Source organism: Spirosoma panaciterrae DSM 21099 (assembly GCF_000374025.1).
GTDB lineage: Bacteria > Bacteroidota > Bacteroidia > Cytophagales > Spirosomataceae > Spirosoma > Spirosoma panaciterrae.
This window is the reverse complement of sequence record NZ_KB893184.1, coordinates 115343-173013: the sequence shown is the minus strand read 5'-3', so window position 1 is coordinate 173013 and position 57671 is coordinate 115343. Positions and strand designations below refer to the sequence as shown.

The window sequence follows — 57671 nt, the reverse complement described above, 5'->3', positions numbered from 1 at the left end:
TTTAGTTTTTCTCCTGAATTTGACTGATCAGCCAGCCAGTTCACATAACGCTGTTGTAACTCTGGCGATATGGTATGGCCAACCGAATGCCCACCAACCTGGTCAATTGCATTTTTTGTCTCCTTACCCCAAATACCATCGGCCTTGATCGATTTGCCGGAGCTGTCGCCTAGCTCTTTATTTACATATTCCTGCAGACTTTTCAGCGTACTCATACCTTGATAGTGAGCCTGTTGTTCTGCATTGAGGGCTTCCTTCGGGAACTCTTGCTCTACACGATTAACAAAACTGTCTTTGTAACTACTAGAGGAACCCTGATAGGCCTCTACGCGTGCATCATGATAAAAGTTATACAGTACGCTCGGATCAACCTTATTCATAGCCGCAACCGTCGCAGGGTTCATTTTACCTGATATAACCCCATCATATAGATTAGCACTAGCCAGATTGGCCTGCAAGTGACTGATTGCTTTCTCATTCCCATTATGGAACGCGGAATCGAACACGGAAGGCGCTATCTTATCGCTCAGGCTATTGCCATCAATTGGGTTCCAGATATCATGAAATGCTATTGTTCTGGCCTGATCCTGAGTGACGGCACGTACATTCTCTGCCGAAATATGCTGCTGAGCGCCGGTAGGGTCGATTGAATGATAATACGGATTGCGTGTACCATCGGCAAAGTGTGGACGATTAAAAAAGACGTCGTTAAGTGTCTTACCGCTAATTCCATAAGCTGTCCCGACATTCTTACCATCGACCCAGTTTCCTTTGTCGTTGCTCAGGTTCTGTACTATATGTTTCCCATCCGCTGTTTCGTAGCCCATTACTACTTTCTGGAAGGCTTCATTGAATTTTTTATTTTCCATAAAAGGTTAATTCAGTAAAGTGAAACCGATGATGAAAGGCGTGTGTACTCGAAAAAAAAGAGGCCAGCCTGGGTTGGGTTAAAAAACCAACCTTTTGTTTTTAGGGCCGTGATTTGCCCATATTCATTCAATACATTTATCTGTATTTCTGTGAAGTGGCCTAAAATCACTTGTACCGATACAGACCGAATCTGCTTAAGAGGGTAAAATTTTTCTCTCACCTTCAGCCCATGCCACGAGCGTTTAATAAAAAAAACGCCTTCGTTGTTGATCGTCAGTTCGATGGGCCAGGGGTTTAGCTTCATTAGAAAGCTTAAAAACCACATCGATGCAATCGAGTTGGGTGTATACGGGCGAGGTCGATAACCAAACAAAAAACTTATACGCTGCCTGAGTCGAGAAAGAAAGCTTTTCCTAACAGGCTTTGGATATGCATCATAAGTATCATAGTCAACCACCTTAGGCTCTCGCCAATAGGCTAGTGGGCGTTCGCATCGAAACCAGTAAACGACCCAATGGAAAGCTACCCGCAATGGGTGATTCAACGGCAACCGCTTTAGTAGTGCCACCCCTACTACGGGTGGCACTACTAACAAAGCAAGCATTATATAAAAACCAGTTTCCATAATTGAGAATGTGAGTAGTTAATTAAACAGACGTTTTCGAGGTGGAAGCCCAGGTTGAGCTGGTGGTCCAGTTAATCCTTCGGTCGGCCTCCTTTGCCCTTTCACGTTCTATCTCAAGGGATGTTTTTTCCAGGCTGGATTTCGCAATCAACACGGTACATTCCATGGCAAAAAATATGAGCGACAGGCAACCAAAAAATAGTAAGGAAAACCACGATTCGGCCACTAGTCCATGAAGCAGGTGGAGCTGAAGCTGAAGGCCATTTTCAGTGACAACTCGCTTACGATTTTCTGCCTTCCGATGATCATAGGAATTTATAAAATCATCTTTCGCCCACTCCGCTCTCTGCACCTCACGCCGAGCAGTGTCTAATTGAACTTCAATCGCTTTTGCGATGTCAGCCCGCCCTGGCCTACCGCTCCCTCGACCCTGTATTTCATCGAAGTAGAGATTCTGAATACTATCGCGCTTGACCTGCTTCTGCGTGACTATTTTAGTCAGTCTTACACGGTCTACGGAATCAGTACGGTCAAAAGCATGATCTACAGAATCCACTTTAGCTTCATACATTTCCCCAAGCTTTCGATGAATGTCGTTTTCATAAATGATGAGGTCTGCTCCTATTGCGCCCACTACCGCAATGGCCATGGCCAATAACAAGCGGACAAATTTCATCCACGCCGAAGCTTTAGGGGCCATAAGCGTCAATCGATCAATCAGGTATACCAGAAGGCTACAAATGATTCCCGTTGCAATCGAAAGCCCAATGGGCTTTCGAAGCGTTGTGTGAGCGAGGAAAAATCCGTTCCAGAACCACAATAGAACAGGAATGAGTAACGCAATTCCCATGCGTGTAATCTGGTTCGTTACGTCGAATGGTTTTTTACGAATCAGGGCGAAGTTTTCGCCAATCAAAAAGCAGGATAACCGTACCATAGTTGTCTTGGATTATTCTCCATCCTATTCAGAATAGAGGTCAGATTTTCGTGATAGATAATGTCAATGTCCACCATTTTCACTTAGGCGCTTATCAACGTCATACCGGTTCCAGCCAGCCCGATAACCAGCCGTATAGATATCCCTGATCATCATAAATTCAGAATCCGGGTCCGTTACAGGCAACAGGGTCATCTTGTCCTGTTCTTCCCAGTATTTATGTTCTTCCTCCAAATTCTTTAGCTCTAACTCAAGCTTTGCCTTCTTGCCTAACAGGAGAGGATCGGCATCGGCAATCTCCAATTGCTTTTGCAGGATCTTTATTTTGAGAACCTGCTTTGTGGCTTTAACAGCCTGTTTAAACTGAGCAGCTGTCTCACTGACCTCACTAATACATCCGTCATTTGAGTGCATTACATACCCATCATTATTACCCTTTTCACTATGTGGAAGCTTGCCAAATTGGTGAACGGGTAAAATGTCCGATGTAGATTTTGCAGTCACCAAGACAGGTTGTGATTGCGGCTGATTCTGTGGTTGTGGATCAGGCATAACCACAGAATTAGTTGCCGATACAGCTGGACTGGTTTTGTTTGGCTCTAACCAATTGATCGCCTGGCGACCAATGCCCAGTAAGGGAGCGAAATATGAAAGTGCTTTAAACATATAATAGACCAGGCAGTTAGTGTTGCCTTCAAGGATATAGGGTGCTGGTAATCGGCAAATAATTCGGGGATAAAAAAAATAGTTAAATTTTTTCGGGTGTGTTCTGGTAGAATGGGTTTGGGTCGGCCAAACCGGTAAACAGAGCGTCTGTCAGGTAATTTAGTTTTTGACAAATCACTGACTTACCATCCATTACCAATAGCTGTTCATTGGCCGACATTGACTCAAGTATAGTGGCAGGAACCCCCGTAATCTCTTCGATAGCTTTGGCAATCCGATAATTATTCACACCATACAATTGCAGGGTACAGTTATTAACGATGGTTTCCCAATTGGCATAAAATGCTTTTAGGAGCGACAGATCCTGCCAAAACGTATGCGTGATTACGCCGAAACCTCTGAATAGCGTAATCATGGTACTGAGATAAGGAAATGACTTGAGTGCAGCACATTCATCGATTAGGAACAGCGTCTTTATTTGTGGGTTCTGTTGCCGAGAAGCAATCACATGCATGAGAGCACCTATCCAGGTTCGGATGAGGGCGCTATGACTTTCCAGATAAGAAGGTGGAATTTGAAGGTAAATAGTAATAGGCTTTTCACCTTTCTGCAATGCCCTTATGTCAAATGAAGATCGGTCGGTTGCGCGTAAGATTTTTTCACTATTGAGAATTTTAAATGCAGCCTGTGCAGTGGCCAAAATACCCGAACGCGTGTTCTCGGTAGTTTGTATAAATGTAGATAGGCTCTGATAAGCCATCAGGGGTAATTCATTCCCTTTTATATCTAATAATAGCGCCAGCGAATACACTATATCTTCCGCAAAGAGATAGTTCATTAAGAATCGCAGGTTTCGAGTTTCTGCTGGCTCTGCGAGCGTAACTGCAAATAAAGCGGCCAATAAATCCTTAGCCGCAGTCAACCAGAATTCGCCTTCTCGTATACTGATTGACTGTAGTGCAGTGAGTTCTGCCAGAAATTGTCCCAAAACGTCAGTACTCGTTTCGAAAGCCAGAATATCTAATGGATTAAACGAGTCCGTCTCAGTATCAAAAGGGGCCAAGCGATAAACTGGCCCTAGTTGACGGCGCGTACGAGCTGTTGTATGAAACAATTCTCTCTTTATATCCAGAACGATAACGGTACCTCCATACGTCAACAGGATTGGAGCAGCTGTATTAACATGTTTACCGGCTCCCGTTTTAGCAATTGTCATCATATGGCTATTGCCATCATGACAAATTAATCCATTTTCGTTCTCGATTTGTGCTGGTAGTTTTTTGTCTCCAAAAGGGCTGTTTCCATCTACATTTCGCCCTGATTTCCAGCCTAGTATTAACTTTTTAAAAGTTGGCGTGCTTTCCATTTTTCAATAATTATTCAGTATGTTTGACATGATTCGGGCGAGGCTTTATTTGCTCGACATCCCAGAGGTATAGGGGCCAGATTTTACCTGAATAATCCACGCTGAAAAAAATATGAACCTTTCTGAGCGCCAACAGAAGGCAATAGCTGACCTACTCAACAGTTCAGATATACAGGCAGTAGATTTCTTCCATGAACAAGAGCTGCGCTCCGAAACCATCAAACAAGTGGTTCGGGATCGAATGGCACTACTATGCTACGGCCACATTACACCCAATAGCTGGAAAAAGGACGCTTCGTTCGAGTCGTTAAAAACCGTTGCGGCACACAAAGGAATCTCGCTTGGTAAAGCGTTCAGACAAGGTTATAACACGGCCCTCTTCCTGGCATTAGCTGAACTTTACCCGAATCAGTCAGAGGATATATCTGAACTACAATCGCTTTTCTGGGAACTACATTATAGCGATTGTAGAAGAAACGTCAGCAAAGTAATTCAGTACTTTTCTGACTCGGAAAAAGCTTTGCTACAGGTATCCGATGTTGTCGATTGGCAAATGAAAGACGATACGTTGTATGCACTGCTCGCTTCAGAAAAAAGCCTCGGCCAGCAAAGTATTGCTTTAGCAAAGGCAGGAAAGCCTGTCAATATTGATCATTTAATAGGTAAGTATTTTGTTGAACAGTATTGCCTCACTCAGTATCGGCACAATCAGGATGAGTTGGGCAATCTTAAGCCAACCCATCCCAGAGGTCGAGTATTGGAAATTCTATTTCAGTGGCGCTGCTCAGATGGTTCTCAGGATCCACAGATAGCGGAATTTAATATTACCGACTATCTCTTTAAAAAGCTTAGTAAAACGGCTGGAGCTAATCCGAATGTACCACTCAGTGAGCAAGACGTTGACGAGCATATTCTTGAACAAAATAAGGCCAAACTCTGGAAGGAACTGATCCGGGAAATAAGTCGAGAGGACAAGCCATTACGATTAACAACTCATTTAGGAGCATATCTAAGTGGAATTCGAAGTTTACAATGGTCACCTACTTTTACATCCAGTCAGGATTTCCAACTGCCTTTCGATACTGTTTTTACCATAAAGGAGCCCCAAAAAAGAAGTAAGTCACCATCAAATCAAGATAATACAGAGAAAGATTCAAACCAAGCACTTACCCATTCGGAGAGCGATTCTACCGAATCTGACACAACAGATACTGCATCGAATACGCACAATTCTATCACCGAAGTAGTACGAAACAAGGAGGCTCAGCTAACCGAAGAAGAAGATTATGAGCGCGTTCACGATTACCTAAAAGGAAAACTTATAGCGTATACCCACCAAGTCTTCTATGAAGAAATGCTTCCTATTGAGCGCATATTACTTGCCATCTATTACAATAAAACGGAATACCTGGAAGTAATAGCCCTGTCAAATGACTCCTTTAAGGAATACAAGAATAGGATGGGGACTTTTGCAGAGAAAGGCCTAGAACCAGAATCGTTTATGGCTGCCCAGTTTCTACCTTTCGAACGGCTCCGGAAAACAGGTGGGAACTATTTTTCAACCGACGTACAATCATTTCGAAATAGCAGAACGGAGGTCTTCAATTCCTTCAAAAGAGAAGTGAAGAAGCTTATGCTAGGGCTGGATCGCGAACCTTATTGGGAATTGTAATATGGCAACCCGAACGGATAAGCTGCGTTTAATTGCAACACTCTATGTCGATGATATGCTCACCGACGACGAGCGAATTGCAGTTGAAGCATTAATCGATACCAACCCAGAGCTAGCCCAGCTGGTTGCATCACTTGAAAATAAGTTGACAGACGAGCCATCATTACCAGCTCCTGATGGCCAATCGTCAATCAGCCAATCAGCCCCATCCCCTTCCGTCAAAAAGTCATTCTTCGAGCAATACCCATACCTCAAAAGTATATCCGTTATGGCAGGCATAGCGGCTTCGCTTGTCCTGTTTTTCATCGTACCTCAGCTTTTGACAGACTCTCCCCAGCAATTGTATACGGCGAATTATACGCCTGAGCCCCGAGGCCGGGGAGATGATAGTAGCAATTCTGCTGAAGCCACTAATCAATTAATTAATAAAGCACGGGCAGAATACTATGCCGATCAGTATGCCAATGCCTTACGTCTATTAGATTCCCTATCGACCGATTCCTTACGGCTAGTGCCGTATTATCGGGGCCTAACCTTACTAGCCCTGGAACGCCCTAAAGAGGCAATTACATCGCTTTCGTTAGCGCAACAGTCACCGGATTTACTTACCAGACAGAAGGCGGATTGGTATATGCTGCTGAGCTATTTACGAACAGATGACACGGATAATGCCCGTAAAATAGCCGAAGCGATTAAAGTAAGTTCTAGTCATCCTTATCAAAAACGGGCTTCAACAATCCTGAATGAACTAAACTAATGCGTACATCTATCCATACACTATTCCTGCTTTGTATGTGTCTGGTTAATTCTTATCTGGCTGTGGCAGCTAAATGGGGGTTACTCATTGAGATTGGAAAATACAAGACGGGACGTGACCCAATTAGTACAGAGCGAGACGTATACTATATGAGTAATACGTTGCAACAACAAGGATTTTCGTTTCAGCTCTTGCAAAATGAAGCGGCAACAGCAGCCAGCATTCGCGCTGCGTTAGAAGCCTTAAAAAATCGTTGTAAGGAAGGGGATAAAGTAATCATTCATTATGGAGGGCATGGCACCCAACTTCGTGATCAACCGGGTGGCGACGAAGTCGACAACTTTGATGAAGCTCTTGTTCCTTATGATGCCCCTTTACTGGATGCGTCCAAAAATACCCAGTCGACTCTGTTTATTAGGGATGATGAAATCGGCATTTATCTGGACGCTCTTCGCAAGACAGTTGGCCCTACGGGGCATGTACTAATCTTGATTGATGCCTGTTATTCAGGAACAATGTCTCGGGGTCAGGCTCGCCTTCGGACTGACAATACACAGTCTGTTTCTCAGAATCAAACCACTCAGACCGACAAACCAAAGCGATCCGAATGGTTTGAGGTACCCACTACCTTACAATCACGTGGGACGAGCAGTACAATCGTGATGATAACTGGGGCCGAAGCAAACCAGACCCTTTATGAGGTTCGCGATAGCGAAAATAAATCAGTAGGGCCACTGGCTCTCTACTTTAGTCAGGAAATGTCGCTTATTAATGAGCAGTCTACCTATTTGTCTTTATTCAAATCTATGGTAGCGCGCTGGGGTCCTGTGATGCAAAATCCAACCATTGAAGGCAACCAAAACGCCAGGCTATTAGGGGGGGATCTTGTATTGCCCGCCTGGTTCACTCGCATAAAGCTGGAATCACAGCGTTTTTTGCAAAAGAAAGGAATATTGTCTGGTTATACGCGTGGCTCCGAAGTGGCCATTAGTATTACTCCATCAAATTCGAGTCAGGCACAGACAGTCACAGGTCGGGTAGTGGAAGCCACTCCATTCGAATCCATTATTGAATTGGCAGCCCCCCTCGCCACCAAAGATTCTATCCGCCTTCAAACAACACTAAGCCGCCAGGCTTTTGAAGCAGCATCGGCTCGTGTTACATTGGTCAATTTTAATCAGTCTTCCCAAAAAAAAGAAGTACAATCCGTGCTTCAGAATGTTCCTGGTATTCAATTGGTATCCGATGGCGCCGATTGGCTGATTCGATCAACTGCTAAGTCAATCGAACTTTGTCGGGCTTCTGACGGTGCCATTTTGGAACAATTTGCAGTCGACGCTATTGCCGACATCCCAAATCGATTGACAGCTTATACACAAGCGAAGTGGATGCAGGAACTCCGCATGCCTGTTTCGGGTATGCAAGCGTCTATTAATCTGGTTCCCGTACAATTTGCCCCGACCAAGGATAGTGTCTTAACCTGGCTCCCCGCAGAAGAGCGTGGAGGTATACCTGTCATTCGTACCAATCAGCAGGCACTTCTCACCGTTACCAATACCGGTAGCGTGCCGTTTTATTTTTCGATCATTGATATTCAGCCTAATGCGGTCATCGATGTTCCAATTCCCAACAACAAGTATAGTGCTGCTTCCTTAAAGCTCTTACCGGGTCAATCGCAGCTGTTTCCTTTGCGCCAGATCGCTCCACCGCTCGGTTTGGAGACATTTAAGCTAATTCTTACCCAAACACCTGTTGAATTAAGTGGCCTTGTTCAGACACGGGGAGAAACGGTGAAATCAACCCACCCCCTATCTCAACTTTTATCAGCCGGGCTCAGAGGCAATGACCAGCCTTCGCTTGCTCTTGATCAAGCTGGTATGCATAACTATCAATTCTGGATCGACTCTCCCCAACGCTAATCAATCATGATAACACACCTACTACGCATTACCCAACTATTCGTACTAAGCTGGGCTAGCATCATTACCCTTTACGCCCAGACCGAAAGCACCATTCAACAGGCGATTGACAAGAAACAGTACGAAGAAGCGATACAACAGCTCGACGCAGCAATGGCTAAATTAAACCCGAAAGTACCTGCTCAACAGAAACAATACGGTACGTACCTATCCATGAAAGCCAGTATTTTGGTTCGGCAGAAAAACTACGAAGAAGCTGCTATGCAGGCGAGTGAAGCCGAACGAATGCTAACAAAATACGCTTCCGAGCTGCCTGCCATCAAAAACCGACTCTTATTAACTTATGCTGGTCACCTGACTGACGATGAGGAGAAGCCCTTCAGCAAGAAAGTAGAGACATTATTTCTTTCTTCATTAGACGAGAAAAATACCAATCAGCTTTTCGATACTTACATGGCTATTGGGGATGAAGAGGCTAAAGCCTATTCCTGGCAGATGGCTGCCACGTTTTATTCTTCGGCGAGTGGTTTACCCGGTGTTAGCCATGCCCGCATTTCATTAGTAGCGCCCAAATTGGTAGCGGCTATGAAAAAGATTAGAGAACTCGAAGACGAAGAAGAAGCGCAAGAGAAAGCAGAAGATCGACGCAAAAAGTCCATCGCTAAACCGCAAAAAAAAAAGCCATAACTAAAAAATCCTCAGCAGATTCCGACTTAGAGCTTCTAGATGTTATCGTTAGTTCCGGCGCTGGTAGAGGCCTTGGTGCCCCCTCGAAAAAGACAGATCAAGGTCCGGTTAATCTGGAAAAAACGTATGCTAGCATTTTACGCGGCAAGGATAACTCCGAAAAAGCACGGGTATTGCAAGTTATTGGTAAAGAGTATCAGGCTATTGGTAATCCCAGCAAAGCCGAAGCCCATTTGGTCCATGCACTATCTATTCTGGAGAAATTGGTTCCTGCTCTGGAAAATACAGCGCCTTCGAAACTGGCGCAATTATCTGGCTGTCGACAGGATCTGGCGATGTTTTATGCCTATACTGGGCAATATGCTAAAGTAACTCCTCAACTGCGGGAAGCGTTAAAAATATCTCAGGAAATACACCGTCAGTTTTTTAACAGTAAAGCATCACAAGTCGTCAAAGAAGCGCTACTAACCGTCGACTTTGGTGTTCGAATGTCTATTCCACTAACAGCCTATATCCTAAAGCGTAACCCCGACAATGCGGCTATTCAGCAGCTTAGCTACGATGCCTCCTTGTACTTAAACAGTCTGCTCATGGATGAAAGCCGCCAGGTAAAAGAGAATATGAGGAATCTGGTAAAATCCAGCAAAGACCCAGAAGTCAGCGTGTTATATGAAAAGTTACTAGTTAGGCGGCAAATTGCCATGAATTCCCCAACGCGCAAACAACCCCAACAAAAAGATGACAAGACCCCCCCAACGAAAACCCAGGACGATGCGCTCGATGATACTTATGAGCTGGAAGAAGAACTTGGTAAACTACTAGAATCATCACAAAGCATCTACCGTGCCCCTCAAACAATAACCTGGACCCAGGTTCGTGATTCATTAAAACCGAATCAGGCAGCGGTTTCGTTTGTCCGTTTTATGGCTGCACTGCCCAGCCACCTTCCGATGGCGCCCCCTTCGCCTGATTCAACCACCTCTACGGTAGATACGCTTTACGCAGCAATGGTCATTAAACGAGGTTATACCTACCCTCACTTTGTCTTATTAACGAACCAGCAACAAATTCGTAACCTATTACCCGATACCAGAATAACTACTTCCCGAGGCAATGGAGGACGGGGGCCTAGTTTTGACAATATCAATTATAAGGATTCGCTTTATCATTTTCTATGGCGGCCAATTGAAAAGCTGGTTCAGAATACTACTCACATTTTTTTTTCGACAGAAGGCTTATTGAACCAAATACCTTTTGCCGCCATTCCGTTACCTGGTACAACAGCAAGTACACCTGTTGCGAATCGATTTCTGAGTGGTCGTCATCAATTACATCAGCTATTCAGCACGCGACAAATTGCACTTGGTATCCGGCCCCTCAAAGTAAACCCAACAACATCACTCATTCTGATGGGAGATGTTGATTATGGCACTGCCAATACAACTAATAATACTGGAGCAATACCCAAAACATTTTTGACGGAGGCTATTCAGGATAACGATATTAAACCATTCAACGAAATTCCTTATACCAAGCAAGAAGTAAACGCGCTCCACCGGTTACGACGTAATTCTGTCGTTTATACCAGCCGGGAAGCCACCGAAAAGCGTATTCGGTCGTTGTCGGGTAATGGTCCCACAATACTACATCTGGCCACACATGGTCTTTATATCCCTTCGAAACCAACAAAAACACATGAAAGCAATTCGGATGAATCACTAATGCGGTCAGCCATAGTCCTGGCTGGCGCGAATAAAATCTGGCAACGATCAGCTCCTCAAAGTTCGATGGACGATGGCTTACTAACAGCCTACGAAGTAGCCGATTTAGACTTTCATAAAACCCGGCTTGTTGTACTGAGTGCTTGCCAGAGTGCCCTTGGCGACCTGCGTGGAACCGAAGAAGTATATGGCCTTCAACGAGGCTTTCGCATTGCAGGCGTCGAAAAATTAATAATTAGCCTATGGAATGTTAGCGATAAATATACAGAGGAGTTTATGCTTCTTTTTTATAAACAACTGGAAGCTGGCATTGAGGCTAACGAGGCCTTCCGTATCGCTCAACGCATGTTACAAAAAACACAGCCAGATCCTACCTTCTGGGCCGCTTTTGTCTTTGTCGAATAACGTAATTATATCTTTTTCCCTCTATTAAATAATCAATGCATGAACGGTGTTAAAACTGGAGAAATCGAATAAAAAATGAGCTAACCAACTCTATAAAAGCATCACGGCTGGTGTATCCATGCAATACATCGGTCTATTCTGAAAACGTATGAGCACTTCTGTTGCCAGATTTTTTCTATCTGGCAAGCCATTTGAATAACAGGTCATTGCTTATTTTTACTACAGCAACCCATGCTAGTTTCTACCAACACTATGAAATCATTTATTGGCCTTCTTCTGGCTTGTTTCTGGCTTGTCTGTTTAGTTGCAGGCTCAAAGCCTTTCGACAAAAAGCTTGATACAACTCAATCAGCAAGTACTTGAGTTGTATCAATAAGGTAAACACAGCGAGGCTTTTCCATTGTTGAATTGAATTTTATCCTCCAAATCTGCCCAAAACCATAAAAATGCACCTATCTACACTCATACGCTTTATTTTCTGGCTGTTTGTAATACCTACCTTTTTGAACGCCCAACAGCCGAAATTGATGCTACCGATTGGGCATACCTCTTGGGTTAATTCCGCTCTCTTTAGTCTTGATGGCAATCGGATTCTCACCGCTTCATGGGATAACACGGCCAAGGTGTGGGATACAAATACGGGAATCTTACTGTTGGATTTAAAAGGGCATACTGATCAGGTCAACACCGCCTGTTTCAATGCCGATGGCAAGCGGATCCTAACTGCTTCAGATGATAAGACCGCCAAGGTGTGGGATGCCGCTTCGGGAAAACTACTAATAAACCTAATAGGGCACACAGATAAAGTTAATACCGCCCTCTTTAGTCTTGATGGCAGTCGGATTCTCACCGCTTCACGGGATAACACGGCCAAGGTATGGGATGCTGCTACGGGAAAACTACTGATAAACTTAATAGGGCACACTAATTGGGTTCTATCCGCTCGCTATAGTCCCAATGGCAAACAGATTATTACTGCTTCAACGGATAAAATAGTCAAGGTATGGGATGCTACTACGGGAAAACTACTGATAAACTTAATAGGGCATACTCAATTGAGTAACTCCATACAGTTTAGTCCCGATGGCAATCGGATTCTAACCGCTTCATGGGATAAGACCGCCAAGGTGTGGGATGCTACTACGGGAACTATGTTGTTGGATTTAAAAGGGCATAATAATTGGGTTCACACCGCCTACTTTAGTACCGATGGGAAACGGATTCTAACCGCTTCACGGGATAAGACGGCCAAAGTATGGGATGCCGCTTCGGGAAACCTGTTGCTGGATTTAAAGGGCCATAAGTATTGGGTTAAATCCGCCCTCTTTAGTCCTGATGGCAAGCGGATTCTCACTGCTTCCGAAGATTCCACCGCCAAAGTATGGGATGCCGCTACGGGAAACCTGCTATTAGACTTAAAGGGGCATACAAGAGGTGTGAACTCCGCCCACTTTAGTGCCGATGGGAAACAAATTCTAACCGCTTCGGCAGATCACACTGCCAAAGTGTGGGATGCAAATACGGGATCTATGTTGTTGGATTTAAAAGGGCATTTTGCGTCCGTTACCTCTCCCTTCTTTAGTCCTGATGGCAAACCTATCCTAACCACTTCAGATAATAAAACTGCCAAAGTGTGGGATGCTACTACGGGAACTATGTTGTTGGACTTAAAAGGGCATACCAATTGGGTGACCTCGGTCTACTTTAGTGCCGATGGGAAACGGATTCTAACTGCTTCATGGGATAAGACCGCCAAGCTATGGGATGCCACTACAGGAACTATGTTATTAGACTTAAAAGGGCATACCAATCGGATTAGTTCTGCCCAGTTTAGTCCTGATGGCAACCGGATTCTAACCGTATCTGAGGATAAGACCGCCAAGGTGTGGGATGCAAATACAGGATCTATGTTGTTGGATTTAAAAGGGAATAATAGTTGGGCCTGGAGAAACACCACTCACTTTAGTGCCGATGGGAAACGGATTCTAACCGCTTCAGAGGAAAATACCGCTAGAGTGTGGGATGCTACTACAGGGACCCTGCTCTTAAACTTAACAGGGCATACAAGTGGGATTAACTCTACTCAGTTTAGTACCGATGGCAGTCGGATTCTAACCGCTTCCAGCGATCACACCGCCAAGGTGTGGGATGCTACTACGGGAACTAGGTTGTTGGACTTAAAAGAGCATACCAATTCGGTTAACTCAGCTTTCTTTAGTGCTGATGGGAAACAGATTCTAACCGCTTCATTGGATAACACGGCCAAGCTATGGGATGCCACTACAGGGGCCCTGCTTCTAAACTTACCTGGGCATACGAATTGGGTGAACACAGCTCTCTTTAGCCCCGATGGCAGTCGGATTCTAACCGCTTCCAGCGATCACACCGCCATAGTATGGGATGCTGCTACGGGAACTAGGTTGTTGGACTTAAAAGGGCATACCAATTCGGTTAACTCAGCTTTCTTTAGTGCTGATGGGAAACAGATTCTAACCGCTTCATTGGATAACACTTGCAAACTTTGGAATGCCAATACAGGTGAGCCGTTTTACACTTTCTTTGCCGTTAAAAGCACCGATTACTTACTGGTCGATAAGGATGGCCGCTACGATGGCACTGAGGGTGCCCGAAAGTTGGTCTATTATATGTGTGGTGATGAGGTCATTGAGTTGGATCAGTTCAAAGAATTGGGCTGGCAACCCAACCTGGCAGCCAAAATCATGGGCCTAGACTCAATTGGCATTAAGGCTAAGGGTATCAATGAGTTAGACATCTGCGGACGTACTCCCCAAATCGAAGAAAGGGATAAAAAAAAGGATGGCTTCTATCAGTATCTCATTCGTCCAGGAAAAGGTGGAGTCGGCCAGGTAATGGTATCAGTCAATGGCAAGGTAGTCAAAACCATACCCGTCGGTAGCCTTAGGAAGGTGGTAGGCGGCTATTTCCTGAGCATTGCAGAAAAGGAGTTGAGCAGCTACTTTGTCAGTGGTCAAAGCAATCAAATCAGTATCAAAGTCAGTACTGCCGATCAGGGCCTTTATAGCCGTGGGGTAGTCTTCAGTAACGAGGCCAAAACCCAACAACCAGTGAATGCTCCTAATGTGTACCTAGTGAGCATAGGCATCAGCGACTACAAAGGCGAGCGGCTGCGGCTAGGTTTTGCCGCTAAAGATGCTCAGGATTTTTCGGGAGCATTGGCAGGGGCAGCCAGGGCTTTGCTCAATATCGATGGCAAAGAACACGTACAGATATATACGTTCAGTACGGCATCAGACGACAAAAACCAGCCGTTCAAAGGCGATATAGTACGGGCTTTTGCCGCAATCAAAGACCAAGCCACTGCCGATGACATTTTGGTGGTGTTTTTGGCCGGGCATGGTGTAGTCTCGAACAATCAATTTTATTTTCTTACCGCCGATGCCTCAGCCTTAGACATTAATGGCGTCGAGGAGCAAGTAGCCATTAGTACTGCCGAACTCGATAGCTACCTTCGGGACATTAAGGCCCAAAAACAACTATTGATATTAGATGCCTGCAACAGTGGACAGGCATTGGCCAGTATGCAGAAACTTCTGGCAATCCGAGCCATACCCGATGATCAGCGTAAGGCATTGGAAAGGCTCAAAGACCGCACAGGCACGTTTATATTGACAGCCTCAGCGAGCAATCAGGCGGCTTACGAGGCCAGTCGCTACGAGCAAGGGTTGCTCACCTATAGTTTGTTGTATGGCATGCAGTCTGGCAATGGTCTGCGAAACAACTATGTCGATGTGAGTACATGGTTCAACTCTGCCGCCGACCATGTTAAAACGCTGGCTCGGGAAATAGGTGGCCGGCAAGATCCCGAAACCATGGGAAGGGCCAGCTTTGATGTAGGATTGGTAACGGAGGCCGTCAAATCAAGCATCGTCTTATCGAGTGGCAAGAAATTTTTTAGCCGCAGCAAGTTCTACATTGATGCCGACCTTCAAAATGATGATGAAAAGATAGCTGAGTTGACCGACAAGGTATTGATTGAGCTATCGGCAAAGGGTAAGGAAAGCCCATTAGCCTATGTAGCCGACAATACAGGAGCCGAGAGTTATAGTATTCGGGGGCGGTATAAGATTACGGGAAATGCTATAGTTATTAAATATAATCTGATAAAAGGTAACAAGGAACGAGTTAATAGTGACGAAATAAAGGGAACAATCGATGCCAAAGAGCAGCTTGTTAAGCAGTTGGTGGAGCAGGTAAAACGCTCATTATGACTAACAAAAAAGCGTTAATCTTAGCAGTGGCCCTGCTACATTTTACTGGACATGTATTGTCCTTCTTCACGTAATCAACCTTCATTATCACCCGTTTACTGACATTATGGGTGGTGTTTTCGGTCTTTCCCATTCGTAAAATATTCGTAAAAAAGGTGGGGGTTTTTACGATTCGTAAAGTGATTAGTAAAAGAAAAACGGCCTATACGCGTTGTATAGGCCGTTTTTACGTTGTTTCGTGCTCCCGAAGGGACTTGAATAATTTACATAATACACTGATTATCAATGGCAAATATACTACCAAAAAGGTCAGGGGACGGAAAAGGGGACGGATTGAGAAATATGTAAAATTATTTTTCGATCGATGTAATTTTGTCTTGAACAAGCGGCCTTCATAGGCTACTTGGTTTGGTCAGAGCCGAGTGGGTGGTTCCCTCGGCTCATCGGGTCGGGTGGGTGGTTCCCCCGACCTTTTTTTAGCTGGCTGGCAAATATGCTATTTAATGGACGGTGCCACCTGAACGATTAAGCCGATAGATCGTACCAAGTCGGCAAATTCCAGTACGTACTCATCTCGTAATTCGTGGTACTGCCGAATAGCCAGTTGGTCAGGACTCTCCTGATTCGTATGCCGCTCTATAGCCGCGTTTGTGCGTTCAATTAGGTCGAGTAAGCGGGCAACTCTTTCGGCCCGTTCATTGGCTTTAGTTGGGTGATTGTCGTTTCGATGATTGTACGTGTCCATTAGTCGATAAGATAGCCCCAATAACCAGTACCACTCTTAGTTGATGCATGTTAATTTAAAAAAACTCCAGTTAGCCTTTCGTTTTTTAGTCAAGTATCCTTTATTGGCTACTTGGCTTGGTCAGAGTCGGATGGGTGGTTCCCTCGACCTTTTTTTATTAAATTATATATGGAGAATTAAATCAGGAGAATACTGTCTATTCATGATAGTGCTGGCCACGACACCACCTACAGCGGTGTTTGACGAAGCGATTGAAACATTAGTTGCATCGAGACGAATAGCCAACTGGATTGGGTAGAACCGGGCAATTGGTCATTCAGAAGAACTTGAACTAATTTACCAGCATTCAAAAAAAAATTGCGGAAGCAGATCCTTAGTGTTGAAGGCGAGATCGAGCAGCGTGTCCCCTTATTAGTGAGATTAAGCACAGGAAGAAAAATCATCTAAACATTAACTGACTCTTTATAATTCGTTAGACGATTTATAAACCTTTTTTAGCACTTTTGCCAATTTGTTCTGCAGGGGCGGTCATAACTGCCACCCATAATTTGAACAATGACTACGAATTACGATAAGCTGATTGCCGTTCTAAAGGAAATATTCATGCTCGATAAGGCCGAACTTGACTTTGGCATCTATCGAATTATGAACCAGAAACGGACTGAGATTACGCAGTTTCTTCAACAGGACTTAGTACCCCAGGTTAAAACAATTCTGACTCAAAACGGCTCAGGCGACCGAAAAGTCCTCGAAAAACAGCTTGATGATGCTATAAAGCAGGCGCAGGCACTCGGCATTGAGCCGGACGCAGTGCCGAAAGTTAAGGAACTTCGATCTCAACTAGCCGACATTCCCGATTTAACAGCCCTCGAAAATGATGTATTTTCAGGCCTGGCAACGTTCTTCAAACGTTACTTCGACAATGGTGATTTCATCTCCATGCGTCGCTATAAGCGTGATGTATACGCCATACCTTACGAGGGTGAAGAGGTGAAACTGCATTGGGCCAACGCCGATCAGTATTACATAAAAACCGCCGAGTACCTGAAGCATTACCGTTTCCGGCTCGACGATACCCACCATGTATCGTTCGATCTGCTCGAAGCCAGTACGGAACAGAATAACAACAAAGCCCAGGGCGACAAAGAACGTCGGTTTGCTCTATGCTACGACCGGCCATTGGAAGCTATCGGCGATACGCTGCATATTTATTTTACCTACGAACCCACCGACAAAAAACGGAAACAGGAAGATCTACTGACCGAAGCCGCCGATACGCTGAAACCGCTAATTCCGGCCGATTTTCTTCCCTTGTTAGCCCTCAGCCCTACCGAAAAGAATAAGAACCGGACCCTATTGGAGAAGCACCTGCGTGACTACACGGCCCGCAATACTTTTGACTACTTCATCCATAAAGACCTCGGCGGGTTTCTACGTCGTGAACTGGACTTTTATATTAAAAACGAGGTACTATTTCTGGACGATCTCGACTCAGTGGACGACCGGCAAGTGCTGGCGCAGTTAGCCAAGGTCCGGGCGCTGCGGCAGATTGGCGAGAAGGTCATTCAATTTCTGGCTCAGTTGGAAAATTTCCAGAAGAGGTTATGGCTGAAAAAGAAGCTGGTAGTCGATAGCCAGTACTGTATCACGCTCGACCGCATTCCCGAATCGTTCTATGGCGAAATAGCCCAGAACGAAGCGCAGGCAGACGAATGGGTACGACTTTTTGTCATCAACCAGATAGTAGGCGATGCCGTTACATTACCCTACGTTCGCCCGCTAACAATAGAATTTTTGAAACAGAACTCCTTTCTGGTACTGGACACCGCCTTTTTTTCCGAAGACTTCAAATTGCGTTTGTTGGCTGTATTGCCTAACCTCGACGCCAACACTGATGGTTAACTCGGAGAACTTCCAGGCTCTTAATATGCTACAAGAAAGCTACAAAGAGCAGGTGAAATGCGTGTACATCGACCCACCATATAACACAGATGCTAGTGCCATTAATTACAAAAACGATTACCGAAGTTCTTCTTGGATTTCGTTGATAGACAGCCGTATTGACTTAGGGAAAAACTTGCTAATGGAGGATGGTATACTTTGCGCTACAATTGATGACTTTCAGCAAAAAGAGTTAAGTGCATTACTTGAATCAAAATTCTCGGAAGGGGGTTTGGCGGGTACTGTTGTAATTAGAAATAACCCTTCAGGCAGACCGACTCAGACGGGATTCGCACTTGCCCATGAATATGGAATTTTCGCTCGAAAATCAGAAGAGTCTACTATTCTTAGACTAGGTAGGAGTGAAGAGCAATTAGAGCGATTTGACGAGAAGGATAATGAAGGAGTATATGAGGAAAGGAACCTTAGACGCGAAGGGTCTGATTCAGAACGAGCCAACCGCCCTAAGATGTATTATCCAATATATGTAGCAGAAAAAACAGTTAGAGTTCCAGAAATGAGTTGGAACGATCAAAGCAACTCTTGGGACATACTAGAAGAATCACTTAGTAATGAAACCGTAGTTTGGCCTATTGACGACTCTGGTATAGAAAGACGATGGAGGTGGGGAAGTGACCGAGTAAAAGAGGATTATAAGCAATTTATTGTCAAGAAAGCAAGAGGGCAGAAATTAGGCGTATATTATAAATATCGCCCAAATATGGATGGTGCTGTAACGCCAACAGTTTGGGCAGATCCTAAGTATTCTGCAACCGAACATGGTACAGCTTTATTGAAGAAAATTTTTGGTAGCTCTATTTTTTCTTACCCGAAATCAATTTTTGCAGTTGAGGATTCAATCTCAATAATGGGTTTAAAACGCGGTAAGGGAACCGTCCTCGATTACTTTGCCGGTTCAGGCACCACAGGACACGCGGTTATCAATTTAAATCGCGAAGACGAGGGTAAACGTAAATACATTTTGGTAGAGATGGGTGAGTATTTCGATACCGTCACTAAACCGCGTATTCAGAAAGTCATTTACTCAAAAGACTGGCGCGATGGCAATCCTATTGGTCGACAGGGTATCAGTCATTGTTTCAAATATCTGCGGCTAGAAAGCTACGAAGATACACTCAATAATCTTAGCCTAAAGCGCACAGCTCAGCAAGAACTGGCTCTCGGCGGATCGGCTACATTCCGCGAGGGTTACTTACTCCGCTACATGCTTGATGTCGAGAGCCGGGCGTCGCTGTTCGATACTGAGCGTTTCCGTAACCCTTTCGCCTGCTACATTGACGTAACCCGGCAAAACGAGCGTACCCCCACCCGTGTCGACCTGGTCGAAACTTTCAATTACCTCATCGGATTAGTCGTAGATGGGCAGTATACTAGCGGCCCGCATATTCGAGTTGTTACAGGGCAAACTTTAAAGGGAGAAAAGACGCTCATCATCTGGCGTAACCAGGACCAGATGAACAATTCTACTCTGAACGAATGGCTGCAAAAAAGCAGCTACAATCCCCGCGACAGCGAATTTGATCGCATCTATATCAACGGCGATAACCATTTAGAAAACCTTCGGCGTGATGATGAGACGTGGAAGGTTACACTCATTGAAGAGGAATTTAGCAAACGAATGGGATAAGATAGTCGAAAGTTATAAATTATACTATGGCTAAGCGGTATATTTTGAGGTCAGCGAGTTCCGATTATATCAAGGAACTCAACCTCGCTTAAAGTAACCTAAACGTATTTGGCCAACTTAATACTCCGTTCTCCGGTACGAATGCTCTCATTCCAATGAGTGGATGACTCGGCTGGAGGGCTTGGTTCATAACAAGTAACATGTAAATCAATGCCCCGCCTTTCGCAAGCCCTGCTGCTAAATAAATACATCCTTCACCAGTTCGGTGTTAAAGACTTGCAAGCCTTATCCGAGAACTTACGTGACGCTATTCACGAAGGGTATGACGAAAACCACGTCAGCCATTTCCACCGACAGTTGGTACAACGCTTTTACACTAATGCAAACTTGCCTGAATCACTACTGTTTGAGTATGATCAGAATATAGTCTCACATACCCTCCGTATCAGCCAGTCGCGATCGCAGCCGGTACACTGGAAGTACTTTCAGTACGTAGCCCTGCTCTTCACCGAAATCTTCTTAGACCGTTATTTTCGCGATACTGATGCGCTGCTGGCTGACATTAACCAGTTTTGGGAAGACCGATTCGACCGCTCGACGGGCGTTGATAAGTACACCGATAAATCGGAACTGACTAAGCTGGCTTTTTGGAATGCAACCGGTTCCGGAAAAACCTTGCTCATGCATGTCAATATTCTGCAATATCAGTACTACCTGAAAAAGTACGGAAAGCAAAAAGACCTGAACCGGATCATCGTGCTGACGCCGAACGAAGGTCTGTCACGACAACACTTAACCGAGTTTAGGCAGTCAGGTCTTGATGCTGAACTGTTTTCCAAAACGGGCGGTGCACTGTACGTCGGTCAGAAGATTGAAATCATCGACATCAGCAAGTTGCGTGAAACCAGCGGAGAAAAGACAGTGGCTATCGAAGCTTTCGAAAGCAACAATCTGGTGTTGATCGACGAAGGCCACCGGGGAAGTGGAGGAGAAGTGTGGAAAGACTACCGAAACCGGCTGAGCGCCGAAGGCTTTTCGTTCGAGTATTCAGCCACCTTTGGTCAGGCTGTTAACGCCCAAACGGGAAAAAGACAGCGTGATATTCTGAACGAATATGGCCGTAGTATCTTGTTCGACTATTCGTACCGGTATTTCTACGCTGACGGATACGGCAAAGATTACCACATTCTAAACTTGACGAAGACACAGTCCGACGACTTTACGACGCGTTACTTGACAGCCTGTCTACTGACCTACTTCGAGCAGTTATTGCTGTACCGAAACGAACGTGGCTCTGCAACCACGTTTGGTATCGAAAAACCCTTAGCCATTTTTGTAGGTAGCAAAGTAACGGCCGTTCGTACCGAAAACGGGAAGAAGGTGTCAGATGTGCTGCAAGTACTGCAATTTCTGGCCGATTTCGTCAAACACACTGTGCGGAGCCAGCGCGATATCGACTTGTTAATGAAGGCTCAGGACGGCTTAGTTGACAAAGCAGGCCATTCAATTTTCGGCAATAGTTTTCGTTACCTACGGCAGAAAGGTTTAGACAGCCAACAACTGTTTACTCAACTGCTAGCTGACGTATTCAACAATTCGTCGGCCAACGCCTTACTGCATATTGATAACCTAAAGGGGCAGGATGGCGAAATCGGACTGCGACTAGGCAATGCCGACTATTTCGGTGTTATCAACGTAGGTGATGATGCTGCCCTACTCAAGCTTTGCGACGAGGCTGGCTTGCTGACCGACGAAAAAGAGTTTTCAGCCTCGCTTTTTAGGTCAATCAACGCGCCTGGATCATCGGTCAATGTGCTAATCGGTTCTAAGAAGTTTGCAGAGGGCTGGAGTAGCTGGCGTGTTAGTACGATGGGCTTGTTGAATATCGGACGGGGTGAAGGCTCCGAAATCATTCAATTATTCGGACGGGGCGTACGCCTGAAAGGATATCAGTTTTCTCTCAAACGAAGCAGCCAACTCGATCAGAGTGTCCGGCCCGCCGTATTGCCCGAATACCTAAGTAGGCTGGAAACCTTGAACATCTTCGGCATTCGAGCCGATTACATGGATCGTTTCAAAGAGTATCTGGAAGGAGAGGGCCTAAAAAGCGGTGATGAGGAGCAACCCATCGAGTTAACGTTACCCATTCTGCCGGTGGTCGACCTAGCCAAGAAAGGTCTCAAGTATGTTCGCTTTCGGGAAGGGCGTGACTTCAAAAAGCAGCAGGTGGTTCGTCTGATAGGCAAACCGATGTACCCCGTTCGGTTAGACTGGTACCCCAAGGTTCAGCTTATGCAATCGGCGAGTAGGAATACGCTCAGTCAGGTAGCCGTAGTCGAAACGCATCTACTAACTGAGCAACATATTGCTTTCTTAGATATTAAAAAGCTATATGCTGCATTGCTAACCTACAAAAACGAACGTGGCTGGTATAACATCGATCTCCGCCGGGAAGATCTGATAGCGGCCCTGCATGACGCTTCTTGGTATGAACTTACTATCCCAGCGGAGCAATTGGATTTTATAGATTTCGATCAGGTGCGCACTTGGCAAGAAATAGCCACAAGTTTATTGAAGGGCTATTGCGAACGCATTTACAACCAGGCCCGTAGTATGTATAATGCTGAGCATCCTGAAACCGCCTTACTGGACACCTCCCATCCAAACTTTGAGAAGGAATATCGACTAAGCATCATCGAAGCCGGCAACGAAATACTAATAGACAACCTGCGCCAATTGCAGAAAGCCCTAAAAGCTGGACAATTCGCAGCCGACTGCCGATTAGGAACCCGTTTCGATGCTCTGCACGTACTGCCCCACCTGTACCAACCCCTTCTGCATATGGATGCTAAAAGCTATCAGGACGCCGTAAGCATTCAACCTGTTTCTCTTAATGAAGGCGAACGTAGGTTTGTTGAGGACTTAAGAAAGGCAGTGCAGAACGGTCATTCTTTGCTCAATGGAGGCACCATTCATCTACTGCGCAATCAAAGTAGGAAAGGCATCGGCTTTTTTGAGGCCAACAACTTTTATCCTGATTTTCTGCTCTGGATTGTCCAGGATGAACACCAACATTTGGCTTTCATTGATCCCAAAGGCCTACGCAATTTTTCAGGATTTGACGAACCGAAGATTCAGTTTTCACGGCGCATCCAAACCGAAATAGAGCCTAAGTTGAACGATCCAGCGTTGCATTTATCGTCTTTCATTGTATCGGTTACTCCCTATGAAAGGCTAAAAAGCTGGGGAGGCTTACCACCAATTGAGGAATTCAATGTGAACAATATCTACTTCCAAACTCAGCAATCAACTGAATATATTGAAAAAATATTGGTAAAAATGCTGAGTGCAAAAACTATATAACTATACGTCGTCAAATGACAGTGGACAAATAGAAACTAAAACAATAGAGCAACACCAGCATAAGTTTTTTTATAATGATAATAAACAAATGCCTACGCAAAGTAAAACAACTCGCGAAAATAGAATTACTATTTACCCTAGCAGTTGCAATATCATTGCTAGGTTGCAAGAAGAAACCGGAGGAGATAATTGATCCAGATTTTGCCTCCACAGTCGCAGGGACTTATCCAATTGTTAGCTATGCAATCTATTACACTGAGACCTATAATGATACGCTTAAGTTTCCGTACAATGGTATGACCGGCACCTTTGACGTTAAAAAAATCGACTTAACTCATATCCAAACCGGCTATACTTTGCATGTTCCTGGTGGAGGGCTCCAAGGGCCCTATGACGCCCAATATGATACTGGAGAATGCGAATTGCGCAATGACACAGGTATTAAAAATAAGTTTTCTGTTTATGTCAATAACAAGAAAACAGGTGTTATAACCCCGACCACGCTGACAATTACAGTTCCAACTCAGGGAGCGGGGGCTACCGTAATTGCAAAGAAATAGAAATGTTTTTGAAGAAGTAAGAACACTAAAGTTTAGCTGTAGCGTATCTGATCACTTGCTGTATTGTGGATAAAGCCGTCTGCCGAAGTTTATATAACTAAATGTTACAACAGGTAATCGACTGTTATGGATCGACTAAAGTAAAAGGTGAACTACAATCTCGTATTTTATAAATAAAACAGCCTGACTTTCATAAGTCAGGCTGTTTTATTTAAGGTGGGTCCTACTTGACTATGCCAATTAGCCGTAAATATCTTTGAAACTGTTCACCAGTCATGTCGACTATTTTCATATCCATAAGTTCGTCAATTTTCTCCTTTGCCACTGCTGCATGATATTGTCGAATAAGTCTATTTAGAGAATCAACAGCATCAGTTGTTAGCAAATATTCAAATAGTCTTGAAGGTACTGCGTTTAAAAAATCAAGCGACTGTTGATAATGACTTTTTAAATTTGAATCCCCAGTGGTATTGATACCAAATTCTAGCAATGATCGAATTATTGGAATTAATTGTTGTCCCTCTTCTTGATAACTACTCAGCGAAAACCGGTTTCTATTCGCATCAATTATTTTTTTTGAGAATGCACTCAAGCTGTTAAGCTCATCATTTGATAAAGTAATATCCATTGATTTGTGGTTTTAACGATAACGACACTATTGCCGCATAAATAAAAACAATGCAGATCTAGCTCTCGTTCAATCATTTTCAACTAAGCATCATTTTCAGGAGCGTAATTATATAACCTGGTATCAATTCTAATTGGCCCGAAAGGCTATATTTCTGTCGATTTGGGCTTAAATACGATTTTCTTGCTGGAGCTTGATAGCCTCTCTCTGCAATCGCTCTATTTGTTTCTGACAGTACGCGATTGACTTAGCTGTACTACCCTCACCCTCATCTGTTATCAGTAGGTGATATAACTCTTGCCATTGGGAGAGTTGCCGTTCGAGTAGGGCTAGAACGGATATATGTAAACGATCTTGTGGTTGCATAATAATTTGCGGTTTGTAGATCGCTCCGCTTTCGTCGGTCAAGCCGATGCCGAGCCCATTGCACGCAGCTAACGGCCAATAGAAACCAGAACAGGGCAAACACGAAGGAGCGGAGCGATTGGAGGTTCATAGATTTGTTATTCTTCAGAGTAAGTGAGTTCAGCGCTGACAATCGCATAAATCTTGTCCATATGACCGTTTCGGTCAGCAACATCCAGCCAGCTTTCCCGGTCCGATCGCTTATAACTACGGATACTGACCCGGTATAGATAATACAAGCGATCGTAGACGAGTCGCCAGGCGTCCTGCTGGCTGACACCTTTCGCTCGGCAGTAGCCATTGACAATCCGCTGAACTTTGCTTCGTGTCGTCTCTGGCGGCATCTGCTGATCACTGCGAGGAGCCTCCAGCAATGACCGGGCTGCCTGTTGCTGGGCCTGGATCAATCGGCTTAATAAGTGTTCGAGCTTGGCAATGCGTTGCTCCTGCTGTTCGAATAGTTCAGAGGGTACCGAAGTAATAGGAGCAGCTTCACGTAGTAACCGACGGGCTTCTGAGAACGAGCGAACCAATGTGGCCTTGAATTCAACTACTCGTCTCGAGTTTCGACTGAGCGTCCCAATGAAGAGGGCCTGATCTTCGGTTAGGTGAGCAATGGTGAACGGTTTAGTACTCCGTTTCTCTTCTCCGGGATTCCGCGTTTGAAACGCGGAATCTTTTTCTTCTATTTTTCGCGTTTCAAACGCCACCCTTCCAAATTCGCTTTCAATGGCCTGTTGATGCGTACGAATCGTACTCAACAGGTTTTTATGATGAATACCCAGACCAGCCGCAAAGTCAAGGCTACTCACAGTCAACGTTTCTCCTGAAACATGGACCTCAATCAAGGCTGATGTTGGTTTGGTTTCCATTGTATCAGATCGCTTGTGAGTTTGAATAGTCAACATAGTACTGCTGATACAGCTCCATCGTAACCTCGTCGTCGAGAGCCTCTTCACCCAGCGCCATTGGTACATAACCCGTATTGAAGTCGGGAGCTAAAAAGAGCCAGTCAATGTGATCAATGCCGAAGCAGTCGAACGATTCCCGAACTCGCTCTATTTCCTTAAGCGCATTGGCCGGTAGTAACTCATTCCAGCAGATGGAGCCCATAAGTAGTTTGTTCGCTCCCAGACGAAGCACTTCCGCTATGATCCTTTGATTGTCTTTAGCCCGTGTGGGTAACGAATACGAAGGTGCGCCTACCTCAGGTTTAATACGTTCGATGCCGATGATTAGCCAGTCCCGAAGCAATAGAGCGTAATGGGAATGCGTGGGCTCTTCCAGGCTGGTCACGAAAGCGCGAAACAGAGCAATACCATCCAGAATGGTATCGTATCGTACTGGCGTTTGCTGCAGGCGTTGGCTAAGTTGATTGGGCAAGGCTTCGGCTTCGATGCCAACTAAATCACGATTGAGTCGAATAAAGGCCTCTGCTGATACAGAGGAAGCTTTTTGGGGCATCTCCATATCACATTGAAAAGGCTAAATGGTGGTGAATAAACGGAATCGAACAACCTGTTTTAAGGTGTGACTCATGGCCAGAAATAGCCAATTTAAAGACAGCATTTTCGAGCCGCCGATGGTCAGCCAGATAGGGTGTTTTGCCCTTGATTTTGGCCGTTGGTGGAGGGGTATTTGCATAGGTCCCCCCACCCGAGTACATTTGTAGCGTACACATAAATAATTAACCGTTATTGAGTTGTACATACCCCTTCGCTTCTGCCTCAGAAACTTTAGCGTTGGGGTTTTTTTTATTGGCTTTTAACTCGTTGCATACTGTCCAGCGGGCAACCTTTTCGGTACTATAGCGCCTTTTCTGCCATTAATAGCCTTAACAAAAGTAAGTAAACTTCAAATATATTTCAAGTTTAAGCGCAAAAAAATACTATTACTCAAATAATATCCGAACAGTAATACCCATTACCTCCGCAATTTTTTCCACCGTCTTTAGTGAAAGATTTGCTGATCCATTTTCATATCGATTTACGGCTGACTCACTAATCCCCATCTTTTCTCCCAGCTCCTTTTGGGTTAAGCCTTTCGCTTTTCGAGCCTCACGAATTAATTGGCCTACTTGTTCTGTGATCATTGGGGACGCTTTGTTAGAGAATTTGTGTAAAAATAGTATTCGCTTCGATCTTCCTCACTATTATAGTAAGAGCGGTTTAATTTCCTTATTTAACCGCATTTAGAGGGCAATAGATGATTTGATATATTTACCCTAAAACTTAAAGATATGAGACAATCTATATTACGTAGTATCATCCTTCTAGGCATATTCGGACTTTACATTACTTGTATAAAACACCCTTTAGATAATCGGCAGTCCACTGGGGGGTTTAATGGCTTTCCGTGGGGTACGTCAATGGAAACCATTGTTAGCAAGCTTGGTATACAGCCCGACGAAAAGCTTACTGATAGAATACGTTATAATAAACAACATGCCATTTATGAAGGTATTACGGGGGAAAGAATTTCTTATGTAGCACCTGGTAATAAATTGGCGTCGGGTACATTTGTTCGTTTTAAAAATCCGAAATCAGCTTACGACTCCCTTTTTAGGATCTTTACAGCCCGGCATGGTAAGCCAATTAAAAACTCAGAAGGAGTGCCAGTCTGGAGAACACCAGGTACTGATATAGTTCTCTCTTTGAGTAAAGACCTAATGATGGCCTCAGCTGCACCAAAGCTACCTAAGTAATTGATGCTTTAAATAATCGCTAAGCCTTGTCACAATCGGAATAATAGCCCCTTATGGGGCTTTTTTTATATCATTTCGACTAGTCGTACTATCGTTAGGTACCTATCTAAAACTACGTATTGACGTAGTTTTATCGGGACTTCCTAACGCGCTATGTGACGCTTAGCTTCACAGCACAAAGGGAAAAAACCGATAATAACTATGGAAATCCAGACAACCGCACCATCATCCACCAAATGCCAACCATGCCAATCAAAGAGCATGGTACGTATCGAGGTGTACGTTACTCCAGAGCGAAGAAAGCAAATCAAGGCACACTGCAAGAGTAGAGGCTATTCGCTGACCGGTATGCTGCAGAAACTACTCCGGAGGGAGATTCCCGAACTCGACGATTAACCGTCTATCAAATTGTCCAGATGGAACACTATCCATCTGGTTTCTATCCACATCATTTAATTAATCATGTCACAGGAATCAGAAACCTTACTCTTCCAGGTCATTGTTGACATTCCGAAGGTTAAAGAAAACGCGGAGGTCGCCAGGGCAGCCCTGGCCAATCTCCGCGCCGAAAAAGAAAAGACGCAAAAAGTATTTGATCAAAAGCTGATTGGCGAAGAGACGTATAAGAAGACCCTTCAGGCGCTTACTGTTGAGATCAATAAAACCGAGAAAGAGTTAGCGGACTATACCAAAATCATCGTTGATCACGATAGGCAGGAAAAAATTGCGGTGGGCACCATTCGTCAATTGGCCACCAACATGAGCGCCCTGGCTCCCAAAGCAAACGAAATAGCCAACTTGCATAAACAGGGAGCCTCCAGCGCTGAACAATTAAATGATCAAATCAGGGACCTCAACAATCAATTCAAAATTGAAGAGGCTGTAGCCAAAGCGGCAGAGGGTAGTCTGGAAGACCTGGACAATACCATTGCTGATCTGGAGGATCAGTATCGGCAACTAACCAAGGCGCAGAGGGACGATGTGTCGGTAGGGGGTGCCCTTCTCAAGCAACGGGCCGATCTGATCCGGGTTCAGGAAAAGCACAATAAGGTAATCAGTGACTCGGAAAAGGGCCTTGTCGAGTTCATTCGGGATACCGATGTGCTTGGCTTTAACATTGGTAAAACAATCGACGCCTTTAAGTCAGGAGCACAGGGAGTTAATTTGTTTACTAAATTTTTAGGCACTGCTCGTTTGGCGTCCCTGGCCTTTATCGCTACAGGTTTGGGCGCTGTGCTCTTCATCATTGCCACTGCTCTTACCAAATCCCAAAAGGGAATGGATTTCCTGGCCAGGGCAACCAGTGGTGTCTCGGCTATTTTCTCGGCCTTCACCAGCAAGGTTATTGCGCTCGGAGAAGCGCTGGCCAATGCCTGGGAGCATCCGAAACAGGCCCTAGCTGATTTCGGTAAGTTTGTTCAGCAAAATCTCATCAACCGGTTTACAGCCCTGGGCGTCATTATCGACGGTATCCGTACAAGGGATTGGGGCAAGGTTGCCGATGGAATTGTTCAGCTTGGTACCGGTGCCGAAGGAGCTGCTACAGGCCTAAAAAAAATCTATGATCAGGGTGTAGCGATAGCTGACCTAAACATTCAGATTAAAGAGGCCGAAATCAAGCTGAATACCGAACGGGCCCGGGGCGAGAAGATCATCGAACGGCAAAAGCAGATTGCGGAGGATCTGACTAAGTCAACAGAGGTCCGCAAAAAGGCCGAACGGATTGCCTTTGCTGAAAGCGAGAAAATCCAGAAGGCTGAGGAGGATTTACAGAAAAAACGGGTGCTGTTGGCTCAGGCCGAAGCGAAGGCGAATCAGAATACCCGCGAAGATCGAGCAAAGGTTGCTGAAGAACAGGCGAAGCTCGATGACATCGCTAAAGAGCGCATCGGCGAACGAACCGAACTTCAGAACCAACTCAATGCCATTGAAGCCGAAGGGCGTCAGAAAGCCGAGGAGAATGCCAAGAAGCTGGCCGCTGATCAGGTAGCCGAAGCCGAAACCGCTTTGAGTGTTCTCCGGAAGAAAGGGCAGACGACCATTGAAATTGAGGAGGAGGTGCTACGCCGGCAACTCGCACTGATTCGGGCGAAAGCAGCCGCCGAGAAAATTGGTGCCGAAGTCAGTGTAGCCCAAAAGAGGCTCATCGATGCCAAAGCTCAGGAAGAAGAGCTAGAAGCCATTAAAGCCCATGCGCAGAAGATTGAACAACAAAAATTTGCTATTCAGGATGCGCGCATTTCGGCTCAGTTAGCCTTAGTCGAAAAAGGGAGTCAGCAGGAATTCGACCTCCTTAATCAAGCCCTTGACGCCCGATTGGATCGGGAGAAGGCCGCAGCGGTTGAGACGATCAAGAATCAGCAGGTCCTCATAGCCGAGCTTCGTCGATTAGATGCCCAGTACAATGCGGACAAAGAGCAGTTGGCCATTCAGTACGAACAGTCACTTGTTGATCGACAGGCCGAGTTAGCCAGTAAGCGACTCCAAACCCAGTATAATCTGAGTGATCAGACGATCGCTGATGAGCGAGAATTAGCGGCCAAACAAATTGCCCTCGAAGAGCGGACCCAACTGGCCCTACTGGAGATCGATCGGAAATACGAACGCATCACCAATGAAGAGTACCTGGTTCGGAAAAACGCCATTCAATCCAAGGCGATAGCCGCCAATAAAGCCGCAAACAAGCAGGTTGCCGACGATACTCTGAGCAATGAGATTGCCATGATCGATGCTCAACTGATCATTGCTCAGGATGGGTCAAAGAAAAAGTTTGACCTTGAGATAAAGCGGCTCGAAAAGGAGAAAGAGCAAAAGATTAAAGCCGCCCGGGGCGATCAACAGGCCATTGACACCATTGAGGAGGAGTATGCCAATAAACAGGCCAAGAAACGAGAGGAGCGTGCTTTGGATATGGCTAATAAGATTGTCAATGTTTTTGCCCAAGCGGGTCAGGCATTTGCCAGTTTCCTGAATGCCCAGAATGATGCCCAAGCCAAGGCGCTCGAAGATCAAGAGAAAGCAGCCTTGTCGTCCGCAGCGCTGAGCGCCGAAGCCAGAGCCGATATTGAAGCTAATTTTCAGAAAAAGAAAGAGAAGCTGGAACGGGAAGCCGCTAAAAAGCGAAAGACCATTGCCATTGCCGAGGCCATCATTGACACGGCGAAAGCTGTTTTGAGTGTAGCGCCCAATGTGGCATTAATGGCTATCGCTGGCGCTATTGGGGCTCTTCAGATTGGCATTATTTCATCTCAGCAGTTTGCCCGGGGAGGTGTAATTGAAGGTCCATCCCATGCCCAGGGTGGAGTTAAATATGTTGTTGGTAGTCGTCGGGTTGAGTTGGAAGGCGGGGAGGGTGTTATTAATAAACACGCCATGGCCATTCCTGGAGTTCGTCAAAAAGCGTCGGAGCTAAATCAGATGGCCGGCAATGGGGTTGCTTTTACGGGTCTTAATACCGGTAGAAGTTACGCACCCAAGCGCCTTGAATTCGGAGGTATTATTCCGGCCTCGCCTGGTGTTAGTTCATCCCTGTCAAATCTTGACTTTGGTAAACTCGAAAAATCCATCAGTCAGACCGTCATCAAGGGCGTAGCCCAGGCGGTGTCGTCGATGCCGCAACCGATCCTGAATGTAAAAGACGTCATCCGGGAAACCAATAAACGCGTGAGTGTCCAAAACAGAGCTGACTCCTAATCCTATGCTTCTGATAAAAAATAACGATGGGCTTTATCTGGATGGGGTGTGGGTCGCCACGGCCGATGAGATTGCGGCTACCTTTCAGAGTAATGACCTCACCAAGCCAACCACGCTCCAGAGTAGCTACACCAATACGTTTCACATTCCGGATTCGGTAGCAGTTCGCAAGTTGACTCAGCATGCCGAGCAATTGGATAGCCGGTCGCGTTGGCCTTATCGAACCTTAGCAGCTACTGTTGTAGCTCATGGGGAAACCATTTTTCGGGGTTATGCCGAATTTGATCACTTCTCGGCTGGCTGGGACATTACGCTCTTTCAGGATAAAAAGAACCTGTTTGACCGATTGGACCGCTCACTTCGAACGCTCCAGCTTGATCGATTGGATCATTACTGGACACTTGAGCAGATCAATCTATTGGCCGAATCGAGCGAGGGTGTATGTTACCCCTTGATCGATTATGGGCTTAACCGGGTCGATACCGTTCCTAATGACACCATCTTTCCGGCGATCTTCGTAACGTCACTCATTACGCAAATGCTCTTTGAGGAGGGCTATACACTGGTCGGTTCGCTTCTTACGGATGAGTTATACAAGCGGCTGATCGTTCCGTTTTCAGAGCAGGAGCCGACCGCGCATGATCAGCAGTGGCAGGATGATCGTAAGGCAAGGGTGACCTGGCAGGCTGATACGGAACAAGTCGACCGGGGTACGCTCGGTCGTGGGCACTGGATTGACCGCATCCAACCGTTCAATCAGGATAATTTGCCGGAACAGGGATTCGAACAAGGCAAGTTTCATTGCTTCAATACAACAACGCACGAATACGTATGCCCCCAAGCGATGCGGGTTCGCGTTCAGGGTTATCAGGGCTTCAAGGCGCTTTGTGTCAACGGTGTCGTAGAAGTTGTACTGAGCGTACTGAAAAACGGCAACTCGGTAGCCAATGCCCGTTTTGAGGCCGGTACGGGGTATAACCTGCTGTATTTGATTACCAACAATGTTACCCTCGACGAGACCATTGCCTGTCAGGCGGGGGATCGATTGCAGATTAACCTACTGGCCCAGCGTCAAACGGATCTGGGAGCCTGGCGCATGACGATGTACAACGACCTTGATAATAGCTGGGTCAGTTTTACGCCCGATCTGACGCTGCATACCGGTGATTTGTGGCCCGTTGCGCGCAATCTTCCTGACGTTTCGTGTCTATCACTATTAAAAGCCCTTGGCTTTCTAATGAGTGGCACCTGGTCGGTTAATCCACTTCGCCATGAGGTACATTTTGTCAGCTTCTCCAGTATCGTCAATAATACGAGTCAGGCCGTTGACTGGTCATTTCGCGTGAATACTGGAGCCGAACCTGCCTGGACTCCTCGCCTGGACCCTTATGCGCAGATCAATTACTTACGCTGGAAGGAGATTGACGAAACGAAGAATACACAAGTTGCTATTAGAGACCTGGGAGGAACGCAAACGGTCAATTTTGGTGATGGGGTTTTATTGGTGGATGCCTCAACGTTAGAGCCCGATACTAACTTGTTTGAGGTAGCTTTTGCAGCTTCTACAGACTCCACGAATGAAGTACCTAATTATGGTCTACCTCCCCTGATCAAAACGCGTTCGACGAGTGGCTACGGCGACTCCCTGACCATTAACAAGCAAGGTACTACCCCTCGGCTTTTACTGGCATCGTTCGGTGCCGCTCAGCCCATGAAGACCAAACGGCTTAAAGCGGATGGTATCACGCTGGAAGAAATCGTTGTCCATCTTAAACCCTGCTGGTTTGGTGCACGGCCGATCCCTGCCATTACATCAGAGCCTTCCTTCATCCTGGCCTTTTCACAGCTTCAGGTAAGCCGGGGTGAGCAGTGCCTAATCGATCGGTATTACGATGGTCTTAGTCGGGTGTTGCGAAGGATGCGCGTACTGGACGTGTCGGTGACGCTTTATCCGAGGGACATTGCTGATCTGGATTTTGAGCGGCCCATTCGCCTGCAACGCGTTCATATTGGTTCGCTCGTCATTAGTGACGGCTTCTACTATCTCAATAAAATAGCGGATTACGTTGATGGGGCACCCTGTCAGGTCACCCTAATCGCCTTTACTTAAAAAAATAAGCTTCGGTATACCATGCTAACTGTTACTACCCCCTCCTCTCAATTTACGATTCCTACTCTGTGGGAGGAGGTTACCTTGGGACAATTCAGACAAATTTATAGTCTGGAAACGGCTTCAGCGGCATCGACGGATGATCAGCAAACTGTTCGATACTCGATTCAGGAAGTCCTAAAGATACTGGCTTCTGACGCCGATGCCCTGCTCGATGTACAAGCCCGGGAGGAGGTCGTTATTCTAAGTCATCTGAGCTTTTTAAACCAAACCCCTGAATTCTTATCGATGCCAGCACCCAAGCGCATAGCCGGTGTTGAGCCTCCCAGTGATCTAGGCTCGTGCACCCTAAGACAAAAATGGATGGTTGATGGCCTGATTCAGGATATGCATGAAGAAGGGGAGTCCGTCAATTACATTACCATGGCCATTTGGCTGTTGTCGATTTACCTGTATCCACTATTGACCGAATCGAAATTGACGGAGCGTAAACAACTTGGTTTGGTTCTGAAGCAGATTGAGAGCCTACCCGTTACTGAGTGCCTACCCCTGTCTGCTTTTTTTTTGAGCAATTATCAGAGATCGACGAGTACTGGTCAGGTCAGTTACAGCCTCAGTTACCCAAATCGGCCGCCGAGGCCATGGCTGAAGCGATGGTACCAGAACTGGAGACTTACCGTGAGTATGCGATGGTTGCAGCGGTTGCGTCTCATCGGAACCTAACTCATGAAGCGGTTTATCTATTGGACTATGATGAGTTTATGCAGGCCTTGTCCTACCTCCATCACTCAGCCCGGTACCAGCACGAGGTATCGGCAACCCAAACCATGATGACTTCTCGATAACGACACCGTTTTACCATGCTTCCCTGTATTAAGCGATTCTTTCAGTATCGACGACTAGCGCGCCAAATTCGTTCCGAACGGCCCTGTTTGCGCCGACTCAAAGGAAACGTTCTGTTGCAGCGCTACATCGATGTATGCCTTATAGAATATCGTGAGCGGGACCTCATCTTCGAAGCTTCCCTACTCACTCCCGATCAGTATGGGGGATACCTTCAATTTCCACCCTCACCCCCTGCTCTATCGGTTGAGGTATTGTTATACTTGAACCCCGCTGCGGATGTAAGCCAGCTTCGGCCGCAAGATCCCCGATGCAATCAGTCTCCGTATCCTGAGCGGATGGACTGGAAGGCGATTCCCCTGACCTGGGCTGTCATGGAATTGAATTGGCTGGAGAGAAAATTGGTCGACTTTTATCGGAAGGCGGAGCGAAAGGGGGTAATCCGACGGAATAAAGAAGCTTTCCTGATCAATACGATTAGTGCGTGTCGACAGGAAGTGGCCAGGCTCACACAGCAACGAAGGGAGCAATCAGGTTAATTCCCCCATCAATTAGCAACGTTTAAATCAGTTTATATTTCAAGTCTCAAACACCATGATTAATCAAGCATCCACCCCATCCAATTCGGTTAACATTGACCATCTTTATGTTGAGCAACATGCCGAGCTATTGCTGACAACAACATCTCCAGCGATCATTGATCGACTCAAGGTACTGTATGATTACCGTTTACACAAAGTCCCTGTCTTTAGACGGGCCCTCTATAAGGTGGTCCATCAATTGGTAGAGCAGCGTCGTACCCTGAATCCAAGTGAGCCGATTCCGACGGTTGATCTTTATTCAATGACTATCAGTAGTATGATGGACCTGCTTAAAACAACGCTCGATACAGAGCTTGTTGGTCGAATCGAAGATCAGACCGAAGGCCGCTTACATCGAATACCAGACTTCCGAAATGAGCTATTCGCAATCGCTCGGCAGGCGGCTATCGACAGAGCATTGTCCGCAGCAAAGTCAGAGTAAAAGGTTATTATGGCCTTCTGAAGATTTTTCACAAGTCAATTACACGCGTATGACCTTCACGAAAGGGTTCATAAAACCGATGGACTCTTTCGCTTTACGCAGCTAGCCGTCGTCTGGCCTCGAAAGTTGATCAACTATGGGAACGGCTTTACCTCTGATCAGCCGCAACCGCGTCGGATTACGGGGCTTATTAGACTTATGCAAGATTGCAATTACTTACATTTTGCCGGGCGTATTTGGACTAGTAAACCCGATTTAGAGCCAACCGAAGATTTTAACACGGTCAATACATGCGCATGTGAAGAGGTAGCTTTCTTGTGATTGATGGCAGGTATCGCCCAATTTAATAACACACTAATTAGAGAGAAGTCATCTTGCGCAAGGGGCAATCAAAAATTATCAGTGATAAAACAGTGATAAAATCCGATAAATCCTATTAGGCAAGTCAAACCATCTCAATAAGCAGATGCCCTCTTACAGATCGCACATATGCGAATGGTTAGCAGTAATATTAAGGGTTCTCAATATGTAATATTCCGAGGAGGTCGGGAAGATACCCATTCCTATATCAGGAATAAAACAGGAATATAATCCAGATTTTGAGATTGATAAATGTTGTATTTTTCCGTTGTAAATCACAAGATGCTATACAGATTGATCGGGGAGTTTATAGCCTCTGCTATCGCTCAGTAAGCTTCAATAATCACTATCCATTCTAATCAATAGATTCAATCATGAATTTCTTTCGTCGTCTATTTAACCGGGCCGAAAGGGCCTATCTACATTATAACATCGTTGCTGCTCGTCCTGATCTGGCTGATAAGCCGTTTGAGCAACAGCTCAGAAGCTATATTCTTGATACCATTCAGGAGCACGTTGATGAGGCAGAACCGAATTTGCCCAAGTTGGTCGAACGTGCCTTGGATTATCTGGAGACCAAACCGAGGGGGTACTACATTGCTCAGTACTGGCTGTACCGTGAAAAGTACATGAAAGAAGCGTTTGACCGCGCCGATGAGCTATCCAAAAATGTCAACCTTCGGATTGAAAATATCCAGGCTCGTTCTTTAGCTGAGAAGGCGGTCAATATGGTTACCGACTCTCGAAATCTCGACAATCGGCTCAATTAATTATTTGATCCGAAGGGAGAACTGTTCCGTGTTTGAGTAATAAACTGTTTGTGGAGCACTGGGGGTTGTAGAACATGGCTTATTCACCAGTTGAGTAAAAAATAGTCTCACGAACTCAGACGTATCACAAAAAATGAGGTTTTGATTCGTGAGATGGCAATTTGAGAAAGCGCATCGCAAGTTTTGACGCAATCGATTGAAGTTCGGTGAACATTGCTTAAAACGGGCGTTTAATGCGGCATAGGATCTCTTTCGTACTATTCTTCTTAAAGTGCGACACAGCACAATGACTATCTGCCAATCTAATTGTAGAAGTCTGCTAATCCAGCCTATTCATGTCTTTTTCGATAAGAAAAATTTGACAGGTATAGATATTGGATTAAACCTAACATGCCCACTACTGTCTATTATAATGATATTCAGCTGGTAGCTCCGAATAGGAAGCTGCTTTGGTATCATTTTTAGGGGGCTTATACCAGGTAGCCCTTCCAAACGTGTACAACTTAATCGATAACCATGCATGGGGCGAATACGCCATGCAACATCCCATTGAATGAAGAAAACAGAGCCTCCTTCAACTGGCCAGACGCTGGCCTATTACCGAGAATTGCCCGCACAATTCACCAGTTGGAACCAGTTCTATGATGAGTTAATCCGCTTAGGGTTACTTGAGCCTGACACCCCTACCATTCGCATCAAGGTCTTTCGGGCAGCGGATACCCTTAAGGATGGGGATAGTCTTTCCGTCAATCTACTCTATGAGCGTCAGTATATTGAGCGGATGTGTCTGGACGAATTGCGTCAACAACGGACAACCCAAGCCAGCCACTTGTTGACCAGTCAGCAGGTAACGCACCTGATTGATCTGGTTAGCAACCAAGCCTCTAAATTAGCGGATTGGGATTTATTGCTCAAACTCAAGGAGCTTTTAGCTTATGAGCAGCATCAGGAAAACAATCGAAGCCACATTCACATAACATCAGGGGACTAGACGATCTAGTGATCGCTGAACGTATGGCTAGGCCATCATAAAAGTGGGTTCATCCACTTCAGAATTACTATAGATTCGTTTTATAGATATGGACGGGTTATTAGCTAGTAAAGATCACCAGACGATTCATAATCGCCACTAGATCTATAAGGCAAAAAAATGATTTTTCATGACAACGAGTGCTAAGCTATTTCTCAAACTAATGTTGTATTCCCTGGAGGGAGCAGCTATTTCGGGAATACAGCATTAGTTTGTTAAGCGAGCGCAAGTTAACCGGGGCAACTCTTTTTAGTTGGATGGCTGTCTACTGCGGAATCATCGCATTCAACACGTTTCTCGCTTCATTTGTGGTGAGCTCCAATCGGGGGCCTAGCAGCGAGTTGATTAAGCCATTACCCGAGTCCATTGCAACCCGTAAGAAAACGGAACGCTCAACTAAACAGAGAGGTAAAGGGTAAGTAGGATGGCTTTTCTTTGTCTGTGGGGTCGCTAGGGAAATAGAAATAGCCCCAATCAGAATGGGCTACTGTAAATACAGATAGCAACTACAAGTATCAGCTACTCTTTTAAAAGAGGTATCATTCGACCAAAAAAAACGCAGCCACATTTACGTAGCTACGTTTTAACCAAACTCTGCCAAATGGCAGTTACTCAATAAAAACTAACACCTCGTTAAACGGGCTTCTTCCTAATCGACCCCATCGCCCTTTTTCTTTTTATCCTTAGCGACGGCCTTTAGTTCTTTGGCATCGCTTTTCAACTCTTTCTTTTCAGCATGTTTTAATTTACGATCCGCTTTGGCATTGCGTGTTTTAGGGTCTGAAATCCCGGCAATCTCCACCCCTTTACCTGTAGCGGCATTCGACTTCAGTTCCTGCGCTTTGGCTACTTTCTTTTCGGCTTTCTGTTCTTTTTTCTCTGCCTTGGCTTCTTGAACAGCCTGGCCAAATGTGCTTTGAGTGAGGCTCAACATGGCTACTACGGAAGACCCTAAGATGATCTTGTTCATAACGTTTTTTGTTTTAGTGAAAGGTATTCTTACTAATTGGTTTACTGAATATTACTCAGAGACCCGTGCTTTTGTTTGCCAAACCCGGTCAAAAGTGGCCTGTTTTGCTGATTCCAATCGAAAAACCCGTCGTATTATCATACAGATCCCCTAGGTCGGTCGCCACCGAAGCGCGTGCTGTTGCGCCTTTCAGAATAGCCACGGGTGATGAGATCGATAGCAGGGAGGAAAACTGGCGAATCGGTCTAAGAAAGGGCTGTTCATAGGTTCCCAGATTTTCGCTATAGGAGGCTTTAAACTGGAACGAAAAGAAATCAAGTACCTGCCCCGATACACCAAGATGCATGACTGCGACCCGGTTGTTGTTGGTAAACCCATACTGGGGCAAATCGCTGCGACTCATCGGCGATGGACTAATAAAGGGTGTGCCAATGGTTTGCCCGTAGCGAGACCAACCGTCTTGATACTGAGAATGGTTGAAATAGTTATCCCGACCCCGCTGGGCTGCATTTTCTAGAAACAGGGAACCGCCCTGACTCTGCGTATAAAGGTACTCCAGCAGTAAATCTCCGATTCGTATACCCGACGGATTACCAGGACGTCGATTCCGAATCCGCAGACCATTGAGACCATCCTGAATGTTGGTTAAATAAAACAGAGAGCCGTCTTCATAGATATTCTGCCGATAAGCAAATATGGAGAAGGATTTCCCCGTGTACTCAAAAGCCAAATCAACGGTGCCTAAATGATTGCCAATCCGATTTTCCTGATCGAAATGACTGATCCGGTTAGTATCCACATCCGTTCGATCTGCTAACGGACGAGCTAGTACCACATTGACATAATCGCTGAATTGGTTGGGAAGCTGGTTATTTTTGATTGTCGCATTATTGACTAAATGATCAGAATGCCCACCCCACATCACCTGGTGATTGATCCCCGCGTAGAGTTTGACCCGCCAATTGGGTTTACCAAACCGGCCATAAAGAGCTTTCTGGTGCAACAGGGCATTGTTAACAAATCGGCCCGATTCAAACCAGCCATGGGCATAAAACCCTTTGAAGCCAATAAGCCCTTTTCGGGGAAGATAATCAGGTACGGCAAACTGCACTTTGGTCAGGGGTAAGGCGTTGCCTGACCAGGCGTAGGAGCCAGAAGAAAGGGTTGAATCGACCAGGCCAATGATTTCCCGGCGTCGACCCGCCCATACCTCCATACTCCGTCCCAGTTTGAGTTTTAGATACGCTTCGGGGATCAGCAGTTGATAGCTGTAGCCTGTATTAATGACCGCCTGGGCTCCCCAGCCGAAATCAATCCTGCGCTTGATGGCTTTTAAGCTATCGGTACGAGATAAGATAGTCCGATAGTCTTGGCTTATTGACTGCCGCAGGGCCATAAATGGGGTTTCATCGGGTACAATTCCGTATTGATTACTGCGTAACCAGAAGGGGGTATTAGCCGAAGACGCCCCATAGACGCTCACTTCGGTTTGATAGCGTACCTGGCGTACGCCTTGCGCTGAGCTGGTTTGGCCAGTCAAACTAAAAAAAAAGCAAATCCAAATAAAAATATAGGTAAAGGAAGTGGGCATAGGCGAACACAGAGAAAGTTGGCGCTGAATATAGCTTCAGCGCCAACGAGCGAGTGAATGGTGAAATGAAAATCAATCGTAGCTAAGCTAGCTAGTCAAATTGGTGTGGACGAGTTCGAAGTGTCGAGCCTGCCTGGCTTCCTATTCTGGCACGGGTGGAAGTCAGAAGCAACTTACTAAACAGGCCGGAAGCTTTAGGTGACGACGACGGAATACTGGGTTGATAGGGCGCTTGAGTACGTCTAGATTGGGATTGAATGAACCGAAAAGCGACGTAGCAATAAGCCACAATCACCACCGATTCTACAAGGGTATCGAAAGGGTTGGATTCATAGCGGCCCAATTTTACATCCTGGAATAAGTCCAACAGTAGCCAACAGTAGCCAAAAAAGCCTAACAGAATAGCCAGGATAATACTCATCAAAAATAAGGATTGTCTCATAGTCGAATGGTTTATTGGTGTACTCGTAAATTAGCACAAGCTGGTTCGATGGTGCTTTAACTTAATTAGTACTGCATCAATGCGACGGCGGGAGACTTTGACAATATGTTTATTGGGCAGGCTTACTTCCAATGTAGTTGAATTGTAGGCATTGTATTTCTGGACAAAATGGGGATTAATCAGTTCTGACTTGTGTACCCGGACAAACTCGGGTATCATATCTTCAAACCATTTGAGGTTTTTGGCGATCAACATTGGTTTGACCCCAGCGGTGAGATGAAGCCAGGTGTAGTTACTATCCCCCTGTAAGCGAATAATCGAGTTTAACAAGACGGGTAGTTCAAGTCCGGGTACTTTAATGGAACTGGTGGTAGTGCTACTAGCAGGAATCATAAGAATGAGATTAATAAAAAAGATGAGGAAGTAACAGACGTAGCCTAGCCGATTCACGTAGCGAACTAAATCGATGGCTCAGGCTAAACTTTTATAACCCGGTTTATAAAGATGAATTGGACTGATAAGATCAAGTGAGCCCTATGCTGAGCCATACCGATTCAATGAACAGCCTATAAACAGGGACTCATCGACCAGCCTTTGAGAGCTGGAACTAGCATACATCAAGAAGAAAGGGAGCGGCCTATAGTCGCCAGACCGCATGGAGCACCTGAAACTGTCGACGTTTCAGGTGACGATGGATGAAAAAAGCCAGAAATGGCAACGAGCGAACCAAAAGTCCGTCAATAAGCCAAACTATTTTCAGTTGAGAAGACGTACTAGCTGGGTAGACAGGTAGGATTTGCCGGTAGTCAATAGCTGTTGGGCTTGGGGATTGAATCGGTTGGCTATGTACATAGGTATCATACACATCCCCAAAATCATCACCTCTATCACCTAGATCAGCTTCCAGGACGGCACACGAGAAAAATAGGCCTATCCAGAAGACTGTTAGTAGGCGAGTCCAGCTTACGGACACAAGCATACACTTGATAGAGTTATGTAAAATAATAAGACTATTCAACGACTTAGCAACCGATAACTGGGCTGGTTGCTGAATTGATTGGCTTATATATAGAAATTCCGATAATAGGCTGAAGGCTATTACCGGAAGCGGTTTCTTTTTGGCCAATGTATCAGCAAAGCATGCCTGTCGCATAGGAATTAGGTAATCAAAGAATTTTAATCAGGGAGGCTGTCTGGGTAAGTAGTAGGTCGACAAAAGACTTGCCAATGTGCTTAAGCCACGTAATTCTTTTAGTCGCTTCTGCTCATAAAACATGAAACAATTCACTTATTGACCGTTTTTTGATCATCCAGGCCAGTTTTTTATTTCGTAACCTGCCCCCATCTTTTAAAGTCTTTTTGACAATCTTATCCGTTTTGAGGAATAAGCTCTACATAATTGGGGAAGTAGGGAATCGGAGCGAAAATTAGATTATTTCAACTCAGTCTAGATTAACGATTGCTCCTATACGTCTCCATTAAACGTTTGGCTCAACACGTAAAGGATATAATCTCAAGCTATTTCAAGGTCTGAACTGTATCTTTTCCACAGGTAGTATTTAGACAGGTTAACACCAATTGGCCGATTGTGGTGTGCATCCTATGCCAATGTTTAAGTTGGTCATATATTAAAATTATCTTCTCAGCAATCGCTCCTTTTTGATCAAACCAAGGCGTTAAAATCGTTCTCTATTGGGAAAAATAGTACGATGATTTCCTTACATCTAAAAACTGTGCCATCGGGTGTTAGATAAGACAGAACACAATGCAAATGATAAATCATGCCTAAAAAAAGTCTACTAAATAAAGCGGGTAACTAAACATTAAAATAAATAAAGATTATATATAGTCATACTAAAATTACAATTTAATAAGTATATTTACAGCGTATTTTTACAATATTTCGTTCATGTAATTTACTATTTTTGACCATTAGGTTACATTTTGTCAAGACAATGGATTTATTCAAATTTTCACTGATTGACTCTTAGGTAGTTTGGGTCTCTAGCTAGCCTAATAGGCTACTAAATAGGTTTCTCTAGAAGGCAAGCCCCCAAGCTTACGACTCATCGCACAGGGCTCGCTACTGGCTTAAAAAGGCTATACGGTACTAAGATGAATAAGCCCACTAACAACTTGTCTGAGTGGGCTATGGGCTAGCCTAAGGCTGATTGCCTCTAGTTGGCTGTCACATTAACCTTATTTGTTTTTGAACCTTAGATTCATCTAAGGGGGTACTAACGGTGTGTAACTTCCTTGCCCAGCTAGAGGCTTGGCTAAGATTCTAGGAGTAAACAACGACAATGAAGAGCATTTCAACCTAGAACGTATATAGAGTTAAGTGGAGTCCAGAAACCACTTTATCAAACGGGGCGAAACCGAAAGGCCAAACGAGTAGGGAATTAGTTGTTTACGGTTAAAAATGAAAAAAGTTGTAGTTAACTTGTCCTTAATTCTTAGTTTATCCTACGGGATGACCTCTTGCTTCGTGTATAATGTACAAGTGGGGAAGGGGGCCCAGGGTAATGTCCAAATCAAACAAAAGAATCATTATTTAATCGCTGGTTTAGTAGCGCTGAAGCAATCCGATCCCAAAGCCATGGCCGGGGGAAGTGTGGATTATACGGTAACTCTGAAGCATAGTTTTGTAGATTACTTGTTAAGTGGGATAACGTTTAGTATTTATTCGCCCACCACAACTGTGGTTACCAAATGATCATTGGATGAGTCAATATGGGCAATGCAGCATAAATGTAGGTAATCCGCCGTTGCATTGCCCATATTGACTCGCTGAATCGATAAAGCAGATCCTTGGGGGCATTGAGGTAAATAATTGCTTAACAAAAGTTTATGCTCGTTTTAGGCTACCGACAACTACTCTCGTTTTACCAGGCTTCAGGTAACAATATTTTGTCCTGACCGCATCTTTAATGACACTGTCGAATGTATGTCCCCTACAGAATAAATCCTGAAACGGTTTTTTCGACCCCTTTGAAGATGTAGTGTAGGTAGGTTGGCTGATAATTGTGTACTAACCGTCTATAGACCCAAGTCTTACGGTACAATACCAATTAGTTCATGGATTAAAAGAGGGTTGAGGCCGTCAGCAATGGTCTATATACATGAGACGGCCATTCCAGCGTGAGTCTACCCATCTGTAGCTATTACATTTTATGTTTCTTCTTAGCGATGCATAAAAAAGATATCTAACCTTTCTTGTTCAAAAGCTTGCTTCCAAATCTGGACCAATCAGCCCACATGACTTAATTGGCTCATGCACATACTACCTATGAGGAGTTTCTACTCACTCGCTTATTGGGTAAGCCATTTGCTGAAGAAGGCCTAAGGGGCAGCTCATTTAAGTACGGATGCACAGGCTCGATTTTACTCCTCACTCTATCAATCATGAAGATTTTTACTGGATGTACCTATGTATTGGCTGTATTGCTTAGTTCGTCCGTATATGGCCAGCAGCAGCCAGACAGTCCTACCCTAGATATTGGGGTCAGGCTGCAAAAATCCATCAGCTTATACGCCGAAAATGGTCTAATGGTGCAGTACGCTCACCCTAAACTGGCTTCTAATCGGCTATATCTGGGTCTGGCTTACGTCAGTTCGCGACTGGGATCAGCTTTTCACTCAAACGCCATCAAGCAAGATAGCTACCTGTTTTCGGCTTCTTACTATTATCGGCCCAAGTGGCTGATTCATCCCGTTCTGAAGGCCAATATCGGTTATTTTGCGGCCCACTACGGAAGCCCTATTTTCGAAGAACTTCCCAAAACGTCTCTTCTGCTGGCACCTGAGGTGGGCTTGTGCTATTGCCCAACTATTCCCCTAAAAATTCATACGTCTATCGGGTATCACCTGATTAACGGAAACGGACGAAGTGGTCCGGGTACACTCTATCCTGTTTTCCTCCAGACTAGTATCACCTGGAATGTACTAAAACGCCTGAAGAAATAACTATGAAATTGTTCCTTCGTCTATCGGCTTTGTTTCTAAGTGTTTGGGCTTGTGCGCCTGAACCTAGTATTACCAAGGAGATGCTGGACAGTGGTACGCTGTTTGATCCATCGCTCTATAATCCGGCAAACTACCTAGTCTCAAAAGCCTTACCAACTCCGACGCCCGAACAGGCAAAGAAACCTGTTATTATCGCCTGCCATGGCTACTCAGCGACTACCTTTGAGTGGGATGAGTTTCGAAGCTGGTCGGCAGGCCGCACCGATTTTCTGTTATCGCAGGTGCTGCTGGGTGGACATGGCCGGAGTTACAATGACTTCAAAGCTTCCAGCTGGCATGACTGGCAGGAAGCCATTATGACTGAATATAGTCAGCTGGAAAAAGCCGGTTATCAAAATATTAGCCTCCTTACATCATCAACCAGTGGCGCCCTAGTATTGGAATTGATAGCATCCGGTTATTTTGTTAACCATATAAAACCAAGACATGTATTGCTGGTTGATCCCATTGTTATTCCCTCAGACAAATCCTTATCCCTGATCGGGTTATTCGGGCCCATGCTGGGCTATATTGAAACGAAACAGTCAATAGAGGAGGATAAAGTGTATTATCACTTCCGACCACAGGAAACCCTGCAGCAATTGCAAAACCTGTTAACCACTGTTCGAAAAGACTTAGAGAAAGGGATTACCCTACCAATAGGCTGTGATTTGAAAGTTTACAAATCGAAAAAAGATCCAGCCGCCGATCCAGTGAGTGCGGTGCTGATTTACCAGGGTACCCAAACGGCCGACGGCAAGCCGGTGAGTGTTGAGTTGATCAATTCGGATTTACACGTTTACACTAGGCTGAAACATCGAGAGTCAATTACAGCTCAGGACCAACTCAACCAGACCAGCACATTTTCCGACATTAGACAACGGGTCACCCACTGAAGCAGCCTAAAGTCGGCCAATTCGTATCTCAATTTTTACGTCCTTTTTACTCACGTTATGTTTGGATTTAGGCGATAACGATCCCTGCTGCTTCCTGTCGTTACTAGATCGGTTCACCCAAAACGGTCCCTCTACCTACTAATCATGCAGAACAAAGTTTATTGGGGTTTACTCTTTCTGCTTCACCTGAGACTGGCGAGTGGCCAGTCGGCAGCGCCAGTGCCCTCCTCATCCCATTCGCACGCGCCAGCTTACTTACGGATTTACCCCCTGGAATTACTCCTGCATGAAGCCCGGGTAGGGATTGAATTTGGCGTTAAACAAGAGCAATCCCTCGTCCTGGATGCGAGCTATTTTTGGGGCTTTCGAAATCCGGGTCTGGACCCAAGCAGCTATCCGGCTGTAGCGCTTAAAGCAGATTATCGTTTTTACTGGTATAGTTATACTTATGGCACCCACTTCTTTGTGGGACCCAACTTACTGTATAAGCGAGGGGTCTATCGGAAAAGGGGTTCCTCTACGGCAACGGATCCGTTAGGCCAATACAATGGAGAAACCGATTACCGAACCGTCAGTTCAGTTAATGTGAAGGTAGGGATGGATCGCCCGTGGGTCTACCGAGGCCGTAGTCGGTACGAGTTGTTCACAGGGGGAGGCATTCGTTACCAAACTGTTGGTCCAGATCTACGTTTTGGCTCCATTCCTTACTATGTCACAAACCGGTGGGTGATTAATCTGCTTTTAGGGATACTAGTCAAATTTTAAAGCCAGCTTAAGCGAGTACCACCTTAAAGTATAGGACTACAAGTGGAGGCAACCGCTTGGTTTACCAACGGATGAGTGGTGCAAAGTAAATTCGCATAAATCGCTCCTTTTCCTCAGACCGAATTATGGTCTTTTCTATAGAGATACTTCATTCCGTAAAAACGGAATAAAAACGGAATAAAAGCCATTTTTTTGGGCTGCAATAACCTCCCCTTACTGTTGCTCTATTTGTCCTAAATTCTCTCGAATATAGGAGCTGAGCATAAGGCATTGGACATCCCTAGATTCTCTCAACTGATCAGCCCGTAGGAACCGGCTGGCCACTTTATCAAACTCGCTACGATTGTGATCAAAGAGCGTTTGAAGTGTCTGGATTATAGCTACACTGTATAAGGTCTGTTGATGGGAAATATCAATACCCGTAACAAGACAATACCTGGCCTGATAGGGCACATAACTTGCGTTAAGCTCGTTGATCTTTCGGCTTATCGCAGCTGGGTCTCCAGGATGGTAGATACTGGTCAGTAGCTTAACCCGCGTGACAACGTCCAAGCACTGATTGACCATCGTCTCATTCGGCTTTAAGTGTAATCCTAACCGAGTGGCAGCTTCATCAAATTGATGTCGATTCGATTGAAAGAGTTTTTTTAATGTTCCTGTCGTTACGAACGAATAGTTGCTCCCCTGACTGGAAATATCAATACCCGAAATCGGACAGATACGCACCTGCTTTTGGGCCCGATTGCTTATAGCCTTGGCCATTAGGTTACAGCGTACCCGCATTGGCTCTTTCATCTGATTGTGGTTCAGGAACTTCTTTTCTAACTCGTTGAAGCGAGTTCTATTCTGGCTAAATAAGTTAGCTATAGTCGCTTGGGTAGCCACTCGGCAATCAGGTTTTTGATGAGAGATATCAATTCCGGTGATTGGGCACAGTCGGATTGGGGTATAAGCGATTGACTTATAGTCTGGCTGAGCAGTATCAGTAAATGACTTATAGCCCGAATCAGTACTATAAGCGATTGACTTATAGTCCGCCAAAAGCTCCTTTGAAGGCATGATTTGCCGTTTGTTGGCTTGTCGAGCATCGACTGATACCTGAAGTAGATTAGCCTCATGCAATCGACTAATCAAATCAGATACGGTTTGTTGGTGCATACCAATAGCCTCCCCTAATTCCTTATTGCTGTCTGCACAGATATCATTGGCTTTGCTAGCCCGTTCACAGATTCGAGCCAGCAGCATCTTCTCGGCCGGCGTTCGCTTTAGGACCATAATCGACGATTGAATACAGATCAGTTCCATGCGCTTGAAGACAATAACTATAACCTCCCCTTAAATTTGTAACCGGGTTCGGCATCGATACATATAAGAAGTTATGAAAAATGGACCTGAGCAGTATCCCAGTCGGGAGGGTAACCTTCCCATTGCTCCAGTAGGTAATCCGCCAGATCGAAGCCTTTTGCTTTTTCCTCATCGCTGGCTCGCTTTTCCAGATAGTCCGAAACGCTGACGCTAAAGCCCTGTTCACATAACCTAACGGCCTTATCGTGCCAGAGGCCAAACGCTTTGCCAGCTTTTGAAGTATCTGGAAACAGAACCAGTTTATGCCCCCTCACAGGCATTAGTCGTTCCGCTTTGAGATACGTAAGCCCTCCGATAGCCATCCAGATAAATTGAGGGAAATAAGGTGTGCAGACGATAGCCGTTTTAGGGCTTTCGACGATGGCTATTGCCTGACCAGTTTTTATCGTCGAAAGTTGGTGCAACCCGAAGGGTATTGAAAACTTGTCAGCTTTATCGATGTAATGTATCAACCAGTCGGGACGGGCTTCCTGTTTTTGATCATACCGGCTGGCCAAGGCAAAGTGAACCCAACCAGTACACCTCTTTAATGTACCATCGTCCATGGTTCGTTTTGCGGTATGACCTGTTTGGTCAAACAATACAACCTGCCCTCCCCTGATTCGATTTTGCTCATCTTTGAGCCAGAATACGCAGCTACCTGGCCAGTAAGCAGAGGTACCAATCTGAAACCTCTCCAGCAACTCGGCAGCTACTCCAAAACCAAAATGTTGCTGGAGCAATCTTGCAAGTTGATTGCGTTCATAATGCCCTAGCGACGCTTCAAAAACTTCATAAGGAATGCAGTGAACAGGCTCTATAGGGGTAGGTTTGACCATCTCCAATGGCTTTGACGATTGAGTAAAAGAACACCCTAAAAACTTTTGATTGACATAGCCCTCTTGGGCAACCGTCATCGACTGATCATCTTTCCACTGCTGATAGATCATATCCGCATAACTCAACCCAGATGGACCCTTATGATATGGGCTAAGATGGTATCCACAGTTAGCAACCCGATTACAATGACCGTATTCGGCTGGCAGCAACTCATCTGTACGTGTATCGTAGTAGGGTGTTAATTGTTGCTTTTTGCCGCACGATGGGCAATCAATGCGAGTCTTCGGACCTTTATACGGAAGGAGCTGATAGCGGAGCGTTGAGGTTGTCATAGTCAACTGTACTAACTGTACTAATCGTCCTAAACTAAGCTATTTAGGACACTGTACTTTTGACCGTACTAACTGTACTAACTGCCCCTTATATATAAGGGCAGTTAGTACGGTTATTTTAGTACAGTTAAAAGGTTGTAATAGTATCTGGATTGAGTCGGTAGGCATCATACCCCTTGCCTTGTGGTTTTTCTTTTATCAAATATTTATTAGCCTCCACGCGCCGGATAAACTCTTCTGCCCTGGTTTTGGCCAGGCTGAGACCAATAAATTGAGAAGCTTCAATAATGTTGGTTCGCAGTGACGAATAACCTAGGTATTGATCACTGGAAAAGGCGCGTGTGAGAATTGCAATAATTTCCTGCTGAGACATGGAATCAGCAGTCGGCTTAGTCGATTTACGAGTCCGTCCGGAGGTATTATCAATCGTAATGTCGTCGATTAGGTACGGTAAGCCCTCTTCGGTGATGGAAAATCCAAATGAGTCGAATTCCTTGTCCCTGCACACCTCAGGAGCCACAATTGAAATATTCTTGTCATTTGCATCAAGAGAGATTGACACAACCGTTTCTGCCTTGTTGAGAAGCTCGGTTCCTAGCGTACCCCGTATCTGATCATTTCCTTTGTTCATGTGAAGAACAGTAATGATATGAATATCCATTTCCTGACTCCATCGTAATAAATCGGTGGCTCGTTTAGTGGCCTGGGCATTGTCATTGATGTCCGTTACCGTATCTTTTATACCATCAATGATTACTAGTCCCACATTGGGGGTATTATAAATATGCCACTGTATAAAACCCAGGATTTCATTGGCCGAAAGCCCCCTCAATGGATAGACCATGAGGTTTTCTGGGTTGTCCTGATCGGCGAGTTGACAGATCCGTTTAACAACTTTCAGAACATGATATCGCCCTTGTTCGGTATCAAAGTATAATACAACCCGTTTATCGTCGTCAAAGGAGCCGCTAAAGATGTTTAACACCAGGTCACGTTTAAGAGCAGCTGCAACTGCAATGCTGATCGTAAACGTCTTACGGCTTTTGGCTTTGCCTATGATTACCGAAAAGTTACCCAGGCTACCGAACATTTTGGCTTGGCCATTCCGTACAACCGAAAGACAAATAGGGGGCGGGGGTAGGTCTTCGTCTGGTCGAATTCGAAGGCGTTCGCCTAAAGTCTTGTAATCAATAGGACCACTATCATTGCCTATTTCGACAACACTCTTTAAAGGCACTGGCTCGGGCATATTTTCTACTTCACGAGCCAGCTCGTTCATATGCTGGACCAGACTCTTTACTTCAACCGAGGGGCTACTATTATTCTGAACCGATTCGGGCGATTGAACGCCATTCGCAGTAACGATTGGAGGTGGCTGATTTAGGCTCATACAAGTTCACCTCCTATTTTGTTGACCAGATCGGGCGCATACTGTTCAAACCAAGTCCAGAACGTATCGTAATTGCCGACTACCAGGTAAAGACCTCCAGCCTCCTCAACCTGCCGGGCTGTCTGTTTTTGCTGAGGGCTTAGCTTGTCTTTACCCCATTTGATTTCGATACTCACATGTCGACCATTAATGGCAGCATGCAGATCGGCCGTACCCTTCTTGGTTGTCGATCGGGTGAACCGCTTGAGTGTAGGGTTCCATTGGCCTTGAGACTGGATGCGAGTTACATAACAGCCATGTAACTCTAAACAGAGTTTCACAGCTTCTGTAAGACTATTGGTGTTATTTACTCGAATGGGACGTTTGAGTAGCGCACGTTCAGGTACATTCGGGTATTTGAGCCGCTTACTGACTCGATTTAAATTCATCAAGTGATTTAGTGCCTCGCTCATACCAGTAGTGGGTTGGGTCTTTCAAGGGGTGTGGCTGTTTGCGCTCACAGGTTTTTTATACCCGGCGCGTCTATGCGCTTGAAAGGTTATTTACTGGATTTGAACCGACGAGATTCTTTGAGCACAGCTAACACATCCGATCGGCGGTAGCGAACCTGTTTGTTAGCTTTGACCGGAACCAAAATTGCGGGTCGATCATCGGTATCTTTGGCCCAGAAATGAAGCGTGGTTAACGAAACTTGTAATTTTTGAGCCGTCTGCTTACGGGTCAGTAGTTCGGGAAGATCGGAGCCTTCGGGGAGTGGTGGCGTATAGCTGGCCAGCGCTTTGGCTATCCGTTGTTCGACTAGGTCGCCTAATTGCTCAGGGGTGAGGTGAATAAGAATTTGTGTGCCGTACATAATCCTGTTTGATTAAATGCAGCACAAATAAATATATAAAAAAAGTTGAATTCCATGTACTCAAACTCCACTAAACTCCACTAAAATCTTCCATCGAACTTACAATCTAAATTCGTCAGAGTATTTAGATTTACTTGAGTTTACTTTAGTTGAAGTCAATCGGTTTCTCCGAAAAATCAAGCTTAATAAAGCTTAATCATTTCCATTAAAAAACTTAAATAAATACAATGAATTCTTGTTTTCGGTAGGAAATATTTTTTTGAGCTATCAATCGAGCCTATCAACATTAAAGGAAGTTAGGGGAACATTGAGTGTTTGTTAACTACCGAAGAGTGTCAGTCTTTATTGAAAGTGACTATGCTCCAACATCAGTAGTGCATTCTGTTCTGATGAGATTTTGATGTACTTGAGCAGCATCTTTTCGGAGCGATGACCTGTAATCTTCATAATCGAAACAGGAGGCACTTTAGCCAGATACGCATTCGTCGCAAATGACCTACGGGCCGTATGGGTCCCGACCAACTCCCATTTCTCTGGATACCGGGTTTCGCTAGTACCTCCCCGCGTCTTACTCACCTCTACCCTATCGGTCAGTCCTGCCCGCTTGCATAGCTCTTTAAGATGATCATTTAGCCTCTGGTTGGTAATCGGCTTGGGTGGAATGCCGCCGTATTTAGCCAGGATAGCGACTACTTTAGAATTGAGGGGTATAGAAACCCGCTCGGAGGTTTTCAGCGTCTTACGCGTCAAAATACGGCCGTTGTTGGTGATATTCTCCGGTCGTAACTGACTGAAGTCCGAAAACCGAAGGCCTGTATAGCAGCCGATCAGAAAAAGATCCCGGGCTCGATCAAGGCCTGGTGTCGTCGATAAGTCAAGCTGATAGATACGCGTTAGCTCCTCATCAGTCAGATATACGCTATCGACCTCTTCGGAAAACTTCTTAAAATCCTTATGCTGGTAGATGAGGTTATGATGCAACCCATCGGCATGGGCCTGCTTCAAGAGGACTTTTAAGTCCTTCATCAGCGAACCCACGTAATTAAGAGTGAGCCCCCTTGATGTTAGCCATAGTTTGAAGGCATGATAAAAATCCAGGCTGAAGGCATCGTAGTCGACAGAGGCTCCTGTTTCAGTCTTGTACTGCTCTAATAGCCGTTTGAGTTTGAGGTACCCTTTAAGCGTAAACTCTGCATATCGAGCGCTGCGGGCATTGAGTCGAAGACCTGATTGAGCCAGCCCTACAAACCGCGCAATGTATTCCGTGAACGTTTCCTTTTCAGTAGGCTTCGGTTCAGCCTTAGGCTTCTTCTGGCGGCCGAGTTCTGAATCGAGTTGCTGTTTGATCAGCTCATTGGTAAAGGGAATCTTGGCCAGTTGCAAGCGGCTTAGTACTGTCTTTAAGGCTGATCGGTAACGTTCAAGTTGGGCATTGATCGTTTCAAAAGGTTCGCGGGCTATCCTTGATTTTTGATTCGTAAACGCCCGTTGCCGCTCTGCATCCCATTGAAACGGCTCGATCGTTAATCCCGTCGAAGTCTTAAACCGGCCGTTATTGTACCGAAAGATGAGGTTAATGAGCGTTGGCCGCTCCGAGCGGGTCTCTTTGAGCAGGAATTTTATATCCTGATCGGAAACGGTTTTCATTCGGTCTTACTTGGCTTGGTCAATACCAAGTTACGAATAAAATAAATACAGGGGACGGAACAGGGGACGGATGAACTTTACTTAACCTTATTATTTTCGATAGAGTATGACAAAGAAAAAAGGCTAACTCGCTGATTATAAGCAAAAGCTTACGAATGCGAATTAGCCTTTATGTACTTTTTGTGCTCCCGAAGGGATTCGAACCCCTATCGATGGTACCGGAAACCATAATTCTATCCATTGAACTACGGGAGCAGACGTTCCAGTTTCGGAGTGCAAAGATAGCATATTGAATCGCTAAAAAGCAAGTTCAAATCTGGAAGTCTTTAGGTAGTTGGGAGATTACCGACGTCCCCGACCACCCCGGCGGTTCTGCCCTTTAGCAGCCGTTCCTTCTTTCCGCTTCGCTTTAGTCACGGAATTCGCTGTCGTGCGCGAACGTCCTGAACCCGATGAACGGCTATTTTCAGGCTCGGTTGACCCGAAACGTCCTTTGGGTTCGGTCGCCCGATCCGATTTATCATTTACCAGGGCAAAGTCCATACTTCGGCGGGCCAGGTTCGTTTCTTTTACCCGAATCACCACTGGGTCGCCAAAGGTGTATATTTTCTTGTGTCGAACCCCGATAATCCGATAGTTGTCTTTATCGAACTCGTAATAATCATCGTTCAGGTCCTGCATCCGAACCAGCCCTTCGCAACTATTTTCGATGATTTCGACAAAAATACCAAACTCGGTAACACCTGAAATCACCCCTTCGAATACCTGATTAGGGTCCATGTGACTCATAAACTCGACCTGCTTGTATTTGATACTAGCCCGTTCGGCCTCTGCCGCCATTCGCTCGCGTTCCGATGAGTGGCGACATTTTTCTTCATATTCTTCCCGGTCAGCCGGTTTGCCTTTGTCCAGATAATGCTGAAGCAGCCGATGCGCCATCATATCGGGATAGCGACGGATGGGTGAGGTGAAATGAGAATATCGGCGGAAAGCCAGTCCAAAGTGACCAATGTCTTCGGTGCTGTACCGGGCTTTCGACATCGTCCGAACGGCCAGTTGCTGCAACATACCCGCTTCGGGCCGCCCTTCAATGCTTTCCATAAATCGGTTCATGGAAGCCGACAGATGATCTTCATCGACAGCCAGTTTATAACCTAGTCGACGGGCAAAATCAGAGAACACTTTCAGTTTATCTTCGTCAGGGCCTTCGTGGACCCGATATACCATGGTATTTTCTTCGCCATTCTTATTCCGTTTCGACAACGTGTGTACGTACTCGGCTACCCGCTTATTAGCCAGCAACATGAACTCTTCGATGAGCTTGTTGCTATCCTGCCGAATTTTAGGGTAAACCGCTAAGGGGACACCATTTTCATCCAATCGGAAGCGAACCTCAACGGTCTCGAAATTGATGGCCCCGTTTTTGAATCGTTCGTCGCGAAGTTTATAGGCCAGTTCGTTCAACAACCGCAGCTCTTCCAGAAAATCACCCCGGTCGTTGTTCAGAATTTCCTGGGCTTCTTCGTACGCAAACCGACGGTTTGAATGGGTGACGGTCCGGCCAAACCACTCGCTTTTGATTTTAGCATCGGGGGTCAATTCAAAAACGGCCGAAAACGTTAGCTTGTCTTCATTAGGGCGGAGCGAACACAGCCCATTGGAGAGCTTCTCGGGGAGCATCGGCACAACCCGATCAACCAGGTAAACCGATGTAGCCCGTTTATAAGCTTCGGCTTCCAGTTTCGAACCGGGCCGGACGTAGTGGGTAACGTCGGCAATGTGAACGCCTATTTCGTAGTTGCCATTGTCGAGCAGCTTTACCGAAAGGGCATCATCGAAATCTTTAGCATCCACGGGGTCGATGGTGAAGGTCGTCACCTCACGCATATCCCGCCGTCTGGCAATTTCATCTTCCAGGATTTGCGTAGGAATGGCTTCGGCTTCCTGCTCTACCTCTGCCGGGAAAACAATTGGCAAGCCAAATTCGGCCAGAATAGCGTGCATTTCAGTATTGTTCTGCCCAGCCACGCCCAGCACGGTAATCACTTCCCCTTCAAACTGCTGTTTGTGACTATCAGCGTCGGGATATTTTTTCAATCGGACAATCACCTTCTCCCCATTCTTGGCACCGCCCAGTTTGTCGTTCGGGATAAAAACGTCTTCGTAGATCTTTTTGCTATCCGGCGTAACAAATCCATAGGTCGGCCAGACTTCAATGCGTCCAACCAGTTCGGTCCGTCCCCGCTCAATAATACTGACCACTTTCCCTTCAATCCGTCGGCCACGGTTACGTGAGTCCGTGAAGCGAATAACGCGCACTTTGTCACCATCAACGGCCCCGGCCAGATCGTCGGTCGATACCCAGATGTCGTTGTCGCGGTCGCCCCGGCTGCCATCTGCCGTAGTGGGCAGCACAAAGGCAAAGCGGGAATTCACATGATCAACTACGCCTTCAATCAGGTTTGCATCGGCATCAGCCCGGTAGCCACCGTTGGGCTGGCGAACTATAGAACCCTCTTCGGCCAGTTCGCCGATCAGCCCATGCATGATCAGTTTCATACGTCGGTCATATACGCCGAAGTGTTCCAGCAACTCATCCTGTGTAAACGCCCGGTCGTCATTAATCTGAAAAAACGCCATCAGGTCATTTTTCAACTCATCCAGATAGGAATCAGCCTGGTGAATTGGCCTCGTCTTTGCTTTTTCCAGGCCCTTTTCTCGGGGGCGTGCCGTGTACGACGCGCCAGAACCGGACTTGGCATATTTATTTTGTTTTGGTTTTCCGTTTCTCATACTTCTTTGCCTAACTCTAAAAGCAGGCTTAAATGTTTATGTATAGGGGTTTAAACACAAAGTCACGGAGAGCACAGAGCTTTTTTAGGGAGTAGCCGTTCATTCGCTTTATCTCTGTGTGCTCCATGACTTTGTATTTAATCTGTAGGTTAATCGCTCAGTACAATATGCTCCTCGGCTACAAGCGGAGCACCCAGCATTTTTAAATAAACCTGAACGAGCATAACCATCGAATCGCGGGCATACTGCTCGATACGTGCCCAATCGTGTTCGCGGTAATAGACTTCACTGGTGCGGTCGCCGGTCCACTCCAGCGGGCGCGTCGGAATGTTTAGTACAGCCGCCAGCAAATCAAGTGGTACAAAATGCCGTTTGTCGCCAAACTGCCACTGCTCCATCGTGTCGCGGTGCGGAATTTCCCAGGGTTTCTTTCCCGCAATCTGTAAAGACGGTGGAAGGGGCAAGCCATTTACCATCAACCGACGACACAGAAACGGGAAGTCGAACTCTTTCCCATTGTGCGCACATAGGGTAAGTTCGCCGGGTGGGTATCGGTTCACAATGGTCAGAAACTCCTGCAAAATGGACAGTTCGTCGTCGTTGCTGATGAGTTTGATCTTCAGATGGGGTTTATCGTCGTCATCGAAAAACAAGCCGCCTACGCTGATGCATATGATCTTGCCAAACTCGGCAAAAAACGAAGCCCGCCGATCGTACCAGCCAGCAGCCGACAGCTCATCGTCATTTTTAAAATACCGGCTTTTCTCTTCCCATTGCCGTTGCAGTCGCGGATCAACGGCCAGCAGCGATGGCTCACCCGCCACTGTTTTGAGGTCAATAAACAGAAGATTTTTTAGACGACGTTTCCAGGAGACGGGCTGAGGCATATGGTAACGCGGACATCCTGTCCGCAATGTTAACTATATAGCGGCAGGATGCTGGTTCGCCAGCCCGACCGCGTTACTTAATCGTGCAAGATTCCTTCCAAACCTAATGCAGGGATGGTAATCAGGTTTTCTTCCACAATACTATCGGGCACGAAGATAAACTTCTTATCGAAAATCTGATCACCAATGAAGTAGCTTACCCAATACTCATTGTTCAGGTGAAACACATCAGGCATTATGGTTTCAATGACCTCATGAGCACCTGGTAGTATTTCCACAAAGAAATGGCGCAGGGTGGAGGTTTTTTGCTCTTCATCATCCTTTTTTCCGTACCCCCGTGATGTTACAAACACCGTTTTGATGGGTACGTCGTTTTGGTTAATCAAAAAAACCTGCCAGTCATAACCACCTGCCAGAGCCTCTTTTCGGGCAATCACAACCTGTACGCCCTCGACGGGCAAAAAATTTATATCTTTTTTCATTCAATATAATGCAGACATCATGTCTACTACTTGAAAATCGCACTTATGGGGCTGGATGCCCGGCAACCAATTCCATCTCAAACAAGGTGGCCATATGCCTGCGAATGCGTTCTGCGACGTCATCCAGCGGTACATCATGGCCTAGTTCGAGCGCTAGTGAGGTCACAGCCTTATCGGCAATACCACAGGGAACAATATGGCTAAAAAACCGCAAATCTGTATTCACATTTAAGGCAAACCCATGCATTGTTACCCAACGGCTAGCCTTTACGCCCATCGCACAGATTTTTCGGGAAGGTCCGTCGTTTTCACCCCCTGTAGCTTCCTGCCCTAGCCAGACTCCCGTCAGCCCGTCGATCCGGCCTGCTTTCAATCCATACTCGGCCAGTGTCCGAATGATACTTTCCTCCAGCAGCCGCATGTAATGATGAATATCGGTAAAAAAGTTGTCGAGGTCCAGAATTGGATAGCCAACGAGCTGCCCCGGGCCATGAAACGTGACATCGCCCCCCCGCCGAATTTTAAACAGGGTTGCTCCTAACTCAGTCGTCAGCCGGGCCTCGTCCATCAGTAGGTGCTCCGCATGACTACTAGTCCCCATCGTGTATACGGGAGGGTGTTCACAAAACAGCAGGTAGTTGGGGGTTAGTTGCTGGGCATCGGCAGGGCAGGTTCGGTTGGCCAGCTTCTGATCAACAATGGTCGCAAACAACCGCTCCTGTTCATCCCAGGCTGT

General features: G+C 45.7%; 47 protein-coding genes and 1 tRNA gene (2 of these 48 running past the window's edge). 22 read left to right on the top strand and 26 right to left on the bottom strand.

Translation table 11 applies throughout. From position 1 onward, the window contains the following. The 4 genes from B153_RS0114885 to B153_RS0114865 all read right to left on the bottom strand — a co-directional run. On the bottom strand, positions 1 to 869 hold the 5' portion of the coding sequence (locus tag B153_RS0114885) for a glycosyl hydrolase 108 family protein (protein WP_020597527.1). It extends 265 nt beyond the left edge of the window; only the first 869 of its 1134 coding nucleotides appear in the window; the start codon lies at positions 867 to 869; the stop codon falls past the left edge of the window. Between the two features lie 648 nt (positions 870 to 1517). After that, complete coding sequence (locus tag B153_RS0114875; RefSeq protein WP_157634705.1) at positions 1518 to 2411, bottom strand: DUF4407 domain-containing protein; 894 nt, start codon at positions 2409 to 2411, stop codon at positions 1518 to 1520. 84 nt (positions 2412 to 2495) lie between these two features. Beyond that, a complete protein-coding gene (locus B153_RS0114870) occupies positions 2496 to 3098 on the bottom strand; it encodes a hypothetical protein (RefSeq protein ID WP_020597524.1) in 603 nt (200 codons plus the stop codon). A gap of 82 nt (positions 3099 to 3180) precedes the next feature. Continuing rightward, on the bottom strand, positions 3181 to 4464 hold the full coding sequence (locus B153_RS0114865) for a type IV secretory system conjugative DNA transfer family protein (RefSeq protein WP_020597523.1): 1284 nt from the start codon (positions 4462 to 4464) through the stop codon (positions 3181 to 3183). Between the two features lie 112 nt (positions 4465 to 4576). On the opposite strand from B153_RS0114865, the gene B153_RS0114860 reads away from it, so the two are divergent. From B153_RS0114860 to B153_RS36675, 6 genes are all read left to right on the top strand, one after another. Continuing rightward, entirely contained in the window at positions 4577 to 6136 is a 1560-nt protein-coding gene (locus B153_RS0114860; protein WP_020597522.1) for a hypothetical protein, read from the top strand. Between the two features lies 1 nt (position 6137). Then, a complete protein-coding gene (locus tag B153_RS0114855; protein ID WP_020597521.1) occupies positions 6138 to 6893 on the top strand; it encodes a hypothetical protein in 756 nt (251 codons plus the stop codon). Between the two features lie 35 nt (positions 6894 to 6928). Continuing rightward, a complete protein-coding gene (locus B153_RS0114850; protein WP_020597520.1) occupies positions 6929 to 8812 on the top strand; it encodes a caspase family protein in 1884 nt (627 codons plus the stop codon). 6 nt (positions 8813 to 8818) lie between these two features. Beyond that, entirely contained in the window at positions 8819 to 9499 is a 681-nt protein-coding gene (locus B153_RS0114845) for a hypothetical protein (protein ID WP_020597519.1), read from the top strand. Positions 9500 to 9672: 173 nt separating this feature from the next. Beyond that, a complete protein-coding gene (locus B153_RS0114840) occupies positions 9673 to 11625 on the top strand; it encodes a CHAT domain-containing protein (protein WP_020597518.1) in 1953 nt (650 codons plus the stop codon). Between the two features lie 446 nt (positions 11626 to 12071). Then, positions 12072 to 15875, top strand: a complete 3804-nt coding sequence (locus B153_RS36675) for a caspase family protein (RefSeq protein ID WP_020597517.1) — start codon at positions 12072 to 12074, stop codon at positions 15873 to 15875. 496 nt (positions 15876 to 16371) lie between these two features. Here B153_RS36675 and B153_RS0114830 read toward each other — a convergent pair whose 3' ends face one another. Further along, the gene (locus tag B153_RS0114830) at positions 16372 to 16620 is read right to left on the bottom strand and encodes a hypothetical protein (protein WP_020597516.1); all 249 of its coding nucleotides are present in this window, start codon (positions 16618 to 16620) and stop codon (positions 16372 to 16374) included. 555 nt (positions 16621 to 17175) lie between these two features. Between B153_RS0114830 and B153_RS37270 the strand changes: the two genes are divergently transcribed. The 4 genes from B153_RS37270 (at position 17176) to B153_RS0114810 (ending at position 24132) form a co-directional block, all read left to right on the top strand. Continuing rightward, complete coding sequence (locus tag B153_RS37270) at positions 17176 to 18522, top strand: hypothetical protein (protein WP_083928206.1); 1347 nt, start codon at positions 17176 to 17178, stop codon at positions 18520 to 18522. After that, the gene (locus tag B153_RS37265) at positions 18515 to 20209 is read left to right on the top strand and encodes a site-specific DNA-methyltransferase (RefSeq protein ID WP_211221683.1); all 1695 of its coding nucleotides are present in this window, start codon (positions 18515 to 18517) and stop codon (positions 20207 to 20209) included. The genes B153_RS37270 and B153_RS37265 overlap by 8 nt, the downstream gene beginning before the upstream one ends. A gap of 210 nt (positions 20210 to 20419) precedes the next feature. Then, complete coding sequence (locus B153_RS0114815; RefSeq protein ID WP_020597514.1) at positions 20420 to 23572, top strand: DEAD/DEAH box helicase family protein; 3153 nt, start codon at positions 20420 to 20422, stop codon at positions 23570 to 23572. 74 nt (positions 23573 to 23646) lie between these two features. After that, a complete protein-coding gene (locus B153_RS0114810) occupies positions 23647 to 24132 on the top strand; it encodes a hypothetical protein (protein ID WP_020597513.1) in 486 nt (161 codons plus the stop codon). A 223-nt stretch (positions 24133 to 24355) separates the two neighbouring features. Here B153_RS0114810 and B153_RS0114805 read toward each other — a convergent pair whose 3' ends face one another. The 5 genes from B153_RS0114805 to B153_RS0114780 form a co-directional block, all read right to left on the bottom strand. Next, positions 24356 to 24760 (bottom strand): hypothetical protein, encoded by a 405-nt coding sequence (locus B153_RS0114805; protein WP_020597512.1) that lies wholly within the window; start codon positions 24758 to 24760, stop codon positions 24356 to 24358. Positions 24761 to 25263: 503 nt separating this feature from the next. Further along, on the bottom strand, positions 25264 to 26037 hold the full coding sequence (locus B153_RS36670; RefSeq protein ID WP_020597510.1) for a Rha family transcriptional regulator: 774 nt from the start codon (positions 26035 to 26037) through the stop codon (positions 25264 to 25266). Between the two features lie 4 nt (positions 26038 to 26041). Further along, a complete protein-coding gene (locus B153_RS0114790; RefSeq protein ID WP_157634704.1) occupies positions 26042 to 26629 on the bottom strand; it encodes a hypothetical protein in 588 nt (195 codons plus the stop codon). Positions 26630 to 26636: 7 nt separating this feature from the next. Next, the gene (locus tag B153_RS0114785) at positions 26637 to 26846 is read right to left on the bottom strand and encodes a hypothetical protein (protein WP_157634703.1); all 210 of its coding nucleotides are present in this window, start codon (positions 26844 to 26846) and stop codon (positions 26637 to 26639) included. Positions 26847 to 27056: 210 nt separating this feature from the next. Continuing rightward, positions 27057 to 27257 (bottom strand): helix-turn-helix domain-containing protein, encoded by a 201-nt coding sequence (locus B153_RS0114780; RefSeq protein ID WP_020597507.1) that lies wholly within the window; start codon positions 27255 to 27257, stop codon positions 27057 to 27059. A gap of 276 nt (positions 27258 to 27533) precedes the next feature. Here B153_RS0114780 and B153_RS0114775 point away from each other — a divergent pair, with 276 nt between their 5' ends. The 8 genes from B153_RS0114775 (at position 27534) to B153_RS0114735 (ending at position 37659) form a co-directional block, all read left to right on the top strand. Beyond that, complete coding sequence (locus B153_RS0114775; RefSeq protein WP_157634702.1) at positions 27534 to 27869, top strand: hypothetical protein; 336 nt, start codon at positions 27534 to 27536, stop codon at positions 27867 to 27869. A 462-nt stretch (positions 27870 to 28331) separates the two neighbouring features. Continuing rightward, positions 28332 to 31562, top strand: a complete 3231-nt coding sequence (locus B153_RS0114765) for a hypothetical protein (RefSeq protein WP_020597504.1) — start codon at positions 28332 to 28334, stop codon at positions 31560 to 31562. A gap of 4 nt (positions 31563 to 31566) precedes the next feature. Continuing rightward, the gene (locus tag B153_RS0114760) at positions 31567 to 33672 is read left to right on the top strand and encodes a hypothetical protein (RefSeq protein ID WP_020597503.1); all 2106 of its coding nucleotides are present in this window, start codon (positions 31567 to 31569) and stop codon (positions 33670 to 33672) included. Between the two features lie 21 nt (positions 33673 to 33693). Then, positions 33694 to 34395, top strand: coding sequence for a hypothetical protein (locus B153_RS0114755; RefSeq protein WP_020597502.1), 702 nt, complete (start codon positions 33694 to 33696; stop codon positions 34393 to 34395). A gap of 137 nt (positions 34396 to 34532) precedes the next feature. Beyond that, entirely contained in the window at positions 34533 to 35054 is a 522-nt protein-coding gene (locus B153_RS0114750; RefSeq protein ID WP_020597501.1) for a hypothetical protein, read from the top strand. A gap of 55 nt (positions 35055 to 35109) precedes the next feature. After that, complete coding sequence (locus B153_RS0114745; protein ID WP_020597500.1) at positions 35110 to 35538, top strand: hypothetical protein; 429 nt, start codon at positions 35110 to 35112, stop codon at positions 35536 to 35538. 734 nt (positions 35539 to 36272) lie between these two features. Then, positions 36273 to 36668 carry a hypothetical protein gene (locus tag B153_RS0114740; protein ID WP_020597499.1) on the top strand — a complete coding sequence of 132 codons (396 nt, stop codon included), beginning with the start codon at positions 36273 to 36275 and terminating at the stop codon, positions 36666 to 36668. A 553-nt stretch (positions 36669 to 37221) separates the two neighbouring features. Further along, a complete protein-coding gene (locus tag B153_RS0114735; protein ID WP_020597498.1) occupies positions 37222 to 37659 on the top strand; it encodes a hypothetical protein in 438 nt (145 codons plus the stop codon). Positions 37660 to 38347: 688 nt separating this feature from the next. Here the strand turns inward: B153_RS0114735 and B153_RS0114730 are convergent. The 5 genes from B153_RS0114730 to B153_RS38235 all read right to left on the bottom strand — a co-directional run bounded on the left by B153_RS0114730 (position 38348) and on the right by B153_RS38235 (position 41680). After that, entirely contained in the window at positions 38348 to 38668 is a 321-nt protein-coding gene (locus B153_RS0114730) for a hypothetical protein (protein ID WP_020597497.1), read from the bottom strand. A gap of 88 nt (positions 38669 to 38756) precedes the next feature. Then, positions 38757 to 40208 (bottom strand): capsule assembly Wzi family protein, encoded by a 1452-nt coding sequence (locus tag B153_RS0114725; protein WP_051097289.1) that lies wholly within the window; start codon positions 40206 to 40208, stop codon positions 38757 to 38759. Positions 40209 to 40350: 142 nt separating this feature from the next. After that, positions 40351 to 40701 carry a hypothetical protein gene (locus B153_RS38240; protein ID WP_211221682.1) on the bottom strand — a complete coding sequence of 117 codons (351 nt, stop codon included), beginning with the start codon at positions 40699 to 40701 and terminating at the stop codon, positions 40351 to 40353. Positions 40702 to 40731: 30 nt separating this feature from the next. After that, entirely contained in the window at positions 40732 to 41094 is a 363-nt protein-coding gene (locus tag B153_RS0114715; RefSeq protein WP_020597494.1) for a LytTR family DNA-binding domain-containing protein, read from the bottom strand. A gap of 244 nt (positions 41095 to 41338) precedes the next feature. Then, the gene (locus tag B153_RS38235) at positions 41339 to 41680 is read right to left on the bottom strand and encodes a hypothetical protein (protein WP_211221681.1); all 342 of its coding nucleotides are present in this window, start codon (positions 41678 to 41680) and stop codon (positions 41339 to 41341) included. Between the two features lie 1443 nt (positions 41681 to 43123). On the opposite strand from B153_RS38235, the gene B153_RS38005 reads away from it, so the two are divergent. The 4 genes from B153_RS38005 to B153_RS0114690 all read left to right on the top strand — a co-directional run bounded on the left by B153_RS38005 (position 43124) and on the right by B153_RS0114690 (position 46367). Then, positions 43124 to 43417 (top strand): Bor/Iss family lipoprotein, encoded by a 294-nt coding sequence (locus B153_RS38005; protein ID WP_020597492.1) that lies wholly within the window; start codon positions 43124 to 43126, stop codon positions 43415 to 43417. A gap of 689 nt (positions 43418 to 44106) precedes the next feature. Continuing rightward, positions 44107 to 44667, top strand: coding sequence for a hypothetical protein (locus B153_RS0114700; RefSeq protein ID WP_020597491.1), 561 nt, complete (start codon positions 44107 to 44109; stop codon positions 44665 to 44667). Between the two features lie 2 nt (positions 44668 to 44669). Further along, positions 44670 to 45602, top strand: coding sequence for an alpha/beta hydrolase (locus B153_RS0114695; RefSeq protein WP_020597490.1), 933 nt, complete (start codon positions 44670 to 44672; stop codon positions 45600 to 45602). Positions 45603 to 45746: 144 nt separating this feature from the next. Beyond that, positions 45747 to 46367 (top strand): hypothetical protein, encoded by a 621-nt coding sequence (locus tag B153_RS0114690; RefSeq protein ID WP_020597489.1) that lies wholly within the window; start codon positions 45747 to 45749, stop codon positions 46365 to 46367. Between the two features lie 213 nt (positions 46368 to 46580). Here the strand turns inward: B153_RS0114690 and B153_RS0114685 are convergent, their stop codons facing one another. The 11 genes from B153_RS0114685 to lipB all read right to left on the bottom strand — a co-directional run. Then, positions 46581 to 47672: a MarR family transcriptional regulator gene (locus B153_RS0114685; protein WP_157634701.1), complete on the bottom strand. Its 1092-nt coding sequence runs from the start codon at positions 47670 to 47672 to the stop codon at positions 46581 to 46583. Between the two features lie 71 nt (positions 47673 to 47743). Beyond that, positions 47744 to 48883, bottom strand: a complete 1140-nt coding sequence (locus B153_RS0114680; RefSeq protein ID WP_026262168.1) for a DUF6371 domain-containing protein — start codon at positions 48881 to 48883, stop codon at positions 47744 to 47746. Between the two features lie 127 nt (positions 48884 to 49010). Then, positions 49011 to 50162, bottom strand: a complete 1152-nt coding sequence (locus B153_RS0114675; RefSeq protein WP_157634700.1) for an AAA family ATPase — start codon at positions 50160 to 50162, stop codon at positions 49011 to 49013. Positions 50163 to 50269: 107 nt separating this feature from the next. After that, positions 50270 to 50725 (bottom strand): hypothetical protein, encoded by a 456-nt coding sequence (locus tag B153_RS0114670; RefSeq protein ID WP_157634699.1) that lies wholly within the window; start codon positions 50723 to 50725, stop codon positions 50270 to 50272. Between the two features lie 86 nt (positions 50726 to 50811). After that, positions 50812 to 51126: a helix-turn-helix domain-containing protein gene (locus B153_RS0114665; RefSeq protein WP_020597484.1), complete on the bottom strand. Its 315-nt coding sequence runs from the start codon at positions 51124 to 51126 to the stop codon at positions 50812 to 50814. Between the two features lie 342 nt (positions 51127 to 51468). Further along, entirely contained in the window at positions 51469 to 52773 is a 1305-nt protein-coding gene (locus B153_RS0114660; protein ID WP_020597483.1) for a site-specific integrase, read from the bottom strand. A gap of 183 nt (positions 52774 to 52956) precedes the next feature. After that, positions 52957 to 53028 (bottom strand) — tRNA-Arg (locus B153_RS0114655). An 87-nt stretch (positions 53029 to 53115) separates the two neighbouring features. Next, entirely contained in the window at positions 53116 to 55566 is a 2451-nt protein-coding gene (rnr, locus tag B153_RS0114650; RefSeq protein ID WP_020597482.1) for a ribonuclease R, read from the bottom strand. 149 nt (positions 55567 to 55715) lie between these two features. After that, positions 55716 to 56453 carry a ribonuclease H-like domain-containing protein gene (locus B153_RS0114645; protein WP_020597481.1) on the bottom strand — a complete coding sequence of 246 codons (738 nt, stop codon included), beginning with the start codon at positions 56451 to 56453 and terminating at the stop codon, positions 55716 to 55718. A gap of 77 nt (positions 56454 to 56530) precedes the next feature. Further along, positions 56531 to 56935, bottom strand: a complete 405-nt coding sequence (locus tag B153_RS0114640) for a hypothetical protein (protein WP_020597480.1) — start codon at positions 56933 to 56935, stop codon at positions 56531 to 56533. Positions 56936 to 56978: 43 nt separating this feature from the next. Beyond that, positions 56979 to 57671: the 3' portion of a lipoyl(octanoyl) transferase LipB gene (gene lipB / locus B153_RS0114635; protein WP_026262166.1), read on the bottom strand. Its footprint extends 60 nt past the window's final position; 693 of the gene's 753 nt are visible here — the last part of the coding sequence; the start codon falls outside the window, past its right edge; its stop codon occupies positions 56979 to 56981.

Excerpts from the sequence above, each read along its gene's own strand:
- B153_RS38005 (WP_020597492.1), top strand. The coding sequence starts at position 43,124 with ATGAAAAAAGTTGTAGTTAACTTGTCCTTAATTCTTAGTTTATCCTAC.
- B153_RS0114775 (WP_157634702.1), top strand. The coding sequence starts at position 27,534 with ATGGAAACCATTGTTAGCAAGCTTGGTATACAGCCCGACGAAAAGCTT.
- B153_RS38240 (WP_211221682.1), bottom strand. The coding sequence starts at position 40,701 with ATGAGACAATCCTTATTTTTGATGAGTATTATCCTGGCTATTCTGTTA.
- B153_RS0114845 (WP_020597519.1), top strand. The coding sequence starts at position 8,819 with ATGATAACACACCTACTACGCATTACCCAACTATTCGTACTAAGCTGG.
- B153_RS0114745 (WP_020597500.1), top strand. The coding sequence starts at position 35,110 with ATGATTAATCAAGCATCCACCCCATCCAATTCGGTTAACATTGACCAT.
- B153_RS0114815 (WP_020597514.1), top strand. The coding sequence starts at position 20,420 with ATGCCCCGCCTTTCGCAAGCCCTGCTGCTAAATAAATACATCCTTCAC.
- B153_RS0114810 (WP_020597513.1), top strand. The coding sequence starts at position 23,647 with ATGATAATAAACAAATGCCTACGCAAAGTAAAACAACTCGCGAAAATA.
- B153_RS0114665 (WP_020597484.1), bottom strand. The coding sequence starts at position 51,126 with ATGTACGGCACACAAATTCTTATTCACCTCACCCCTGAGCAATTAGGC.
- B153_RS0114680 (WP_026262168.1), bottom strand. The coding sequence starts at position 48,883 with ATGACAACCTCAACGCTCCGCTATCAGCTCCTTCCGTATAAAGGTCCG.
- B153_RS0114785 (WP_157634703.1), bottom strand. The coding sequence starts at position 26,846 with ATGTGTACGCTACAAATGTACTCGGGTGGGGGGACCTATGCAAATACC.
- B153_RS0114765 (WP_020597504.1), top strand. The coding sequence starts at position 28,332 with ATGTCACAGGAATCAGAAACCTTACTCTTCCAGGTCATTGTTGACATT.
- B153_RS37265 (WP_211221683.1), top strand. The coding sequence starts at position 18,515 with ATGGTTAACTCGGAGAACTTCCAGGCTCTTAATATGCTACAAGAAAGC.
- B153_RS0114715 (WP_020597494.1), bottom strand. The coding sequence starts at position 41,094 with ATGATTCCTGCTAGTAGCACTACCACCAGTTCCATTAAAGTACCCGGA.
- B153_RS0114780 (WP_020597507.1), bottom strand. The coding sequence starts at position 27,257 with ATGATCACAGAACAAGTAGGCCAATTAATTCGTGAGGCTCGAAAAGCG.
- B153_RS0114855 (WP_020597521.1), top strand. The coding sequence starts at position 6,138 with ATGGCAACCCGAACGGATAAGCTGCGTTTAATTGCAACACTCTATGTC.
- rnr (WP_020597482.1), bottom strand. The coding sequence starts at position 55,566 with ATGAGAAACGGAAAACCAAAACAAAATAAATATGCCAAGTCCGGTTCT.
- B153_RS0114870 (WP_020597524.1), bottom strand. The coding sequence starts at position 3,098 with ATGTTTAAAGCACTTTCATATTTCGCTCCCTTACTGGGCATTGGTCGC.
- B153_RS0114805 (WP_020597512.1), bottom strand. The coding sequence starts at position 24,760 with ATGGATATTACTTTATCAAATGATGAGCTTAACAGCTTGAGTGCATTC.
- B153_RS0114670 (WP_157634699.1), bottom strand. The coding sequence starts at position 50,725 with ATGAGCGAGGCACTAAATCACTTGATGAATTTAAATCGAGTCAGTAAG.
- B153_RS36670 (WP_020597510.1), bottom strand. The coding sequence starts at position 26,037 with ATGGAAACCAAACCAACATCAGCCTTGATTGAGGTCCATGTTTCAGGA.
- B153_RS38235 (WP_211221681.1), bottom strand. The coding sequence starts at position 41,680 with ATGCTTGTGTCCGTAAGCTGGACTCGCCTACTAACAGTCTTCTGGATA.
- B153_RS0114830 (WP_020597516.1), bottom strand. The coding sequence starts at position 16,620 with ATGGACACGTACAATCATCGAAACGACAATCACCCAACTAAAGCCAAT.
- B153_RS0114755 (WP_020597502.1), top strand. The coding sequence starts at position 33,694 with ATGCTAACTGTTACTACCCCCTCCTCTCAATTTACGATTCCTACTCTG.
- B153_RS36675 (WP_020597517.1), top strand. The coding sequence starts at position 12,072 with ATGCACCTATCTACACTCATACGCTTTATTTTCTGGCTGTTTGTAATA.
- B153_RS0114750 (WP_020597501.1), top strand. The coding sequence starts at position 34,533 with ATGCTTCCCTGTATTAAGCGATTCTTTCAGTATCGACGACTAGCGCGC.
- B153_RS0114735 (WP_020597498.1), top strand. The coding sequence starts at position 37,222 with ATGAAGAAAACAGAGCCTCCTTCAACTGGCCAGACGCTGGCCTATTAC.
- B153_RS0114690 (WP_020597489.1), top strand. The coding sequence starts at position 45,747 with ATGCAGAACAAAGTTTATTGGGGTTTACTCTTTCTGCTTCACCTGAGA.
- B153_RS0114645 (WP_020597481.1), bottom strand. The coding sequence starts at position 56,453 with ATGCCTCAGCCCGTCTCCTGGAAACGTCGTCTAAAAAATCTTCTGTTT.
- B153_RS0114700 (WP_020597491.1), top strand. The coding sequence starts at position 44,107 with ATGAAGATTTTTACTGGATGTACCTATGTATTGGCTGTATTGCTTAGT.
- B153_RS0114860 (WP_020597522.1), top strand. The coding sequence starts at position 4,577 with ATGAACCTTTCTGAGCGCCAACAGAAGGCAATAGCTGACCTACTCAAC.
- B153_RS0114760 (WP_020597503.1), top strand. The coding sequence starts at position 31,567 with ATGCTTCTGATAAAAAATAACGATGGGCTTTATCTGGATGGGGTGTGG.
- B153_RS37270 (WP_083928206.1), top strand. The coding sequence starts at position 17,176 with ATGACTACGAATTACGATAAGCTGATTGCCGTTCTAAAGGAAATATTC.
- B153_RS0114695 (WP_020597490.1), top strand. The coding sequence starts at position 44,670 with ATGAAATTGTTCCTTCGTCTATCGGCTTTGTTTCTAAGTGTTTGGGCT.
- B153_RS0114865 (WP_020597523.1), bottom strand. The coding sequence starts at position 4,464 with ATGGAAAGCACGCCAACTTTTAAAAAGTTAATACTAGGCTGGAAATCA.
- B153_RS0114675 (WP_157634700.1), bottom strand. The coding sequence starts at position 50,162 with ATGAACGAGCTGGCTCGTGAAGTAGAAAATATGCCCGAGCCAGTGCCT.
- B153_RS0114660 (WP_020597483.1), bottom strand. The coding sequence starts at position 52,773 with ATGAAAACCGTTTCCGATCAGGATATAAAATTCCTGCTCAAAGAGACC.
- B153_RS0114740 (WP_020597499.1), top strand. The coding sequence starts at position 36,273 with ATGAATTTCTTTCGTCGTCTATTTAACCGGGCCGAAAGGGCCTATCTA.
- B153_RS0114850 (WP_020597520.1), top strand. The coding sequence starts at position 6,929 with ATGTGTCTGGTTAATTCTTATCTGGCTGTGGCAGCTAAATGGGGGTTA.
- B153_RS0114640 (WP_020597480.1), bottom strand. The coding sequence starts at position 56,935 with ATGAAAAAAGATATAAATTTTTTGCCCGTCGAGGGCGTACAGGTTGTG.
- B153_RS0114790 (WP_157634704.1), bottom strand. The coding sequence starts at position 26,629 with ATGCCCCAAAAAGCTTCCTCTGTATCAGCAGAGGCCTTTATTCGACTC.
- B153_RS0114730 (WP_020597497.1), bottom strand. The coding sequence starts at position 38,668 with ATGAACAAGATCATCTTAGGGTCTTCCGTAGTAGCCATGTTGAGCCTC.
- B153_RS0114685 (WP_157634701.1), bottom strand. The coding sequence starts at position 47,672 with ATGGAACTGATCTGTATTCAATCGTCGATTATGGTCCTAAAGCGAACG.